The following is a 56,372-nucleotide window of genomic DNA, read 5'->3' as shown; positions in this document are numbered from 1 at the left end:
GCGGCGCCGGTCTGCACGTTGGAGGTCGGGCAGCACTCGAGCGGGATCTGCTGGTCGAGCGCGTGGCGGGCGATGATGCCCAGCGCCGGCTCGTCGGTGTCGAGGCCCTCGATGTCCTCGTGGATGCGCACGCCGTGGCCCAGGCGTCGCGCCGAGCCGAGCCCCAGCGCCTCGCCCACGGACTCGGCGCCGTCGGCCTCGCCCGCGTGGATGGTGACGGGCATGTGCGCCTCGCGCAGGATCTGGAAGGCCTCGCGGTGCAGCGACGGGCGGAAGCCCGCCTCGGGGCCCGCGATGTCGAACGCCACGCAGCAGGTGCCGCGGTTCGCGATCGCGAGCTGGGCGATCTCGACCGAGCGGTCCAGGTGGCGCATCGCGTCGAGGATCGCGGCCGCACGGATGGCGCGACCCGCCTCGAGCGCCTCCGCGACGCCCTCCTCGATGCCCGACTGGACCGCCTCGACGACCTCCTGCAGCGACAGGCCGCCGGCCACGTGCTGCTCGGGCGCGTAGCGCAGCTCCGCGTAGACGACGCCGTCGGCCGCGAGGTCCACGACGGCCTCGCGCGCGACGCGGGTGAGGTTCTCCGCGGTCTGCATGACGGCGGTCGTGTGCGCGAAGGCCTCGAGGTAGCGAACCAGGTCGCCGGAGTTGGCGTTCTCCGCGAAGATGCGGCCCAGCTCGTCGGGGTCGGTCGACGGGAGCTCGTGGCCGATCGCGGCGGCGAGCTCGATGAGCGTCGACGGGCGCAGCCCGCCGTCGAGGTGGTCGTGCAGGACGACCTTGGGCAGGGCGAGGATCTCGTCAGAGGTGAGAGTCATGGCACCAGGCTAATCGCGCCGGGGCCTCATCCTCGCCGCACGGGCACCGGCAGCACGAGCCACGCGGCGCGCGTCCAGTTGCCCAGCGCCGGGTGACGCTCGCCGCCGGGCCTCAGGTCCGCGTCGAGCAGCGGCAGCACCGCGCCGGCCCCGGGCTCGTAGACCAGCAGCCCGTCGCCGGTGTCGCCCACGATGAGCACCACGTGGCGCGGGATCACCGTGTCGATGCCCAGCCGCGAGTCGCCGGCCGTGAACATGGGCACGGGAATCCCGTCCGCGAGCGCGCGGCGCACGTGCACGAGCGCCGGCGCGAGCGCCTCGGGCGACGAGTCGTCGACCATGCCGCCGGCGAAGCGCAGCCCCGCGAAGCGGGTGCGGTCGTCGACCTTCCACGGCGGGGTCCCGAGCGACTTGGGCCAGGCCACCGGCCCCACGGCCGATGCGGTGGTCACCGCGTGCAGCACCCGCTGCAGGGCGTGCCACCGGTCCTCGATGGTGCGGGCGGGCAGACCCTCGGCCTGGACGTGGAGCGCCTCGGGCGGGATGTACGAGGCCAGCGTGCGCCCGGTCGCGAGCCACAGCCCCACGAACGGGTCGCCCATGAGCAGCATGGTCGCCATCACGGCGGCGCCGCACGTGGTCTGGTCCACCTGGACGGCATCGACGCGTCCCCAGCGCACCGGGCCCATGCGGGCCGGCACCGGCTCGGCGATGATCCGCCGCGGCTCGGGGTCGAGGCCGTCCCACGCGGCGGCGAGGGCCGCGATGGCCGACAGCGGCGCCCCGGAGGCGACCGCGCGGTCGAGGACCCGTGCATCGTCCCCCATCTGGTCGCGCGCGACCAGGAGGGCCTTCGCATCGGCCCCGGAGGACCGCTCGAGGGCCCGCGCGAAGGCGCGGGCGACGAGCGGCTCGGACGAGGCGGGCTCGTCGGCCAGACGCTCCGGCATGCGCAGCCGCCCGCCCAGGCGGGCGGCCACGGCCGTGAGCGTCCAGCCCATGTCAGGCGATGCGGTCGATGACGAGGCGGCGCTCGACGGACCCGCCGGGCGTCACCTCGACCGTGCCGGCGCCGTCACAGGCGTCCGCGAGCGCGGCGAGGCCGCGCGGCATGCGCTCCGGCGTCTCGGTGTGCAGCGTCATGATGACGTCGCCCGCCTTGACCTCCTCGCCCAGCGTCCTGTGCAGGTAGACGCCCGCGGAGGCCTGCACCGGGTCCTCCTTGCGGGCGCGCCCGGCGCCCAGGCGCCACGCGGCCACGCCCACGCCCATGGCGTCCATGCGGGTGATGACGCCGTCGGCCTCGGCGCGGACCTCCTCGACGTGCGGGGCGTCGGGCATCGGCGCGTCGACGTCGCCGCCCTGGGCCGCGATCATGCGCCGCCACGCGTCCATCGCGCGGCCGTCGGCGAGCGCGTCGGCCGGGTCCACGTCCGTGACCCCGGCGCCGGCGAGCATCTCGCGGGCGAGGGCGAGCGTGAGCTCGACGACGTCCGCGGGGCCGCCGCCGGCGAGCACCTCGACGGACTCGGCGACCTCGAGGCCGTTGCCGCACGCGCGGCCCAGGGGCGTCGACATGTCGGTGAGCAGGGCGGTCGTGACGACCCCCGCATCGGTCCCCAGGTCCACCATGGTGCGCGCGAGCTCGCGCGCGTCGGCCTCGGTCTTCATGAACGCGCCCGTGCCCACCTTGACGTCGAGGACGAGCGCGCCCGTGCCCTCGGCGATCTTCTTGGACATGATGGACGATGCGATGAGCGGGATGGCCTCGACCGTCCCGGTGACGTCGCGGAGGGCGTAGAGCTTCTTGTCGGCGGGGGCCAGGCCGGAGCCGGCCGCGCAGATGACGGCGCCCACGTCCTCGAGCTGGCGCATCATCTCCTCGTTGGACAGCGCGGCGCGCCAGCCGGGGATGGCCTCCAGCTTGTCGAGGGTGCCTCCGGTGTGGCCCAGGCCGCGTCCCGAGAGCTGCGGCACCGCGACGCCGCAGGCGGCGACGAGCGGGGCGAGCGGGAGGGTGATCTTGTCGCCCACGCCGCCGGTCGAGTGCTTGTCCGCGGTGCGGCGCGACAGCGACGAGAAGTCGAGCCGCTCCCCCGTCGCGATCATCGCGGCGGTCCAGCGGGAGATCTCCTCACGGGTCATGCCGCGCAGCAGGATGGCCATGGCGAGCGAGCTCATCTGCTCGTCGGCCACGACGCCGCGCGTGTAGGCGTCGACCACCCAATCGATCTGGTCGTCGGCGAGGGTGCCGCCGCCGCGCTTGGTCTTGATGATGTCGACGGCGTCGTGGCGCTCGGCCATGTCAGTCCTCCTCGAGGTGCTGCGGGCCGAAGGCCCACGGCAGTAGGTCGTCCAGGGTGAGGGTCCCGTCGGGACCATCGATGAGCAGCGCGGGGCCGCCGAACTCGTAGAGCAGCTGCCGGCAGCGACCGCACGGCTGGAGCACCGCGCCGGCCGCGTCGACGCACGCGAAGGCCACGAGCCGGGACCCCAGGCCGTCGGTGTGGAGCTTCGACACGAGCGCGCACTCGGCGCACAGGGTGAGCCCGTAGCTCGCGTTCTCGACGTTGGCGCCGGTCACCACCGCGCCCGTGTCCGTGACCGCCGCGGCGCCCACGCGATACTTCGAGTACGGCGCGTACGCCCGCTCGCTCGCCTCCCGCGCCTTGGCGCGCAGGAGCTCCCAGTCGATGTCCACGGTCACTTCTTGTACGGGATGCCCTCGGCGGCCGGCGGGCGCGAGTGGCCCACCAGGCCGGCGACCGCGAAGATCGTGGCCAGGTACGGGGTCATCGCGAGGAACTGCGACGGGATCGACGAGCCGATGATGCCCAGCTGCACGCGCAGCGCGTCAGCGAAGCCGAACAGCAGGGCCGCGGCGAGCGCGCCCTTGGGGCTCCACCGGCCCAGGATCATCGCGGCGAGCGCGATATAGCCCTTGCCGGCGGTCATCTCCTTGCCGAAGGCGAGGCCCGACGCGACGGTGAAGAACGCGCCGCCCAGACCCGCGACGGCGCCACCCAGGACGGTGTTGCGCACGCGGGTGCGGTTGACCTTGATGCCCACCGTGTCGGCGGCCTTGGGGTGCTCGCCCACGGCGCGCACGCGCAGGCCCCAGCGCGACCGGAAGAGCATGATCTGCAGGACGATGACCACCACGTAGAGGATGTAGACCAGCAGGTTCTGGTTGAACAGCACCGGGCCGATCACGGGGATGCCGGACAGGCCCGGGATGGGCAGCGAGGCCAGGCCCAGCGGGCGGTTGAGGTCCGGGTTGTCGGACATCACGGTGGAGAAGAAGAAGCTCGTCAGTCCCACGACCAGGACGTTGAGCACCACGCCGACCACGATCTGATTGACCCAGTACTTGGTCGCGAAGATCGCAAGCAGCAGTCCGACCAGGGCGCCCGCGATGGGCGCGGCGATGAGGCCCGCGTAGGCGTTGCCGACGGCCGAGCCGACCAGCGCCGCGAGGAAGGCACCGGCGAGCAGCTGGCCCTCGATCGCGATGTTGATGATGCCGGAGCGCTCGCACAGCGTGCCCGCGAGCGAGCCGAACACGAGCGGCACGGCCAGGAACAGCGACGAGGTCAGCAGGCCCGTGAGCTGGATCGACGTCGCGTCGCGGCCCGCGCCGGCCCACGTGAGCAGCGCGCCCATGATCGCGATGCCGTAGACCACCGGCACCCAGATGCCCACCTTGCGGAACTGGTTCGCCTGGAACGCCGTGTACCCGGCGAGCGCCAGCCCGACGACGGACAGCAGGATGGCCGCGAGCTGCGACGGCAGCGTGAAGCCGGGGACCTCGAAGAAGTCGGTGCTGCGGGCCACGACGAACGTGGTGTCCGCGCCGGACGCGGAGCCGAAGCCGAACACGACGAGCGAGATGAGGGCGATGACGCCCAGGGCGATCGACGCGCGCCAGTCCTTGGAGCGGGGCGCGGTCTCGGGCGTCGCGGGGGCGTCGAGGGTCGAGGCGCTCACGCCGCCACCTCCTTCTCAATGGCCGGGGCGGGGAGGCGGAACATCGACCGCACCAGCGGCGGCGCCGCGATGAACAGCACGATGAGCGCCTGGATGACGAACACGATGTCGACGGGCAGCCCCGCCTGGACCTGAAGGGTCGGGCCGGAGGCGCGCAGGCCGCCGAACAGGATCGCCGCCAGGACGGTGCCGAGCGGCCGCGACCGGCCCAGCAGCGCGACGGTGATGGCGTCGAAGCCGAGCGAGCCGGCCGTGGCCGTGGTGAGCACCTTCTCCGTGCCCAGCACCTGGGCGGATCCCGCGAGACCCGCGAGGGCACCCGCGATCACCATGACCAGCACGGTCGCGCGCGTGACGTTCATGCCCGCGGTGCGGGCTGCGTTCGCGTTCGCGCCCACCGCGCGCAGCTCGAAGCCGAGCGTCGAGCGCTCCATGAGCCACCAGACGCCGAACGCGCATGCGAGGGCGAACAGGAAGCCCAGGTGCAGGTTGAACTGGGAGCCCAGGATCTTCGGGTACTGCGCCGTCTCCGCGACGATCGGGGAGATGGGGTTGTTGCTGCCCTCGCGCTGGAACGCGTCGAACGTGAGCAGCCACGCCACCAGGTTGAGCGCGACGTAGTTGAGCATGATCGTGACGATCACCTCGTGCGCGCCGGTGCGGGCCTTGAGGATGCCGGGGATGAAGCCCCAGAACGCGCCTCCCACGAGGCAGCCGAGGATCGCGACCAGCAGGTGCAGGCCCCACGGCAGGTCCCAGGTGAAGCCGATGTACGCCCCCACCGTGGCGCCGATGAGCAGCTGGCCCTGGGCACCGATGTTGAACATGCCGGCACGGAAGCCGATGCCCAGGCCCAGGCCGGCGAAGATCAGCGGCGTCGCCATGGTGAGGGTCTGGGTGAACGGGCGGATCGTCTGGGCGAACGTGTCGGCGTCGAGGTTGAGCACCGCGCCGGTGAACATCGCGGAGTACGCGGCGCCCAGCTCGTCGAAGATCGCCGTGAAGGTGTCGCCCGGGCGCGAGAAGAAGTAGCCCGCCGCCTCCTGGACGCCCTCGTCGACGAGGACGATGAGCACGCCTCCGATGAGCAGCGACGCGACGACGGCCATGACGACCACGAGCGTCGAGCTCGAGAGGATCTCCCGCAGGACGGTCGATGCGCGTCCGGGCCGCTCCTGCTGCGGAGCCTCGGTCGCGGTGGTCTGGTCGCTCACGCGGCCTCCTCTTCGTGGGCACCGGCCATCATGAGGCCGAGCGTGTCGCGGTCGGTGTCGGGCGGGACGATGCCGACGATCCGTCCGTGGTACATGACGGCGATGCGGTCGGCCAGCGCGTAGACCTCGTCCAGCTCGGAGCTGATGATGATGCAGGCCACGCCCTTGTCGCGCTCCTCGATGATGCGCTTGTGGACGAACTCGATCGAGCCGACGTCGAGTCCACGGGTGGGCTGCGACGCGATGAGCAGCTTGAGCTCGCGGGTGAGCTCGCGCGCGAGCACCACCTTCTGCTGGTTGCCGCCGGACAGCGACCCCGTGAGCGCGTCGATGCCCGTGGTGCGGACGTCGAACCGCTCGACCTGCTTCTGGGCGTTCTCGCGCACGACGGAGGGCGAGATGGCGCCCGCCTTGGAGAACGGCGCGCGGTCGTACAGGTCGAGGATGAGGTTGTTCGCGTTGGTGAACTCCGCGACGATGCCGTCCGTGGTGCGGTCCTCCGGCACGAAGCCGATGCCCGCGTCGAGCGCCTGGCGGATCGACCTGCCGGTGACGGTCTCGCCGTCGAGGCGGACCGTGCCGGCGGCCGTGGGCACGACGCCCAGGATGGCCTCCGCGAGTTCGGTCTGGCCGTTGCCCTGGACGCCCGCGATCGCCAGGATCTCGCCGCCGCGCACGTCGAAACTCACGCGATCGAGCTGCGTCACCTGGGTGGCGTCGTCGACGACCGTGAGGTCCTCGACCACGAGCATCGCCTCGCCGGGGTCCGCGGGGCCCTTGTCCACGGTCATGGACACGTCGCGCCCGACCATGAGCGAGGCGAGCTCCTCCTGGGAGGCTGTCGGCTCGGCGGTGCCGACGACCTTGCCGCGGCGGATGACGGTGATCGTGTCCGCGACGGCCTTGACCTCGCGCAGCTTGTGCGTGATGAGCACGACGGCGGTGCCGGAGTCGCGCAGGTCCTTGACGATCGACAGGAGCTCGTCCGTCTCCTGCGGCGTGAGCACCGCGGTGGGCTCGTCGAGGATGAGGACCTCCGCGTCGCGCGAGAGCGCCTTGATGATCTCGACGCGCTGCTGGGCACCCACCGAGAGGTCCTCCACCACGGCGTCCGGGTCGACGTTGAAGCCGAAGCGGTGGGAGATCTCGCGCACCCGGGCGCGCGCGGCCTCCAGGTCGAGCAGCTTGGCGGGGCCCACCACGTCCTCGTGGCCCAGCATGACGTTCTCGGCCACCGTGAACGGGTGGACCAGCATGAAGTGCTGGTGGACCATGCCGATGCCGGCCGCCATCGCGTCGCCGGGTCCGGTGAACTCGACCGGCTGGTCGTCGAGCAGGATCTCGCCGCCATCCGGGTCGTACAGCCCGAACAGCACGTTCATGAGCGTGGACTTGCCGGCGCCGTTCTCTCCCAGCAGCGCGTGCACCGTGCCGGACTCGACCACGATGCTGATCGCATCGTTCGCCGTGAAGTCACCGAACCTCTTGGTGATCTCGCGAAGTTCCAGTTTCACTGGCGTCCCCTTTTTGTCTCGCTACGTCGCGCGCCTTCGCGCGAAGGCCCTTCCCAGTCAAGCACGAGTGCGCCGGGGAACGCGCCTCGTACGCGCGCCCTCGACGCGCCGGGCCTAGTCAAACACACGAGGGGCGCACCGCGTTGCGCGGTACGCCCCTCGTGTGGAGCCGGGCGTGACGCCCGTCAGGGTGCTATCAGCCGGCGGTCGACGGCTCGATGTCGCCCGCGATGATGCCGGCCTTGATCTCCTCGAGGGCCGCGAGGACCTCGTCCGAGACGGTGCCCTCGGCGAAGTCGGCGACGCCGACGCCCTCGTTCTCGAGGGTGCCCAGGTACGGCTCGTTCGACCACTCGGCCATGGTGGCCTCGATGGTGTCGAACACGGCGTTCGAGATGTTCTTGAGCACCGAGGTGAACACGATGTCCGCGTACTCCGGGGCCGACTCGGTCCAGTCGGAGTCCACGCCGATCAGCCACGCGCCACCGGCCGACTGGATCGCCGACGCGGCGCCGAGGCCCACGGGGCCGGCGACGGGCATGACGATGTCCGCGCCCTGGTCGAGGAAGCCCTGCGTGGTGTTCTGACCCTTCGACTGGTCGGAGAAGTCACCGGTGAAGGAGCCGTCCGCGCCGTCCCAGCCGAGGACGGTCACGTCGGTGCCGTTCTCCTCGTTGTAGTAGTTCACGCCGGCCAGGTAGCCGTCCATGAAGATGGTGACGGTGGGGATGTTCATGCCACCGAAGGTGCCCACGGTGCCCGAGCCCGACGCGGCCGCGGCCGCGTAGCCGGCGAGGAACGCGGCCTCGTCGGTGTCGAAGTAGAGCGACTTGACGTTGTCGATCGGCTCGTCGTAGCCGAAGTCGACGATCGCGAAGTGGGTGTCGGGGTACGCCGCGGCGGCCTCGGCCGTCGCGTCACCGAGGTTGAATCCGACCGTGATGATCAGGTCGCAGCCCGCGGCCACCTGGGCCTCGAGGTTGGGGGCGTAGTCGGACTCGGCGGTCGACTCGGCCTCGGCGTGCTCGATGCCGAGCTCCGCGGCCGCGCGCTGGACGCCGTCGTAGGCCGACTCGTTGAACGAGGCGTCGTCGAAGCCGCCCTCGTCCGAGACCATGCAGGCCTTGAAGTCGACGGCCTCCGCGGCCTCGGTGGTCTCCTCGGCGGCGGCGGTGTCCTCGGCCGAGGTGGTCTCCTCGTCCTCGGGGGCGGCGCCGCACGCGGCGAGCGAGAGGGCCGCGACGGCCGCGAGTGCGCTCACACGGGTAAACGTCTTCATGGGTGTTTCCTCACTACTACACAGGGCGCGGGGGCGCGCCTCACTGGGTCGTGCCGTCATGGTAAGTCGGCAACGGCGCAAAAAACGGTGCTTCGGGAGCCCGGGATGCAACAGTTCGGCAAAAAGTGACGCAGGTCACCCCTGCGCGAGCGCGGCCGCCGCGCCCTTGACCTGCTGCGCCGCGGCGCGCGTGGTCACCAGGATGGCCTCCTCGGACTCGACCACCACCGCATCGTCCACTCCCACGACCACCACGGGCTTGGTGCCGCCCACGACCACGGCGCCCGTGGCGCCCACGAGCCCCACGGCCGCCTCGCGGCCGATCGCGATCGCGCCCTCGCCCGCGCCGGAGAGCTCGGCGAGCGAGTCGAAGTCGCCCACGTCGTGCCACTCGAAGCTCGCCGGGACGACGGCGACGCCGCCCTCCGCGGCCACGGGCTCCGCGATGGCGTGATCGATCGCGATCTTGGTGAGCGTGGGCCACACGCGGCCGAGCACCTCGGCCCGGTCGTCGCCGTCCCAGGCGGCCGCGATCTCGCGCACGCCCGCCGCGAGCGTGGGCTGGAGCCGGTCGAGGTGGCCCAGCAGCACGTCGGTGCGGACCACGAACATGCCGGCGTTCCACGCGAAGCCGCCGCGCTCGAGCATGGCCGCCGCGGTCTCCGCGTCGGGCTTCTCGGTGAAGGCGACCACGTGGCGGGCCTCGCCGGCGAGCGGCTCTCCCATCTCGATGTAGCCGAAGGCGGTCGACGGCTCCGTGGGCGTGATGCCGATGGTCACGACCTTGCCCAGCTCCGCCGCCGCGGCGGCCTGCGCGACCGTGGCGCGGAACGCCTCGGCGTCCGGGATGATGTGGTCCGCGGCGAAGGAGCCCATGACGCGCGCGCCCCACCGCTCCTCGATGAGCGCGGCGGCCAGCGCGATCGCGGCCATCGAGTCGCGCGGGCTCGGCTCGGTCACCAGGTTCTCCGCGGGCACGTCCGGCACCTGGGCCGCGACGCCCGGGGCGTGGCGCTCGCCGGTCACGATCACCACGCGCTCCGACAGGGGCAGCACGCGCGCGACCGTGTCCTGGATGAGCGTCGCGCCCGTGCCCAGCAGATCCAGGAGGAACTTGGGACGATGCGGCTGGGACAGGGGCCACAGCCGCGACCCCACGCCCCCGGCCGGGATGACGGTGACGAAATCGTTGACGGCTTGTGACACGGGATCCCCCAAAGGCGCTGGACGTTGCTGAGGACCACACTAGGATGACCGTCAAGCCAGGTCGTTCGAAGGAGAACCGTGTCACCCACCACCCTCTATCGTGGCCACGAAGGCATGTGGATGTGGGTCGTCCACCGCGCCACCGGCGTCGCGATCTTCTTCTTTCTGCTCGTGCACGTGATCGACACCGCGCTCGTCCGCGTCTCGCCCGAGGCGTACAACGAGGTCATCGGCACCTACAAGACGCCCGTCTTCGGGCTCGTCGAGGCCGGCCTCGTGGGCGCGATCCTCATCCACGGGCTCAACGGCCTGCGGATCATCGCGGTCGACCGCTCGACCTGGGCCGTGCGCCACCAGCGCCAGCTCGTCTGGGTCGTGTGGGGTGTGACCGCCGTCGTCATGGTGCCGTTCCTGTGGCGCCACCTGGGCCACGTCTTCGGAGGTGCATGATGACCGCTCCCCAGCTCAAGGAGCCCCGGACCCCGTCCGGCCGCAGCCGCAACAACGCGGAGAAGTGGTCGTGGGTGTTCATGCGCGTCTCCGGGCCCATCCTGCTCGTGCTGATCGTCACCCACCTGTTCGTCAACCTCATGACGGGCGACGGCATCAGCCAGATCGACTTCGCGTTCGTCGCGGGCAAGCTCGCGCACCCGTTCTGGCAGTGGTTCGACTTCACCATGCTGGTGCTGGCGATGCTCCACGGCTTCAACGGGATGCGCCTGCTCATCAACGACTACGCTCGACGTCCGGGGTCCCGGAAGCTCCTGCACTCGCTGCTCGGGACGGCCACCCTGGTGGTCATCGTGCTCGGCACCCTCGTGCTGTTCACCTTCGACCCGTGCCCGGCCGGGGCGGACCCCGACCTGCTGCCCACCTTCTGCGAGGATGTTGCATGACCCACCACGAGTACGACGTCGTCATCGTCGGCGCCGGCGGCGCCGGCATGCGTGCCGCCCTGGAGAGCTCCGAGCGGTCCCGCACCGCGGTGCTGACCAAGCTCTACCCCACCCGCTCGCACACCGGTGCGGCGCAGGGTGGCATGGCGGCCGCGCTCGCCAACGTCGAGGACGACTCCGCCGAGTGGCACGTGTTCGACACCATCAAGGGCGGCGACTACCTGGTGGACCAGGACGCGGCCGAGATCCTCTGCCGCGAGGCCATCGACGCGGTGCTCGACCTCGAGAAGATGGGCCTGCCGTTCAACCGCACGCCCGAGGGCAAGGTGGACCAGCGCCGGTTCGGCGGCCACACCCGCAACCACGGCGAGGCCGCCGTGCGCCGCGCGTGCTACTCCGCGGACCGCACCGGCCACATGATCCTGCAGACGCTGTACCAGCAGTGCATCAAGCAGGGGGTCGAGTTCTTCAACGAGTTCTACGTGCTCGACGTCATCCTCGACAAGGACCCGCAGGCCACCCCGGCCGGCGAGGAGGTCTCCGTCACCGGCGTCGTCGCGCTCGAGCTCGCGACCGGCGAGATCCACACGTTCGCCGCCAAGTCCGTCGTGTTCGCGACCGGTGGCGCGGGCAAGGTCTTCAAGACCACCTCCAACGCGCACACGCTCACCGGCGACGGCATGGCCATCGCGCTGGGCGCGGGCCTGCCGCTCGAGGACATGGAGTTCTTCCAGTTCCACCCGACGGGCCTCGCGGGCCTGGGCATCCTGCTGTCCGAGGCGGCCCGCGGCGAGGGCGGCATCCTGCGCAACTCCGAGGGCGAGCGCTTCATGGAGCGCTACGCCCCCACCATCAAGGACCTCGCGCCCCGCGACATGGTGGCGCGCGCGATGGCCAACGAGGTGCGCGAGGGCCGCGGCGCCGGCCCCCACAAGGACTACGTGCTCCTGGACCTCACCCACCTCGAGCCCGCGCACATCGACGAGAAGCTGCCGGACATCACCGAGTTCGCGCGCACCTACCTGGGCGTCGAGCCGTACACCGAGCCGGTGCCGGTCTACCCCACCGCGCACTACGCCATGGGCGGCATCCCCACCAACGTCACCGGCCAGGTGCTGCGCTCCAACAGCGAGCCCGTCACCGGCCTCTACGCCGCCGGCGAGTGCGCGTGCGTGTCCGTCCACGGCGCGAACCGCCTGGGCACCAACTCGCTGCTCGACATCAACGTCTTCGGCCGCCGCGCGGGAATCGCCGCGGCCGAGCACGCGGCGACCGTCGCATCGGTCCCCGTCATGGCGGACGATGCGGCGTCCGGGGTGGAGACCCTGGTCGCCACCCTGCGGGGTTCCGTGGGCGCGGGCACCGAGCGGGTCGCGGACCTGCGCAAGGCGCTCCAGGAGACGATGGACCGCAACGTCCAGGTGTTCCGCGACGCGGACAGCCTCGAGGAGGCGCGCGGCGTGATCGCGGACGTGAAGGCGCGCTACGCGAACGTGGGCATCCACGACCGCGGCACGCGCTACAACACGGACCTGCTCGAGGCGATCGAGCTGAAGTTCCTCATCGACCTGTCCGAGGTGGTCATCGCGGGCGCCCTCGCGCGCGAGGAGTCGCGCGGCGGCCACTACCGCGAGGACTTCCCCAAGCGCGACGACGAGAAGTTCCTCCACCACACGATGGCGTACGGCACCGCGGACGGGGTGCGTCTCGACACCAAGCCCGTCGTGATCACCACGTACCAGCCCATGGAGAGGAAGTACTGAGATGACGGCCACCGCCGAGTCCTCCGCCCCCGCGGGCGAGATCCCCGCCATCACGGTCACCCTGCGCATCCTCCGCACCATCCCCGAGGGCACGGAGGAGCACGGCCCGGGCGAGTCGTACTGGCAGGAGTTCACCATCGAGGCGCACGCGACCGACCGCGTGCTCGACGCCCTGCACAAGATCAAGTGGGAGCAGGACGGCTCGCTCGCGTTCCGCCGCTCGTGTGCCCATGGCGTGTGCGGCTCGGATGCGATGCGCATCAACGCCCGCAACCGCCTCGCGTGCAAGACGCTGCTCAAGGACCTCAACCCGGCCAAGCCGATCATCGTCGAACCGCTCAAGGGCCTGCCGGTGGAGAAGGACCTCATCGTGGACATGGAGCCGTTCTTCGCCTCCTACCGCGAGATCATGCCGTTCCTCATGCCCACGGGCGCCGTGCCCGAGCGCGAGCGGCTCCAGTCCCCCGCCGACCGTCAGAAGTTCGACGACACCACCAAGTGCATCCTGTGCGCCGCGTGCACCACGAGCTGCCCGGTGTTCTGGACCGACGGCCAGTACTTCGGTCCCCAGGCGATCGTGGGCGCGCACCGGTTCATCTTCGACTCGCGCGACGAGGGCCAGTGGGAGCGCCTCGAGGTGCTCAACGACAAGGCCGGCGTGTGGAAGTGCCGCACCGCGTTCAACTGCACCGAGGCGTGCCCGCGCGGCATCGAGGTCACCAAGGCGATCTCCGAGGTCAAGAAGGCGCTCACCACCGGGGAGTTCTAGCCTCCTGAATTCGTGCGAGGGGCCGGGGACGATGCGCATCGTCCCCGGCCCCTCGTGCGTGGCGGTTCAGACCTCCGCGACCTGCCGCGCCTGCTCGGGCGGGAGGTCGTGCGCGCCCAGCCAGGCGGCGCACGTGAGGATGATGCGGTTGACGTACTGCACGAACACCATGAGCGTGATGATCGCGGCGAACGGCGCGAGCACCGGGTTGCTCACCGACCCGCTCACCACGAGCGTGACGCCCAGGCGCAGGATCCCGATGCCCAGGCCCGCCACCAGCACGATGCCCAGCAGCCGGCGCGACCACGCGGCGCCGCCCAGCAGCATCATCGCGAGGATCACGTAGAGCATGTCCGCAACGACGCCGGCGACGAACGCGATGACGCGCAGCGACCACGGGGGCATGGCGACGCCGATGAACTCCGCGAACCACTCCGCCGCGCCCGAGACCACCACCTGGATGGTGACGCCCACGAGCGCGACCACTATGAGGCCGATCAGCGCGGCGAGGTCCCGCAGCTTGCCCACGACCGGCGACGCCACCTCCTCGCCCAGCATGGTGCGCAGGCTGGAGCGCAGGCCGGTGACGAACCGAGTCGCGGTGTTGATGAGGATGAGGAAGGAGACGATGCCGACGATGCCGGTCAGGGAGGCCGCGCTGCCCGCGCCCAGGTCGTCGGGCTCGATGATGCCGGTCGTGTCGCCGGTGTTGATGAGGCCGGGGACGGCCTCGGCGAGGTAGTCGATCAGGGAGGAGCGCAGGTCGTCGTTGCCGGCCAGCAGCACCGTCGCGACCGTGGTCGCGACCACGAGCCCCGCGGCGACGGACGCGAGCGAGAAGAACGCGACGCCCGCGGCGAGCACGTTGCCGTTCTGGAGCGAGAAGCGCTTGAGGCCCTTGCCCCAGGAGGACTCCTCCCAGCGGGTCTTGAGGTCCTTGCCGCGCTCGACGAGCACGGCGGCCCTGTCCTTGAGGCTGTCGTCGTCCGCCATGTCGCTCCCCCTCGGCCGTGGTCTCAGCGGTGCAGCGCGGGCACCAGTCCCAGTCGATCGTAGATCCGGTCCAGGGTGCCCTGCGCGAGGGCCGAGGCCTTCGCGGCACCCTGGGCGAGCACCTCGTCGAGGCGATCGGGCGACTCGATCCAGTCGAGCGCGGCCTCGCGGATGGGCGTGAGGTACTCGACCACCACGTCCGCGAGGTCCACCTTGAGGTGGCCGTACATCTTGCCCTCGTAGTCGGCCTCGAGCTGCTCGACGGAGCGGCCGTCGAGCGCCGAGTAGATGGTGAGCAGGTTCGCCACGCCCGGCTTCGCCTCGCGGTCGAAGCGGATCTCCGAGCCCGAGTCCGTGGTCGCGGACTTGATGTTCTTGGCGACCTTCTTGGGGTCCTCGAGGATCTCGATGGTGCCCTTGGGGCTCACCGCGGACTTCGACATCTTGGCCGTGGGGTCCTGCAGGTCGTAGATCTTCGCGGTCGACTTCACGATGTGCGGCTCGGGCACCACCACCGTGCCGTCGCCGAAGCGGCCGTTGAGGCGCTGCGCCAGGTCGCGCGACAGCTCCAGGTGCTGGCGCTGGTCCTCGCCCACGGGCACCACGTTGGTGTCGTACAGCAGGATGTCCGCGGCCATGAGGATCGGGTAGGTGAACAGGCCCACGTTGGTGCCCGACTCCCCCACCTTCGCGGACTTGTCCTTGAACTGGGTCATGCGGCCGGCCTCGCCCATGCCGGTGAAGGTGGACAGGATCCACGCGAGCTCGGCGTGCTGGGGCACGTGCGACTGCACGAAGCACAGCGACCGGTCGGGGTCCACGCCCGCGGCCAGGAACTGGGCGGCGGTGGCCCGGGTGCGCGAGCGCAGCAGCTCCGGCTCCGGCGAGACGGTGAGCGCGTGGAGGTCCACCACCGAGTAGATCGCGTCGTGCGTGTCCTGCAGCTTCACCCACTGCACCAGCGCGCCCAGGTAGTTGCCGAGCTGGAGGGAGTCCGAGGTGGGCTGCATGGCCGAGAACACGCGCTGAGTCATGCGGACCATTGTGCCAAGCCTGACGTGGGACGATGCGCCGCGTCACGTTGTCGTCTCGCCTCGCCTCGCCTCGCCTCGCCTCGCCCCGCCCCGCCTCGCCCCGCCTCGGGGTTCGGGACACTGAGGACCGCCAGATGCCGCGATCTGCTCGCTGCGGGACAGTCTGGACCGGTCCTCCCGCCCGCCCGCGGTCCACACGGTCCCGCAGGACGCAGAAGGCGCCTCCCAGCGGTCCTCAGTGTCCCGGACGCACGGGCGCGGGGGCGGGTGTCGGGCCGGCGGACGCAGGGGCGGCGCACCCCTGGACGATGCGTCAGGTGGCCTCGGAGTCGAACGGCGCCCGGCCAGGGGTCGCCTCCGCGGCGCGCACGCCGGTGGTTCCAGCAGCGCCCGCGCCGGTCGCCCCGGCCACACCGCCCGACGCGCCCGCCCGCCGCGCCGCGACATCGGACGCCGACGGCTCGGCGAGCGCCTCGCGGACGATGCGACGGGGGTCGTACTGGCGCGGATCCAGCTCGCGCCAGTCGACCTCGTCCCCCATCTCCGCACGGATGGTCTGCTTGCTCTCGGTCAGCAGGTCGCGGCCGCGCACGACCAGCGTCCGGAGCTGGCGGGCGTACTCGGGCAGGCGCTCGGGGCCCACGACCACGATCGCGACGAGCACGAGGACGACGAACTCGCCGCCGTTGATGTCCAGCATGGGACCTATTGTGGCGGCTAGCGCTCCCGGGGAGAAGTCACGCCCTGATCGCCGTAGTTGACCTCGGCGTCGGTCACCAGGGTCACGTCGATCTCGATCTCGGAACCGTCGCGGTCGATGAGGAAGGTGACGTCGTCGCCCGGCGCCATCGCGCGGATGGCGACGATCAGCTCGTCGGAGCGCGTGATGACGCGGCCCTCGATGCCGGTGATGACGTCCCCCGCCTCGATGCCGGCCTCGTCGGCCGGGCTGCCGGACGGCACGTCGCCCACGCGCACGCCCTCGCCCGTGTAGGAGGCGTCGAGCAGCACGCCGATGACGGGGTAGGTCGCCTCGCCGGTCTCGATGATCTCCTCGGCCGTGCGGCGCGCCTGGTTCGACGGGATCGCGAAGCCCAGGCCCACGGAACCGGCGCCGGTCGTCTGGGTGGCGCCGGGCAGCGCGGCCACGGCGGAGTTGATGCCGATCACCTCGCCCGCGGCGTTGAGCAGCGGGCCGCCGGAGTTGCCGGGGTTGATGGCCGCGTCGGTCTGGATCGCGTCGATGAACGCCGTCGAGGAGGCGTCGCCCGCGGTCACGGGACGGTGGAGGGCGGACACGATGCCGGTGGTCACCGTGGAGTCGAGGCCCAGCGGCGAACCGACCGCGACCACGTCGTCGCCCACGACGAGCGCGTCGGAGTCGCCCAGCGCGATCGCGGTGAGGTCCTGCGCGTCGATCTTGACGACCGCGAGGTCGTACTCGGGGCTCGCGCCCACGAGCGTGCCCGCGTAGATCGAGCCGTCGCTCATGAGCACCTGGATGCCGCCGGACGGCGCGTCCTCGATGACGTGGTTGTTGGTGAGGACGTAGCCGTCCTCACGGATGATGAAGCCCGACCCCGACGACGCGCGCTGGCCGTTCTGGATGATCTCGAGCGACACCACGGACGGCATCGCCGCCTCCGCGATGGCCGCGACCGTGTTCGAGTCGGCGCGGTCGAGGGTCGACGAGCTCGAGGCGGGCAGCGTCGAGGCCGACGTGGTCGCCGAGGACGAGCCGGCCGGGTTGAGCCAATCGAACAGATAGGCGCCGCCGAAGCCGCCGGCGCCGCCCAGGATCAGGGCGCCCGCCGCGATGCCGGCGATGGTGCCGCGGCGCACGCGCCCCACGGGCGCCTGGGGACGATGCGGGGTGCCGTAGGAGCCTCCACCGGCCGCGTGCGCGGGGCCGGGCTGGGCGTACTGCGGCGCGGCATACTGCGGCTGCGTGTACCCGCCCTGGGCGTGGCTCGCCGGGCCGTAGCCGGGTCCCGCGGCGCCGGGCCGGGCGTACTGCGGCGCGCCGAACGCGGAGCCCGCGTACGGCGACGCCGTCGCCTCCGACCGCGCCGACAGCGGCACGGACGGCGGGTAGTGCGAGCCCGGCGTGAGCTCGATGGTGTCGTTCGTGAAGTCCGTGTCCTCACCCGCGCGCTCGTCGCGGCGCGCGGCGTCGAACGCGCCCTCGCGCTGCACGGTCGGGCCGCCCTCGGGACGCGTGGCGGCGTCATCGCGCGGCGCGTTGGAGGAGGGCGTGGAGAGGTCGCGCGGAGGCGCGAACGGGTTGTCGTTCATGTCCTGCTTCCTTAGGTGGTCTGACCGGTGAGGGCGTCGACGAAGACGCCGAGTCCGGTGCGGATCTGTTCGAAGGGTCCGGGTTCGGTGTTCGCGGGGAAGGCCTCGACCACGCTCTCGAGCGTGGGCATCGCGCAGGAGCACTCGGCGGCGAGCACCAGGGCGCCGTCCTGCCACACCAGCACGGGCGGGTCGGACCGCACCACATACGCGTCGACGTCGCCCACGCTGGCCGTGGACACCGCGTCGAGCGCGGCCGTGTCGAGGCGGCCGCGCTGCTGGAGCACCGTCACGGCCCGGCCGCGCGCGACCAGGTTGAGGACCAGCACCTCCGAGCCGTCGGAGGCGCTGACCCACGAGCGCTGCGCGATGAGGTCCGCGGCCGTCCAGTCGGGATAGATCCATTCGCCGGGCAGTTCGCCGTTGCGCACCACCTCGGAGTCGCCCTGCGCGACGCTCAGGGTGCCGTCGGCCGATGCGGAGAGGTCCGGGTCGAGGTCCGCGGGGGCGCCGGCCACGTATGCCGCGCCCAGCAGTGCCGTGAGCAGCAGGCCGGACGATGCGGCGAGCAGGACCGGCCGACGGTCCCGCCCGCACGCGGCCCGCGCGCGGCGGTCGTCCTCGCGGCTCGCCACGCTCGCCATGTGCTCGCGGTCGAGCAGCCGCTGCGCGAAGGACACGTCGATGCCCGCCTCGGAGGAGTGCAGCGCCTCCCGCGCGAGCCGCAGGTCGTGCCACCGCAGCCGGCACTCGGCGCAACCGTCGAGGTGCGCCATGGCCTCGGCGGTCGCGGCGGGCGACAGGCGGTGGTCGAGGAGGTCGTGGACGCGATCTCCCAGGTGCCGTCCCGTCACGCGCCGCTCCTCGACGGGGCTCGGTGCGCCAGCGCCGTCCGCAGCCGCGCGCGGCCCCGCGACAGGCGGGAGCGCACGGTGCCCAGCTTGATGCCGAGCGTCGTCGCGATCTCCTCGTAGGACAGGCCCTCGATGTCGCTCAGCACCACGGCCGCGCGGTACTCCGGCGGCAGGTCCGCGAGGGCGGCGATGATGTCGTCGCCCAGGTGGGACATGTCGAACGCGTCCTCGGGCTGTCCCGACCGCTCGTGGCGGTCGAAGCTGTCGGAGGTCGCGACCCCCGCATCGTCGTCCGCCATGAAGTCGAAGCGGATGCGCTTCTTGCGGCGCATGCGGTCGAGGAACAGGTTGGTGGTGATGCGGTGCAGCCAGCCCTCGAAGGTGCCGGGCTTGTACTGCGACAGCGAGTTGAAGACGCGGATGAACACGTCCTGGGTGAGGTCCTCGGCGTCGTGCTGGTTGCCGGTGAGGTGGTACGCCAGGCGGTAGACGCGCGCCGAGTGGTCCTCGACGATGCGCTCCCAGGTCAGTTCGGGCGCGCCGGGCGCGACCGTGCGGATCTCGGCCGTCTGAGTCATCGCGCTGCCCTCCTTCTCGGTTGCGTCAACGGGTGGTGCTTCACCCATGTTCCCACCGCAACCTGGCAGTTCCCTGAGAGGATGCAGGGAGACCGCCGGATACGCTGTCCCCCTAAGGAGGCAACATGGGCACCGAGGCAGCGAACTGGGCATACGCGGAGGACTTCGTCGAGGAGGACCGCGTGGTGCTCGCCGCGCGCGACGTCGCGGACCAGCTGGGATGCGTGCCCGTCCTGCCGGGCGCCGGCCGCGCGCTGGAGGTGCTCGCGCGCGCGATGCGGGCCACCACCGCCGTGGAGATCGGCACCGGCGCCGGCGTGTCCACGACGTACCTGCTGCGCGGCATGGCGCCGTCGGGCGTCGTGACGACCATCGACGTCGAGCCCGAGCATCACAAGGCCGCCCGTCGCACGCTGCAGGCCGCGGGCTTCGCGCCCGAGCGCGCCCGGCTCATCACCGGCCGCGCGCTCGACGTGCTCCCCCGCCTCACCGACGGGGGCTACGACATCGTCTTCATCGACGCGCGCAAGTCCGAATACCCCGCCTACCTCGGCCACGCGCTGCGGCTGCTGCGCGTGGGCGGCCTGCTGGTGATCGACAACGCCCTGTGGCACGGCCGCGTCGCGGACCCCGCGCAGCGGGACCAGGACACCACCGCGATCCGCGAGACCCTGCGCACCGTGCGCGAGCACGAGTCGCTCACCGTCGCCATGCTCACGGCCGGCGACGGCCTGCTCGCCGCGATCAAGGGCTGAGCGCGCCGATCAAGCACAGACAGCGGCGGGCACGGCCCGGCCCGCCGCGGCGTCGTCTCGCGCCGGGGCCTTGCGGCCCCGGTACGAGCGAGTCGTCTTACTGGAGCGCGCCGTGGAGCGCGTCGCCGAGCTCCTTGACCTCGTCGGCCGTGATCTCGACCACGAGGCGACCGCCGCCCTCGAGCGGGACCCGCATGACGTAGCTGCGACCCTCCTTCACGACCTCCATCGGGCCGTCACCGGTGCGGGGCTTCATAGCAGCCATCGTGCGTGTCTCCTCGGGTGCTCGGCGCGCCACGGGACCGCGGCGCGTTCCGCTAATTCTACGGGGAGCCACCGACCGCCCCCAAATCCCGCGCCGCGGACCGCGCGAAGGCGGTGTCAGGCGGCCGCGCCGTCCCCGCCGTGCGCGCCGGCGGTGACGATCTCCACGGCCTCCTCGATGTCGTCCGTGACGTGGAACAGCTCGAGGTCGTGCGGCGCGATCTTTCCGTCGGCGGCCACGGAGTCCCGCAGCCAGTCCACCAGCCCGCCCCAGTACGCGGTGCCCACCAGCGCGATGGGGAAGCGCCGGATGGTGCGCGTCTGGACCAGGGTGAGCGACTCGAACAGCTCGTCGAGGGTGCCCATGCCGCCGGGCAGCGCCACGAACCCCTGCGCGTACTTGACGAACATGGTCTTGCGCGCGAAGAAGTAGCGGAAGTTGATGCCCAGGTTCACGTACTCGTTGACGCCCTGCTCGAAGGGCAGCTCGATGCCGAGCCCCACGGACACGCCGCCCGCGTCCGCCGCACCCTTGTTCGCGGCCTCCATCACGCCGGGGCCGCCGCCGGTGATGACGGCGTAGCCCGCCTCGACCAGCAGCCGGCCCACCCGCTCCCCCAGCGCGTAGTCGGGGTGGCCGGGCTTCGAGCGCGCCGAGCCGAACACGGAGACCGCCGGGCCCAGCTCCGCGAGCGCGCCGAAGCCCTCGACGAACTCGGACTGGATGCGCAGCACCCGCCACGGGTCCTCGTGCAACCAGTCGGGACGGTGCTGCTCGTCGAGCAGCCGCCCCGAGGTCGACGTGGTGGGGACGTTGCGCCCGCGCAGCAGCACGGGCCCCTTGCGGTAGTCGGTCATGGTGTCCTCCGGACGGTGTCAGGCGGTGAGCCAGGCCTCCAGGCCGGCACGGCACAGGCGGATCTCCTCGGCGGGGCACCGCTCGTCGTCGGCGTGCGCGAGCTCGGGGTCGCCGGGGCCGTAGTTGACGGCGGGGATGCCCAGGTCGCCGAAGCGGGCCACGTCCGTCCAGCCCTGCTTCGCGCGCGGCGCGGCCACACCGGTGGCGGCCACCGCATCGGCGAACGATGCGGCGAGGGGGGCGTCGAGCCCCGGCCGGGCGGCGCCGGACAGGTCGGTGAAGCGCAGCGAGAAGTCCTCGAGGCCCGCGCCGGCGACGACGGCCTCGAGCCGGGCCTGGGCCTCCTCGAGGCTCCACCGCGGGGAGAAGCGGTAGTTGACGGTGACCACGCACTCGTCGGGGATGACGTTGCCGGCGATGCCGCCGCGGATGCCCACCGCGTTGGTGCCCTCGCGGTACTCGAGCCCGTCGACCAGGTGGGTCTCGGGCTCGTGCGCGGCCAGGGCGGCCAGCAGCGGGGCCGCGCGATGGATCGCGTTGACGCCCTTCCAGGCCCGCGCGCTGTGCGCGGCGCGGCCCGGCACCGTCACCTCGGCGCGCAGGGTGCCGTTGCAGCCGCCCTCGATGACGCCCTGGGTGGGCTCGCACAGCACCGCGAAGTCGGCCTCGATGAGCTCGGGGTGCTCGCGGACCAGGCGGCCGAGTCCGTTGCGGACCGCCTCGACCTCCTCCTGGTCGTAGAAGATCCAGGTGATGTCCCGCGTGGGCGCGGTGAGCGCGGCCGCGAGCGACAGCTGCACCGCGACGCCGGCCTTCATGTCGACCGAGCCGCGGCCCCACAGCACGTCGCCGTCCTCGGACCAGTGCCCGGGCACGTTGCCCTTGATGGGCACGGTGTCGAGGTGGCCGGCGATGGCCACGCGCTCCGCGCGGCCCAGGTGCGTGCGCGCGACGATCGCGTTGCCGTCCCGGATCACCTCGAGGTGCGCGCAGGCGGCGAGCGCCTCCTCGACCGCGTCGGCGATGCGGTCCTCGTTGCCGGAGACGGAGGGGAGGTCGACGAGCGCCTTGGCCAGCTCGGTCACGTCCGCGGCCAGATCCAGGTGCGTCATGGCCTCAGCCTAACCACGCCAACCGGGGCCTCCCGGGACCCGCCGCACCGGGACCGTACGCTGGTGCCATGACGCGACCCGCATACGGATTCGGACTGGCCACCTACGACGCGACGGGCACGGCGCTCGATGCCTGGTACCCCTCCCCCGCCCTGGGCGAGCCGGGCGACGACGACGCCCTCGCGGCCCAGCTCGAGACCGCGCAGCGCACGGACGATCTCCGCGACGTCACCGTCCGCGCGGTCCGCACGGTGATCGACCTGGACGAGGCGCCCGCCTCGGTCGAGGACGCCTACCTGCGCCTGCACCTGCTCAGCCACCGCATCGTCCGCCCGCACGGCCTCAACCTCGACGGGATCTTCGGCGCGCTCACCAACGTCGTGTGGACCTCCGAGGGTCCGTGCGCCGTCGCGACGTTCGACCAGGTGCGCCTGCGCTTCCGCGCGGCCGGCCGCCAGCTCACCATCCACGGCGTCGACAAGTTCCCCCGCATGGTCGACTACGTGGTGCCCACGGGCGTCCGCATCGCCGACGCCGGCCGCGTGCGCCTGGGCGCGCACCTGGCCGAGGGCACCACGGTCATGCACGAGGGCTTCTGCAACTTCAACGCCGGCACGCTGGGCGTGTCCATGGTCGAGGGCCGCATCTCCGCGGGCGTGGTCGTGGGCGACGGCTCCGACGTGGGCGGCGGCGCGTCGATCATGGGCACCCTGTCCGGCGGCGGCAAGGAGGTCATCTCGATCGGCGAGCGGTCGCTGCTGGGCGCGAACTCCGGCCTGGGCATCCCGCTGGGCGACGACTGCATCGTCGAGGCGGGCCTGTACGTCACCGCCGGCTCGAAGGTGCGCCTCGTGGGCGTCACCGACGAGGACGGCGCCCCCGTCACCGTCAAGGCGCGCGACCTGGCCGGCCGGAACGGCATCCTGTTCCGCCGCAACTCCGTCACGGGCGCCCTCGAGGCCGTCCAGCGCGAGGGCAAGGGCGTCGAGCTCAACGCCGCGCTCCACGCGAACTAGCGTGGCGGGACGCCGCGCCGCGACCGTCACCGCGGTCGTGGCGCTCGTCGCCACGGGCATGGGGGCCGCGTACGCGCTCCACCTGTGGCGCGCCACGCCCGAGCGGACGCCGTCCGGGCGCTGCACCGTCACGCTCGACGACGGCTCCGACGCCCCGGCGACGGACTCCCTGGCCGCCGCCCAGGCGGACAACGCCGCCCTGGTGGCCGCCGCATCGTCCCGGCTCGGGCTGCCCGCGCGCGGGGCGACCATCGGCATCGCGACGGCGCTGCAGGAGTCCTCGCTCATCAACGTCGACTACGGCGACCGCGACTCGCTGGGCCTGTTCCAGCAGCGGCCGTCGCAGGGGTGGGGCACCGAGGAGCAGGTCCAGGACCGTCACTACGCCTCCGACGCCTTCTACACCGCGCTCGTGCGCGTGGAGGGCTGGACGGACATGGAGGTGACGGTCGCGGCGCAGCGCGTGCAGCGCTCGGCCTATCCGGATGCGTACGCCACCCGCGAGGCGTCGGCGCGGCTGTGGGCGTCCGCCCTGCGCGGCTACTCGGGCGCCATGCCCGTCACGTGCGATCTGGGCGAGGCGTCCGGCACCACCGGGGCGGCCTTCGTGGCGCGCCTCGACGAGGACTGGGGCGCGGGCGCCTACGCGGCCCGCGTGGTCACCACGAGCACCGAGGAGACCTGGCTCGACGTGACCGGCGCCGATGCGACGGCCGCCGACGCGTTCGCGGCCTGGGCGGTCGCGGTGGCGGGGCCGGAGTCGGTCACCGCGGTGGTCCACGGCGAGTCGACGTGGGCTCGCGGCGGCGACGAGGTCGCCGCGCCCGAGGGCGTCACGGGCGTGGGCGTGCGGCTCGCCGGGGTGCCGGCGGGCTGAGCGCGCGTCGGCCCGGACGGGGCCCGTGCCGTGCCGGCGCGGTGCCCGCGCGGAGCCCGGGCGCGCTACTCCCCGTGCTCGCGCTTGAGCTTGCGGTACTCGCGCTCGACGCGGTCCTCGGTCACCTGGCCCAGCCCGGGCAGGAACGCCGCGGCACCCGCGAAGATCAGGCCGATGCCCATGCCGAGCATGGCCCAGGCGGGCCAGAAGTAGCCGCCGCCGGTCATCCACCAGATGAGCGTGAGCATGCCCCACACCACGATGCAGACCACCAGGTACCAGTAGAAGCCGTTGCGGGCCTCCACGCGCTTGCGCGCCTGGCGCCGCAGCGCCTCGTCGTCGATCGGCATCGCCGTACCCCCTCGTCGTGTCGCGCCGCCGCTCACCGCGCGCCGACGCGACCGACCCGGGGTCTACCCGCGCTGGTCCACCGGCACGTAGTCGCGCTCGACCTCTCCAGTGTAGATCTGGCGGGGACGGCCGATCTTGGTGGTCGGGTCGTTGAGCATCTCGCGGTAGTGCGCGATCCAGCCCGGCATGCGGCCCAGGGCGAACAGCGGCGTGAACATGGGCGTGGGGAACCCCATCGCCGAGTACAGCAGGCCGGTGTAGAAGTCGACGTTCGGGTAGAGCTTGCGCTCGATGAAGTACTCGTCGGACAGCGCGATCTCCTCGAGGCGCTGAGCCATCTGGAACGTCTCGTCCGAGCCGCCCAGGTCCGCGAGCACCTTGTCCGCGATCTTCTTCACCACGGCGCCGCGCGGGTCGTACGACTTGTAGACGCGGTGGCCGAATCCCATGAGGCGGGCGCCCTCGGCCTTGTCCTTGACCTTGGCGACGAACTGCTCGATCGAGTCGCCGGACTCCTTGATCTGGTCGAACATGCGCAGCGCGGCCTCGTTGGCGCCGCCGTGCAGCGGGCCGGACAGCGCGCCCACTCCCGCCGCGACCGAGGCGTAGATGTTGGCGTGGGACGAGCCGACGATGCGCACCGTCGAGGTGGAGCAGTTCTGCTCGTGGTCGGCGTGGAGGATGAGCAGCACGTCGACCGCGTGCTTGACGAGCGGATCCACCTCGATCTCGCCGGAGGCCGGGGAGAAGGCGATGCGCATGAACTCCTCGACGTAGTCGCCGCCGCGGCGGGGCTCGATGAGGTCGCCGCCGAGCGACCGACGCTGCAGGTACGCGATGACGGTCGCGGCCTTGGCCAGGAGCAGCACCGTGGCGAGCTCGATCTGCTCGGGCGTGCGGCCCACCGACTCCGGGTAGAAGGTGCTCAGCGCGCTCAGCGCGCCCGAGAGCACGGCCATGGGGTGGGCGTCGCGCGGGAACGCGCCCAGGAACGCCTTGATGCCCTCGTGCACGTGCATGTGGCGGGAGACGCGCAGGGTCAGCGCGTCGAGCTGCGCCTGCGTGGGCAGCTCGCCGTGGATCAGCAGATAGGCCACCTCGAGGAACGACGAGTTCTCTGCGAGCTGCTCGATCGGGTAGCCGCGGTAGCGCAGGATGCCCGCGTCACCGTCGATGTACGTGATCGCGGAGGAGCACGACGCGGTGTTCATGAATCCCGAGTCGACCGTGACGAGCCCGGTGTCGCGCAGGAGGGTCGAGACCGACACCCCGTCGTTGCCCACGCTGGCCCGCGTGAGCGGCAACTCGCGAGCGACCTCGTCGACGGTGAGCCGTACGTCCTGCACCTGTGCCATGTGTTCCCCTTCGAAACCGTCCATGTGCCGGTCGGGGGCGCCTCACCTCGGGCTTTTACCGACCTTTTGCGAGCCTACTGGATGCCGAGGCGACAGCGTTATCCCTCGCCGTGAGGGCAATCCTCACGTGTCGGCGAGCCGCCTCGCCGTAGAACGCGCCCGGCGCCGCCAGTATGCCGTGTCCCGCGAGAAGGTCAAGGGTTTCCCAGCAGTCCTCGTCCCGCGTGGCCCACAGGTACAGGCCCGCCACCGAGTGGTCGACGCGGAAGCCCGCCGCCTCGACCGCGGGCAGCAGGGTGTCGCGACGCGCGCGGTAGCGCTCGCGCTGCTCGGCGACGTGCGCATCGTCCCCCAGGGCGGCCGTCATGGCCGCCTGCACGGGCGCCGGCATGATCAGGCCCGCGTGCTTGCGGACCTCGAGCAGGGCGGCGACCACGGCCGGGTCGCCGGCGGTGAAGGCCGCGCGGTAGCCGGCCAGGTTGGACTGCTTGGACAGCGAGTACACGGCGAGCACGCCCTCGTGGGAGCCGCCGCACACCTGCGGGTCGAGGACCGAGGGCACCGGCGCATCGGTCCATGCCAGCTCCGCGTAGCACTCGTCGGAGGCCACGAGCGCGCCGATCTCGCGCGCGGCGGCCACCACCTCCGCCATGGCCGCGGCGTCCATCACCGCGCCCGTGGGGTTCGACGGCGAGTTCAGCCACACCAGCTTCACGGCGGGGTTGCCGCGCCAGTCGTCGACGTCGTCCGTCGCGAGCGCCGTGGCGCCCGCCAGCCGGGCGCCCACGTCGTAGGTGGGGTACGCGGCGCGGGGATGGACCACGATGTCGCCCTTCCCCAGGCCCAGGTAGGCGGGCAGCGTGGCGACCAGTTCCTTGGAGCCCACCGTGGGCAGCACGGCGGCCGGGTCGACGCCAGGGGCGCCGCGACGGCGCGCGAACCACGCCGCGACGGCCTCGCGCAGCGCCGGCGTGCCGTGGGTGGCCGGGTAGCCCGGGGCGTCCGCGGCGGCGACGAGCGCCTCGCGGATCACGGCGGGCGTGGGATCGACCGGGGTGCCCACGGAGAGGTCGACGAGCCCGTCCGGGTGCGCGGCCGCGCGGGCGCGGTAGGGCGCGAGCGAGTCCCAGGGGAAGTCGGGCAGCGCCCGGGGGCTGAGGCCCATGGGGCGCGTCAGCCGTTCTGCGGCGGGAGCGCCTTGATGATGTCGTGATCGTGCTCGATCAGGCCCATCTTGGCCGCGCCGCCGGGCGAGCCGATCTCCGAGAAGAACTCGACGTTCGCCTTGTAGTAGTCGGCCCACTTGTCGGGGACGTCGTCCTCGTAGTAGATCGCCTCGACCGGGCACACCGGCTCGCAGGCGCCGCAGTCGACGCACTCGTCGGGGTGGATGTAGAGGCTGCGCTCGCCCTCGTAGATGCAGTCCACGGGACACTCGTCGATGCATGCCTTGTCCTTGACATCGACACAGGGCAACGCGATGACGTACGTCACGGGATCTCCTCCGTTCAGGGGGCGGCTGACGATCCATCCTATCCCCGGGCCGCCCGGGTTCCGCTCCCCCGCGCACCGGTTCTACCGGCGACGACGAGCGGCGGGCGGCGTCAGACGCAGTTCACTCCGTTGTCGGGCCGGTAGGTCCAGGTGAAGTCGGTCGTGTCCACCAGCTCGTCGCCCAGGTACACCTCGCGCGTGTTGGTGATGGTGAAGCCGGCCTGGCCGGGCGTGGACGGCTCGCAGCGCGAATCGCTCACGTCCACCGTGGTGGGCTGGGTCACGTTGCGCTTGTCGGAGGCGTACGTCTTCACGGTGAAGTGGGGCGTCGACCAGATGTCCACGGTGAACTCGGTGCCGCCGTCGACGTACGCGCTCATGACCAGCGCGTACGGCGTCGAGTTCTCGAACACCATGTTGATCGAGCCGATGAACATGGTCGACTCGCGGCCGGCCGGGTAGCGCTCGAACCACACCGAGTGGGGCCGGTGCTCGATGTCCTCCATGCCGGCGAAGTAGCCCGCGTTGTAGGTCGTGGTGGCCACCTGGGAGAGCCCGCCGCCGAAGCCGGTGGTGTGGATGCCGTTGACCAGGATGCCGGCCTCGAAGTAGCCGTTCGCCGCGTTGATGGGCGCGAGCACCTCGGTGAGGTCGAACCGCTCGCCGGGCCGGATGACGACGCCCGTGATGAGCTCGCCCGCGCGGGCGAGGTTCTTGGTGCGCGTCGGGTCGTACGGCAGCGGGGTGGTGAAGGACGAGACCACCTCCGAGAGCTCGTCGAGGTCGATCGCGAGGTCGCCCTCCCCCTCCTCGGGGTCCGCGTACGGCAGCTCGCCCGCGCGCTCCGGGTCCGCCACCGCGGCGAGCACCGTCTCGCCGAGCGCGGAGCCGTCGAGCGAGGTGGAGCTCGAGCCGGGCGACGAGTTCGCCAGGTCGATCCGGTGCGAGGAGTCGAAGGCGATGGACGGCTCGGTCGACTCGCTCTCGAGCTCGGGGGTGCGCGCGGCGAGGTCGCGCGCCAGGCGCTCGCCGTTGACGGCCACGTCGAACGAGGCGCCCTCGTCGCGGACCTCCGCGTACCCGGCCAGGTCCGCGGGCGTGAGCACCACGTCCCCGCGAGGCCCGGTGAGGGTGACGTCGCCGGCGAGCAGCGTGGTGTCGAGCTCCTGGGCGTACTCCTGGGCGGCCGCGGTGGTGAGCGCCGCCGCCTCGACCGTCATCGCGGCGTCGACGCCGTCCGTGGGCCACGCGGCCACGATCGTGTCCGCGGTCGCGTCGACGTCGAGGGCGCTGCCGTCCACAGCCGCCGTCACTGCGGCGTGGGTGCCGTCGAGCGCGACCTGCGCGTCGACGGGCTCGACACGCAGGCTGTCCGCCGCGTCGTCGAGGGCCGCAGTCAGGGCGTCGCGCTCGACCGCGACCACGGGCTCGACCTGGGCGTCCGCGCCGGAGAAGCCGCGCCAGATGTCGTACGGGTCGAGCGTGAAGCCGATCAGCGAGTCGACCGTCGCTCCCGCATCGACCGCCAGGCCCGCCGTGGCGGGGTCGAGGGAGATCTCCGCCTCTCCGGCGGTCACCGCGAGCGGCGCCGTGTTCGCCTCCTCCGCCGCGCCGTCGAGAGCGGCCCGGGCCTCGGGCTCGGTGAGGCCGCCGATGTCCACGCCGAGCACCGACGTGCCCGCGGGCACCCGCTCGGCGGTGTACGCCGCGGCCGCGTAGTACCCGCCCGCGAGCACCAGCAGCACGAGCACCATGGTGAGCAGGCCCCAGCGGAAGCCGCCGCCCTTCGGGGCGCTCGGCTGCGTCGCGCCGGGCGGCGTCGAGCCGGGCTGCGTCGCGCCGGGCGGCGTCGCGCCGGGCGGCGTCGAGCCGGGCTGCGTCGCGCCATTCATGGCGGGCAGCACCTCGGTCGAGTCGTCGTCAGCGGACATCGGGTCCTCCCGTCAGCAGCCTGCCGGGCACGACGGCCGCGGCGGCGATGAGTGCCGCCCCGCCGAAGACCCAGGTGAGGCCCAACGCGTCCTCCACGACCAGGAACGAGCCGCCGGGGCCCTCCATGGCGAGCGGGATGGTGACGATGGCCCAGGCCGCGCCCAGTACCGCAATCCCGGCGAAGCCGCGCCAGGCCCGCGCGAACACGCTCGCGAGCGCGATCATCGCCAGGCACAGCACCAGACCCGCGATCGGGTAGGCGCGGTGCGACCCTGCTCCCACCAGCGCGGCAATGGCGCCGAGCCCCGCGAGCACGACGTAGGACAGCGCGGCTCTCATGGGGGCAAGTGTAGGACGCGGGTGGATGCGCACCCTCGCACCGGCGCTGGTGGGTGGAGGCACGCCCTCGCACCGGCGCTGGCGGGTGGAGGCACAGCCGCACCGGCGCCGGCTGGCGGACGCGCACCCTCGCAGGGGCGCTGGCTGGCGGACGCGCACCCGCGCACCGGCGCTGGCGGGTGGACGCGCACCCGCGCACCGGCGCTGGTGGTAGATCTGCGCACGAGGTGGCGCCGCTTCGTGCGCAGATCTACCACCACGGCGGCAGGGGCGCTCGTGAGGGCCGTAGGGGCGCCCCGGAAGGCGCCCCCGCGCCGGTCAGGCGTTCTGGCGCTTGAGGCGCGACGTCGCGCGGGCGCGCTCGGTCGAGTCGAGGATCACCTTGCGGATGCGCACGTTCTCCGGCGTCACCTCGACGCACTCGTCCTCGCGCGCGAACTCGAGGCACTCCTCGAGCGTGAGGCGACGCGGGGGCGCGAGGCGCTCGAGCTCCTCCGCCGTGGACGAGCGGATGTTGTTGAGCTTCTTCTCCTTGGTGATGTTGACGTCCATGTCCTCGTTGCGGCTGTTCTCGCCGATGACCATGCCCTCGTAGGTCTCCTCGGTGGGGCCCACGAAGAAGGTGCCGCGGTCCTGGAGCGCCATGAGCGCGTTGGACGTCACCGCGCCCGAGCGGTCCGCCACGAGCGAGCCGTTGGTGCGGTACTCGATGGCGCCGGCCCACGGCTCGTAGCCGTGCGCGATCGACGAGGCGATGCCGGTGCCGCGCGTGTCGGTGAGGAACTGGCTGCGGAAGCCGATGAGGCCACGCGCCGGGACCACGAACTCCATGCGCACCCAGCCGGTGCCGTGGTTGGACATCGACTCCATGCGGCCCTTGCGCGAGGCGAGCAGCTGGGTGACGGCGCCCAGGTGCTCCTCGGGCACGTCGATGGTCATGTGCTCCATCGGCTCGTGGAGCTTGCCGTCGATCTCCTTGGTGACCACCTGCGGCTTGCCCACGGTGAGCTCGTAGCCCTCGCGGCGCATCTGCTCGACCAGGATGGCCAGGGCCAGCTCGCCGCGGCCCTGCACCTCCCACGCGTCGGGACGCTCGGTGGGCAGGACGCGGATCGACACGTTGCCGATGAGCTCCTTGTCGAGGCGGTCCTTCACCTGACGCGCGGTGACCTTCGCGCCCTTGACGCGGCCGGCCAGCGGCGAGGTGTTGATGCCGATGGTCATCGAGATCGCCGGGTCGTCGACCGTGATGAGCGGCAGCGGGCGCGGGTCCTCGAGGTCGGTGAGCGTCTCGCCGATGGTGATGTCCTCGATGCCGGCGACGGCGACGATGTCACCCGCCTTGGCGGACTCGGCCGGGACGCGCTCGAGGCCCTTGGTCTCGAGCAGCTCCGTGATCTTCACGGTCTTGAGGGAGCCGTCCTGACGGGCCCACGCGACCTGCTGACCCTTGCGGATCTCGCCGTTGAAGACGCGCAGCAGCGCGAGGCGGCCCAGGAACGGCGACGCGTCGAGGTTGGTGACGTGCGCCTGGAGCGGCGCGCCCTCCTCGTAGGACGGGGCGGGGATGCGCTCCATGATGATTTTGAACAGCGGCTCGACGGTCTCGCCGTCAGGCAGGGTGCCGTCGGCCGGACGCGTGAGCGAGGCGATGCCGGCCTTCGCGGACGCGTACACCACGGGCACCTCGAGCAGCGCGTCGACGTCGAGGTCCGGGACCTCGTCCTCGAGGTCGGAGGCGAGGCCCAGCAGCAGGTCGTGGGTCTCCTCGACGACCTCCTCGATGCGCGAGTCGGGGCGGTCCACCTTGTTCACGACGATGATGACGGGCAGCTTCGCGACGAGCGCCTTGCGCAGCACGAAGCGCGTCTGGGGCAGCGGACCCTCGGAGGCGTCGACGAGCAGCACGACGCCGTCGACCATGGACAGGCCGCGCTCGACCTCGCCGCCGAAGTCGGCGTGGCCCGGGGTGTCGATCACGTTGATGGTGACGCCGTCGGGGCCCGCCGCCTCGCCGGTGTACCGGATGGCGGTGTTCTTCGCGAGGATGGTGATGCCCTTCTCGCGCTCGAGGTCGCCGGAGTCCATCGCACGGTCCTCGACGTGGGCGTGGTCGCCGTAGGCGCCGCCCTGCACGAGCATGGCGTCGACGAGGGTGGTCTTGCCGTGGTCGACGTGGGCGACGATGGCGACGTTGCGCAGGTCAGAGCGCAGAGACATCCGGAACTCGTTTCTGAGAGAAGAAGGGGGAGCCGGGACGACGTCGACCGGCACCCCAGTCTATCCGGTCTATCCGCCTTGTGCCTGGGACGCCTCCGCCATGGCGGGATTGTCGAGGGACGATGCACGGGCCTCCGCGACGAATTCGGCCGGCACGGTGTCGGGCACCGCGTCGGACGTGCCGTCCGGGGCGATCTCGAGCGCGGGCTCGCCGGGCTCGCCGAGCTTGACGAGCACGACGCCGCCCAGGATGAGCGCGGCGCCGGCGTACTGGACGGGCGCGGGCGCCTGCGCGAGCAGCAGCCACGCGAATCCGGCGGCGGCGACCACCTCGATGAGGGCGACGAACGAGCCCAGGCGCGCGCCCAGGCGGCGCGTCGCGGCGATGCCGGTGACGTATGCGACCGCCGCCGTGACGACGCCGAGCAGCAGGAGGGCGCCCCACCACGGCAGGGTGACGGGCACGAGCGCGACCGATGCGGTGGTCGCCGCGATCGGCAGGCCCACCAGGCCCGCGAGCGCCAGGGCGACGCCGCCGACCACGAGGCCTCCCCAGGCGAGCATCACCGGGGGCAGCCCGGTGGAGTTGTCGCCGCCGATCACGAAGTACACGGCCGCGCCGACCATCGCGAGCAGCGCCCAACCGACGCCCACGACGTCGACGTGGACGCTGCCGCCCAGGAAGTCGAGCAGCAGGGCCATGCCGCCGAGCGCGACGGCCCCGCCCACGAGCGTCAGCGGCGACGGCCGGTGCCCCTGGCGGACCCACAGCCACGCGACCACGGCGACGGGCGCCATGTACTCGATGAGCAGCGCCACGCCCACGTCGAGGTGGGTCACGGCCATGAAGTAGAAGAGCTGGCAGCCCGCCACCGCGAACAGGCCGTAGGCGACCACGAGGCGCCAGCCGTGGCGCAGCGCGCCCCAGCGGCCGCGCATCGCGAGCAACGCGGGCACGGCGAGCACCACCGCCGCGATGGTCACGCGCGCGAGCGTCGCGGCGCCGGCGGTCCAGCCCGCATCGATGAGGCCGCGCCCCAGCGAACCCGAGGCGCCGAACGAGAGCGCGGAGACGAGCGCGAAGCCGAGTCCGGCCGCCAGCCGCCCGCGGGCGGCGTCATGAGCAAAAACAGTCATGACTCATGACGGTACGCGCACTCTGGTAATGTGTCAAAATGAGTTTTGCCAGTGACACCGTCGAGGCGCTGGAGTCCGGCGTGTTCCTCGCCAACTCGGAGCTCGAGCCGGACACGCTGGAGACGTTCGAGGATCTGACGGAGTTCTACGCGCGCTTCGAGTTCTCGGGCCGGCCGCCCGGCGAGGGCGACCTCGAGCGGGTGCGTGCGATCCGGACGCCGCTGCGCCGGCTCTTCAGCGCCACGCGGGACGAGGCGGTTCCGCTGGTCAACGCGATCCTCGCGGAGCAGCACGCCCTCCCCCGGCTGGTGCGCCACGACGGCCGCGACTGGCACATCCACGGCACGAGCGACGACGCCCCGCTGCACGCGCGCATCCTGGTCGAGACAGCGATGGCGATGATCGACGTGATCCGCGCGGACGAGATGACCCGGCTGGACCGCTGCGCCATGGACGACTGCGAGGGCGTGGTGCTCGACATGTCCCGCAACCGGTCGCGCAAGTACTGCTCCCCGACGTGCACCAACCGCGCGGCGGTGCACGCCTACCGGGCGCGCCAGGCCGCGGAGGACTAGCCGCTCACTCCTCGCCGTCGGCGGCGTGGGAGTCGAGGAACGCGTACAGCTCGCGGTCATCGACCCCCGGATACGTGCCCTGCGGCAGGGGCGAGAAGATGTGCGCGTGGACGCGGGCGCTCGCCCACGCCCTCCCCCGCCACCGCTGCGACGCCTCCTCGTCGGGCCGGCGGCAGCAGCTCAGGTCCGGGCAGCGCGACTGCGCGCGGTTGGTGGTGTCGCGCCCGCGGAACCACTTGGACTCCCGGTACGGCACGCCCAGCGTGATGGAGAACTCCTCGGACTCGGCGACGCCCGTCTGGGTGGCCTCGAAGAACGTGCCCGCCGGGGTGTCGGTGTACTGGTAGTACTCGGTGGTGCGGGTGGTCCGGGCGAACGCGCGCCGCGCGCTCCACTCGCGGCACACCACCTGACCCTCCGTGGCACGCGTGGCGTCCACCGGGAGCGGCAGGCCGTCGTTCTCGTAGGCGCGCACCACGGTGCCGTCGCCGGCGACGCGCAGGAAGTGCAGCGTCATGTCCAGGTGCGTGGTCGCGAGGTTGGTGAAGCGCAGCGCGGCCGCCTCGTGGGTGACGCCAAACGCGTCCCGGAAGTCCTCGATCGCGATGTCACGATCGCGCTTGGCCCGCTCGAGGAACGCGACGGCCGCGTCCGTCGGCATGAGGCACGCCGCGGCGTAGTAGCTCGCGTCCTGGCGCTGCGCGAGGAAGTCGGCGTAGTCGCGCGGCTCGCCGTGGCCCAGGCGCACGTGCGCCATGGCCTGGAGCGCGAGCGAGCGCAGCCCGTGCCCGCCGGGGATCGAGGCCGGGGGGATGTAGATGCGGCCGCTCTCGAGGTCGAGCACGCAGCGGGCCGAGTGCGGGAGGTCGTCGACGTGGACGATGGACAGCCCCAGCCGCTCGCCCATGAGCGTGACCGTGCGGTGGGTGAGCGCGCCGCCCTCGTGCCCCGCGGCGGCCACGTCCTCGCTCGCGAGCGCCTCGATCTCGGGCAGGTGGTTGTCGCGCTTCTGCATGCGCATGCGCTGGCGGGTGTTGGCGCGGCGCGCCTCCTCCGGCGTCGCGATCGCGAGCCGCGCGCGCCGGTCGAGCTCGCGGTGCAGGCCCACCAGCGCGGCCAGCACGTCGTCGGACAGCGCCCGGCCGGCGCGGAGCTCGGGCAGCCCCAGCTCGCGGTACGCGGCGCTCGCCTGGGCCTTCTCGAGCTCGATCTCCAGGGCGGCCCGCGGGCTCGGGGGCGTCGCGTCGAGCAGGTCCCCCACGCCCACGCCCAGCCGCTCGGCCAGCGCGCTCAGCAGCGTGAGGCGGGGCTCCCGGTGGCCGTTCTCGATGAGCGAGAGCTGGCTCTGGGCGACGTCGAGGTCGCGCCCCAGCTGCTCGAGGGTGAGCCCGGCCTCGAGCCGGAAGTGGCGCACGCGGCGCCCGAGCGTGGCGAGATCCGGCATGGCTTCACCCTACGGAAAGAATCGCCAAACTTCACGCGAAAGACCCGCGCAATCCCCGCATCGTCCCCTCTAGCGTCGAAACCAGGCGGTCCCTTCCCGAACCGCCGCCCTCTCCAGAGCAGCAGAAGTCCCCAACCATCAGGGAGCAGCGATGACCATCACCGAGCACGAGCCCCGCACCGTGAACACCCCCGCCGACGCCGACCCCCGCGTGGTCGCGTGGGTCGACAAGCTGGTCGCCCACGCGCAGCCGGACGAGGTGGTCTGGTGCGACGGCTCCCCCGCGGAGCGCCGCGGCCTCATCGCCGGCATGGTCGACGCGGGCACGCTGCTCCCGCTGAACGACAAGAAGCGCCCCAACTCCTACCTGGCGCGCTCGAACCCGGACGACGTGGCACGCGTCGAGGGGCGGACGTTCATCTGCTCGGCCAAGGAGGAGGACGCCGGCCCCACGAACAACTGGGTGCCGCCGTCGCAGATGCGCGAGACGCTCGACGGGCTGTTCCGCGGCGCGATGCGCGGCCGCACCATGTACGTGATGCCGTTCGCGATGGGCCCCGTGGGCGGACCGCTCACCCGCTACGGCGTCCAGGTCACGGACTCCCCCTACGTGGTGCTGTCGACCGGCACCATGACCCGCATGGGATCGGCGGCGCTCGCGCAGATCGGCCCCGAGACCGAGTGGGTCAAGTGCGCGCACACCGTGGGCGCGCCGCTCCAGCCGGGCGAGCAGGACGTCGTGTGGCCGTGCAACCGCATCAAGTACATCACCCACTTCCCCGAGACCCGCGAGATCTGGTCGTACGGCTCCGCGTACGGCGGCAACGCGATCCTCGCGAAGAAGGCGTTCGCGCTGCGCATCGCCTCCGTGATCGGCCAGGACGAGGGCTGGCTGGCCGCACACATGCTGCTGCTCAAGGTGACCAGCCCGCGCGGCGAGGTCCGGCACATCGCCGCCGGCTTCCCCAGTGCGTGCGGCAAGACCAACTTCGCGATGCTCCAGCCCACGCTGCCCGGTTGGAAGGTCGAGACCCTGGGCGACGACATCTCCTGGATCGCGCCCGGCCCCGACGGCCGCCTGCGCGCCATCAACCCCGAGGCCGGCTTCTTCGGCGTCGCCCCCGGCACCGGCCGCGACACCAACCCGGTCGCGATGGACACCATGGAGCGCGACACCATCTTCACCAACGTGGCGCTCACCGACGACGGTGACGTGTGGTGGGAGGGCCAGACGCCCGAGCCGCCGGCGCACCTGATCGACTGGCGCGGCCGCGACTGGACGCCGGACTCCGACGAGCCGGCCGCGCACCCCAACGCCCGCTTCACCGTCTCCGCGGCGCAGTGCCCCACCATCTCCGACGACTGGGAGGACACGGACGGGGTGGTGGTCGACGCGATCATCTTCGGCGGCCGCCGCGCCACCAACGTGCCGCTCGTCGCACAGGCCCGCAGCTGGCAGCACGGCGTGTTCATGGGCGCGACGCTCGCCTCCGAGCGCACCGCCGCGGCCGAGGGCACCGTGGGCGAACTGCGTCGCGACCCCTTCGCGATGCTCCCGTTCGCCGGCCTCCACATGGCCGACCACTGGCGCAAGTGGCTCGACGTGGGCGCCGCGGCGGAGGCCGCCGGCGGGGCCCCGAAGATCTTCCAGGTCAACTGGTTCCGCAAGGGCTCGGACGGCAAGTTCATCTGGCCCGGCTTCGGCGAGAACATCCACGTCCTCAAGTGGATCCTCGAGCGCCTCGACGGCCAGGGCGAGACCCAGGACGGCCCGTTCGGGTACACGCCCGCGGAGGGCGCGATCGACCACGACCGCGCCGGGGTCGACGACGCGGCGTGGGCCGAGCTGTTCGCGCTCGACAAGGCGTCGCTCGAGGCGGAGGCCGCCGACGCGGAGGCCTTCCTGCGCGGCTACGGCGCCAAGGTGCCGGTCCCGGTCAAGGCGCAGCTCGCGCAGATGAAGGAGCGGATCGCGGAGCTCGACTGACGAGCTCGCACAGTCCCTGAGGGGGGACGATGCGGGGGCGGGCCGGGAGGCCCGTCCCCGCGTTGTCGTGTGCGGCAGGGGCGTCCCGTCGCGGCCGGATGCGCGCCCTACCGGGACCCGCGCCCTACGGGCGCGCGCCGTCCCCGGCCGGCGCATCGTCCCCCGCCGCGACGAGCGCGCGCTGGCGCTCCGGGTAGAGGACCCGCACCAGCACGACGGCGATCGCGCCGCCCAGGAGCTGCATGGCGATGAACATCGCGACGTTCGCGGGCGCGATGCCCGCGAACGTGTCGGAGAACATGCGCGCGATGGTGACGGCCGGGTTGGCGAAGCTGGTGCTCGAGGTGAACCAGTACGCGGCGGTGATGTAGCCGCCCACGGCGAAGGCGACGGTGCGGGAGCGGTCCGCGCGCACCGAGCCGAAGATGATGAGGACCAGGCCCAGCGTCGCGATCACCTCCGCGATCCACAGCCCGGTGCCGGCGCGCTCCTTGGTGGACAGGGTGACCGCGTCGAGGTCGAACATGAGGTTCGCGAGCATGACGCCGACCGTGCCGCCCACGACCTGCGCGGCGATGAGCACCGCCGCGTCGAGCGTGCGAATGAGGCCCAGCGCGCGCTCCACCAGGGTCACCACGGGGTTGAACGCCGCGGACACGGGCTGGAGCGCGAGGATGAGCGCGACGAGCGCGGCGCCGGTGGCGACGGAGTTCTGGAGCAACTGGAGGCCCACGTCGTCGGGCGACAGGCGGGTGGCCATGATGCCGGAGCCCACGACGGCCATGAGCAGGAAGGCGGTGCCCACCAGCTCGGCGACGACCTTGCGGGCGAGGTGCGGAGTGCTCTGCATGCCGCCCATCGTGCCAGGGGCGGGGATAGCGTGGGAACGATGCACGTCCCCCCCGGGGGGCGTCCGCACGGAAGGAGCACGGCGTGAGCGACACGGCGGGATGGACCAAGGAGGAGCGCGCGGCCATGCGCGAGCGGGCGCGCGAGGCGAAGCGGGCCCAGGGCGCCCAGGCGGACGCGGAGGCGTGCGCGGAGAAGATCGCGGAGATGGAGCCCGCGGACCGCGAGCTCGCGCGGCGGGTGCACGACCTGGTCACCTCGACGGCTCCCGAGCTGGCGCCCAAGACCTGGTACGGCATGCCCGCCTACGCCAAGGACGGCAAGGTGGTGTGCTTCTTCCAGTCGGGCGCGAAGTTCTCCTCGCGCTACGCGACCTTCGGGTTCCAGGACGTGGCCGCCCTCGACGACGGCGCGATGTGGGCCACGTCCTTCGCCCTCGTCGAGGTGACCGACGAGGTCGCGGCGCGGATCGTCGACCTGGTGACGCGGGCGGTCACGTGAGGGGGACCGATGCGCGGGCGGCGGGCACCGACGGCCCGCCCTGTTCGTTGGCCCCAGAGCAACCGACGGAGGCTCCGTGACCCACCCGCTCCCGCCCGTGCCCGTGCCGGGCGCGGCGAACCCCGCCCCTGCATCGTCCCCCGTCATGGCGCCCACGTCGCGGCAGCTCCTCGAGCTGCGCGACGGCTTCCAGCGTTTCCTGCTCGAGTACGAGTTCGGGCTGCGCGAGATCGAGACCAAGATCTCGATCCTGTCCGACGAGTTCCAGCACATGCACGACTACAACCCGATCGAGCACGTCAACAGCCGGGTGAAGTCGTTCGACTCGATCGCGGCGAAGGTGCGCCGCAAGGGCCTGGACGGCGGCTTCGCGACCGTCCGCCGCCACATCCACGACATCGCGGGCGTGCGCATCACGTGCGCCTTCACCGCGGACGTCTACCGGCTGTTCGACCTGCTCACCGCGCAGGACGACGTCACGGTGGTGCGCGTCAAGGACTACATCGCGCGCCCCAAGCCCAGCGGCTACCAGAGCCTGCACGCGGTGGTGACGGTGCCGGTGTTCCTGTCCTCGGGCACGGTGCACGTGCCCGTCGAGCTGCAGTTCCGCACCGTCGCGATGGACTTCTGGGCCTCGCTCGAGCACAAGATCTACTACAAGTACGACCAGGCCGTGCCGGCGCGGCTCACGGCCGAGCTCACCGAGGCGGCCGGCCTCGCCGCCGAACTCGACGCGCGGATGGAGCGGCTGCACCGCGAGATCCACGACGCGGACTGAGGCGGGCGGGGCGGCTCAAGCGTCGTCGGGAGCGGGCGCGCCCGCCGCGTCCTCGCTCGCATCCGCCGCGTCCGCCGCGTCCGCCGCGTCCGCCGCGCCCGCCGCGTCCGCCGTGTCCTCGCTCGCGCCCGGCGTCCTCGCACGGAACGCGAATGTCGCGTACGGCATGGTCGCGGTCGCATCCCCGGTCAGGCCGATGCTCGCGAACAGCTGCTCGAGCGCGAGGTCCACGTCGTGCGCCGCCTCGTCCCGCGCCGAGAAGTAGGTGCTGCGCGAGTGCACGAGCGCCCGCACCTCCGCCGCGGTGACCTCCGCCTTCCACGTGGTCTCGTAGGCCTCGAGCTCGCCGAACGGCGCGCCCACGCGGGGCCCAGGCCCGTCGAGCAGCCGCTCCGCGTGCGAGTAGCCGATGATCCGGGTGAGCGCCTCGACCCACGGCGAGTACTCGTCGCGGATGTTCCAGATCATGCCCAGCGTGCCGCCGGGCCTGAGCACCCGCGCGATCTCCGCGCTCGCGGCCTCGACGTCGACCCAGTGCCAGGCCTGCCCCATCACCACGGCGGCCACGGAGCCGTCCGCGAAGGGCAGCGACTCGGCGGACCCGCGCACCGTCATGACGCCGGGCGCGTGGATCTCGAGCGTCGCGAGCATGACGGGGTCGGGGTCGACGGCGATGACCCGATGATGCTGGTGCAGCAGCGCGATGGTGAGCTTGCCGGTGCCCGCGCCCACGTCGAGCACCTGCCCCTCGACGCCCTCGAGCATCCACGCCACCGCATCGGCCGGATAGTCGGGCCGGCCGCGCGCGTACTCCGCCGCGACGCGGCCGAAGGAGGTGCCCGAGGTCACGCCTCCAGCGTAGTGAGCGGACGGGCGACGCGACAGGGGCGCCGGCCCGCGCATCGTCCCCCGGTCAGGACTTCTTGACCACCGAGGACTTGAGCTGCATGGCCCCGAAGCCGGGCACGGTGCAGTCGATGTCGTGGTCGCCCACGCCGTCGACCAGGCGGATGCCGCGGACCTTGGTGCCCACCTTGATGGGCGCGGACGATCCCTTGACCTTGAGGTCCTTGATCACGGTGACCGTGTCGCCGTCGGCGAGGACGTTGCCCACGGCGTCCTTGATGACGCGCGGCGCGTCCGCGTCCGCCTCTCCCCCGGCGGCCGGCGCCTGGGCGGACCACTCGTGGCCGCACATGGGGCACACGAGCAGCGCGCCCATCTCGTAGGCGTACTCTTCGGCGCACTCGGGGCAGGGGGGCAGGCTGTCGCTCATAGTTCGCACCCTAACCCCGGGACGCCCGGGACCGGGGCCGATGCACGGGCCGGGTCCGTATGCGACGGGGCCCGGGCGCCGGGAACAGTGGCGTTCCGGCGCCCGGGCCCCGGGCGTTCGTGCGTGCGCGAGAGGGGTCAGCGCACCTCGTCGACCGTTACGCCGGCGGCCTCGAGCTGCGGCAGGCAGGTCTCCGCGTCGCCCACCAGCACGAGCGACATGCGCTCGGGGATGATCGCGGCGAAGTGCTCCCGGATGGACTCCGGGGTGGACGCCATGTACTGCTCGACCTGGCGCGCCGACCAGTCGCCGCCCAGGCCGCGCATGAGCGCGCCCGCCGTGTCGCGCGCGATCGCGGCCGGGTCCTGGTTGCGGATGGGCAGGCTGGCCACCTTGGACTCGACCGCGCGGCGGTGCTCGTCGGCGGTGGGGCCCTCGGCCCGGAAGTCGGCGATGATGCGCAGCAGGTCGGCGATCGCCGGGCCCGTGCTCTTCGCCTCGACGTTGCCCATGACGGCGAACGCGCCGCGGTCCTTGCCCATGTTGCCGTACGCGCTCAGGCCGTAGGTGTAGCCCTTCTGGTCGCGCAGCTCGGAGTTGATGCGCGACTCGAGGCCCTGGCCCAGGATCTTCGCCGCCAGGCTCAGCGACCCGTTGCGCGGGTCCGAGGCCGGCACGGTGGGCGTGGCCAGCTTGAGGGTGGTCTGCGGGCGACCGGGCATGTCCACGAAGACGAGGCGGCCGGGCTCGCGCAGCTCGGCGGGCTCGCCGTCCTCGTCCGCGGGGCGTCCCTCGCGCGCGAACCACGCGGCCAGGCTCCCCTCGAGCAGCGCCTGGAACTCCTCCGTGGACAGCGGGCCCGAGGAGACGACGGTCAGCGCCTGCGGGCGCAGCAGCGTCTCGAAGCGCTCGACGATGTCCTCGCGCGTGATGCGCGCGATCTCCGCCTCGGTGCCCTCGCCCGGCCGGGACTGGCGCTCGTGCTCGGCGAACAGCACCGAGTTCAGCGTCTCCTCCGCGACGGTCGAGGGGGTCGACCGCGATTCCTTGCGCTCGGCGATCACGTTCGCGCGGACGCGCTCGAGGTCCGTCTCGGAGAAGCGGGGCTCGAGCAGCACGCGGGCGAGCAGGGCGAGCGCCCCCTCCACGCGCGCCATCGGCACGTTGAGGCCGATGCCGGCGCCGCGCATGCCGCCGGAGAGCTGCATCTGCAGGCCCTGGCGCGCGCACTCGGTGGCGAACTGCTGGGCGTCGAGGCCCACCGGGCCCTCGTTCCACAGCCGGCCCATGAGCGAGGTGACTCCCTCGATCGCGCGGGGCTCGGCGTCGCGGGGCTGACGGAAGTTCATGAAGACGTGCAGCATGGTGCCCTCGGACTCGAGGTGGCGGCCGCGCGTGCCGGCGGACGTCACCCACTCCTCCAGGACGGGCACGGACCACGGGGTGAACTCGGGGAGCTCGGGCTTGGGCGCGAGAACGGTCATGTCAGTTGCTCCCCTCGACCGCGGCGGCGGCCCTGTCTGCGGACTTCCCCGCCGTCGCGGCGGACTCCGCCGGGTTCCAGTCGATGACGATCGCGGACTCGGGTCGCAGCCACTCGCCCACGGCCGCGGCGACCTGCTCGGGCGTCACGGCGCGCAGCCGGTCGACCGCGCGATCGGCGGCGGTCGCGTCGCCGAACGCGAGGTGCGCATCGGACAGGGCCGCGGCGCGTTCGCCCACGTCGGTGGTGGAGCGCGCCTCGGCGCGCTCGATCAGCGCGCCGGCGATCTCGAACTCGACCTCGTCGGGTCCGGACTCGGCGAGGCGCGTGAGCTCCTCCGTCACGATCGCGCGTACCTCGGGCCGCGCGCTCTCGTCCTTGAGGAAGATCCCGCCCCACTGGAAGCCGTTGCCCAGCATGCGCTCGGACATGGGCTGCACGCGCAGCGCGAGGCCGGTGTCGCGGACCAGGCGCGACTGGAGTCGGCTCGCGCCGCCCCACAGCGTCGCGAACGCGATGTCGAGCGCGGGCACCGCGTCGTCGACGATCGAGGGCGTGCGCCACATGTAGTACGTGGCGGGGTTGGGCACCGTGTCCGTGACCGCGAGGGTGGGGACGTTCGCGAGCGGCGGCAGGGTGTCGATCACCAGCGGCTCGGGCTTGGGCGCACCGACGATGCCGCCGAAGTACTCCTGCGCGAGCGCGAAGCCCTCCTCGACGCGGACGTCGCCCACGAGGGTGAGCACCGCGTTGGCGGGCGTGTAGTAGCGGCGGAAGAACGCGACCATGTCCTCGACGGTGCTGGCCTCGAGGTCCTCCATGAGGCCGATGGGGCCGATGCGGTAGGGGTGCCCCACCGGGAACAGTTCCTCGAGCGCACGCTCGAAGATGCCGCCGTAGGGGCGCGCGTAGCGCTGCTTCGCCTCGTTGCGCACCACGTCGATCTGGGTGCGCAGCGCCTCCGCGTTGATTCCCTCGGCGAGGGTCGCGACGCGGTCCGCCTCGAGCCACAGCGCGCGGCGCAGGGCCCGCGTGGGGATGGTCTCGAAGTAGCGGGTGCGCGCCAGGCCGGTGCTCGCGTTGACCACGCCGCCCACCGAGTTGATGGTGCTCATGTGCTCGCCCGACGGCACGTTCTTGGAGCCGTAGAACATGAGGTGCTCGAAGAGGTGGGCGACGCCGCGCTGGCCGTCGACCTCGTGCTTGGAGCCGATGTCGAAGGTGAGGTCGACGGTGACGACGGGAACCGTGGGACGGTCCTCGACGATCACGGTCATCCCGTTGTCGAGCCGGCGGATGTTCGATGCGTCAATCACGGCGCATGCCCTCCTGGTTGGCGGTCGGGTGGGTGGTGGAGGCGGCGGTCACCAGGGATCGGTAGGTGGCCGATGCGGCGAGCAGGTCGCCGTGGGTGCCGACGGCCTCGACGGTGCCGTCGTTCATGACGACGATCTGGTCGGCGTCGCGGACGGTCTCGAGGTGGTGCGAGGTCATGACGACCGTGCGGCCGTCGAAGACCTCGCGCAGGTTGGCCGCGACGCGCTCGTGGGTGACCGCATCGAGGGCGCTGGCGGCCTCGTCGAGCAGCAGGTACTGCGGGCGGGTCGCCACCGCGCGGGCGATGGCCACGCGCTGGCGCTGACCGCCGGAGAGGCCGGCGCCGTCGGGGCCGATGGCGCGGCCATAGCCGTCGGGGTGACGGTCCACGAACTCGTCCACGGCGGCCGTCTTCGCGGCCTCGCGCAGCTCCTCGTCGCCCATCTCGAGGTCGCCGAAGCGGATGGTGTCCGCGATGGTGCCGGACAGCATCGCCGAGTCCTGCGGGACCAGGGCAGTGCCCTCGCGCCAGGAGTCGAGCGAGTAGCGCCGGGCGGGCTCGTGGTCCAGGAGCAGCTCGCCGCTCGTGGGCGCGAGGCTGCGGTCGAGCACGCGCAGGAGCGTGGACTTGCCGCTGCCGCGGGGGCCCACGATCGCGGTGACCGAGCCGGCCGGGAAGTCCAGCGAGACGTCGTGCAGCACCGGGCAGCCGCCGCGCTCCAGGCGGACGTCGCGCAGGTGGATGTCGCGGGGCGACTCGGGGATGGCGTCGCCCTCGGCCGACTGCTCGTCGGGGAGGTTGAGGACCACGGCGAGCTTCTCGGTGGCGCCCTGGACGTCCTTGACCTCGGCATAGCTGGAGATCGAGGTCATGATCGCCGCGGTGAGCACGCCCGCGATCTCGACGCCGAGCGCGATGCCCTCGACTCCCATCTCCCCATCGCGCACCAGCTGGGCGCCCACCAGGTAGACGATGAGCGCCGCGATGGTGGTGATGGTGGAGTTGGAGATGGACCCGACGAACGTGCGCAGGGTGGCCCACATCTCCGCGCGGAAGAGCGTGTCGTTGGGCACGGTGCCCTCGGCCTCGTGCTCCGCGTTGAGGCCCAGCGGCTTGAGCACGCGCACGCGCTGGAGGCGGTTGGCGAAGTAGCTGGTCGCCAGTCCGTACGCGTCCTGGTGACGGCGGCCCACGAGCTGCGAGAGCCAGCCGCGGAACCACGTGACCGCCAGGGTCAGCGGGATGAGAGTGAGGAACCACAGCGCGAGGGTGACGTTCTGGCCGGTCGCGATGGCGACCACGGCGGCCCCGATCGAGTACAGGCCCGTGACCAGGTTGATGACCTCGCCGGGAATCTGCGAGATGCCGGACGTGTCGTTGGTCACGCGCGAGACCTGCTCGCGCTTGTCGAACGCCTCGAGGTCCTCGATGGAGGCGCTCGAGAGCTTGCGCCATGCGACGCCCTGCGCCGAGCGCTGGACCTTGGCCCCCATGAAGACCATCGCGATGGCGGCGCCGGTGCTGACGAGGATGGGGATGAAGATGACGGCGACGTACAGCCAGACGAAGTTGTCGCCCAGGATGTCACCCATGCGGACCTTCGCCTTGACGGAGGCCGCGAAGATGGTGACGGGGACAACCGCGAGCGAGGCTCCGGTGCCGATCAGGAAGAGCATCCAGGGGAAGCGCACCAGGCGGAAGATACGGAAGAAGCGCTTCCAGGCGCCCTTGCGCGGGGGACGCGCGGTACGCGCGGCCGGAGTCAGCGTGGTCATGCGTGGTCTCCCTCGACAAGGCTGCGGACGTAGGGGTTGGTCTGCGCGAGGTCGCGGACGGCGCCCGCGGCGGTGACGCGGCCCTCCTCGACGACGACCACCGCATCGGCCACCGCCACGGCGGCCGGCGTGTGCGCCACGATCAGCACCGTGGCGTCGCTCGCGACCTCGCGCACCGCGGTCATCGCGCGCTGCGCGGCGACCGGGTCGAGGCTCGCGGTGGGCTCGTCGAGCAGGAGCACCGGGTGCGGCTCGAGGAGCATGCGGGTGAGCAGCAGGTGCTGCTGCTGCCCGGGCGAGAGCTGCACCCCGGTGTCGCCCACGACCGTGTCGAGGCCGTCGGGCAGGTTCGCCAGGAGGTCGGGGCCGCAGACGCGGTCCATCATGGCCGAGAGCTCGTCGTCGCCGACGGTCGAGCGCAGGCCGTAGAGCAGGTTCTCGCGGACCGTGCCCTCGAGCGCGGTCGCGCCCTGGGGCACGCTGCCCGTGCCGCGCCGGTACTCCTCGAGGCGGTACTGGGAGACCTCGACGCCGTCGACGGTCAGCTCGCCGGCGGTCGGGACGTACAGGCGCTGCGCGAGCGCGATGAGCGTCGACTTGCCGCCGCCGCTGGGGCCCACGATCGCGGTGCACGTGCCCGGGCGGAAGGTGTGGGTGAGGCCGCGCAGCGCGGGGTTGTCGCCGTAGGCGAAGTGCACGTCGGAGAAGGCGACCTCGGGGGCGGCCGTCACCGGGGCCACGTCGCCGCCGGTCTCGATCTCCGTCTCGAAGATGGCGCCCAGGCGGGCGGTGCCACCCTGGACGGACTTGGCGCCCACCCACAGGCTCAGCACGGGCGAGCCCGCGGCCTGGATCACGGAGGAGAGCATCCAGTACGACACCCAGCCCTGGACGTCCATGGAGTCGGCGCCCACGAGGCTGATACCGAGGATCAGGACCGGCAGGTCCATGGCGAGAGATCCGAGGGTCTTGATCGGCGTCATGGCGGTGATGCCGAAGCCCATCCGGGTGTTGGCCTTGTAGAGCTTGTCGAGCGCGCCGTTGACGCGCTCGGTCTCGCGGTCCATCGCAGAGAAGGACTTGATGAGCGGGATGTTCACCAGGCGCTCGGCGAGCGACACGGTGGTGCGTGCACCCTCGGTGGTGAGGTTGCGGCTGAAGACGTACATGAGGCGGCCGAACGCCCACCCGATGAACCACTGGATGGGGAGGCCCGCGACGGCCACCCAGATCAGGATGGGGTCGAGGTTGGCGGCCATGAGCCTCTGCCCCGCCATCGACACGGCCATGATGATGGTGGTGGCGGTCACCAGGGTCTGGACCAGCCAGCCGCCGATGTTGGCGACGTCGTTGGTGAGGCGCGACAGCAGCTCGGTGGGCGGCGTCCTGTCAAACGACGACAGCGGCAGGCGCAGCATGTGCTTCCACAGCGAGGTGCGCAGGTTCCGGTTGGTGACGGCCGTGAGGTAGTCGGTGAGGACCCCGCTGACGAGCATCAGCAGCGTCGCCGCGAGCGTGAGCTCGATGAACAGGGTCACGTTCTCGACGCTCACGTCGCCGGTCAGCAGCTGGCTGGCCGGCTCGGTGGCGCTCACCGAGAACCTGGTCATCCAGTAGATGACGCCGACGGCGACGAGGATCCGGAGCCACGGGGCGCGCGAGCGGCGCACCAGCAGGAAGAAGCGGCTCCAGCCGCGCTTCTGCGTGACCTCGGGGACCACCGTGGTGTCCTCGGGGACGGGTCCGGTGGTGGGGGCACCGCGTCCGCGGCGCCGCTCTTCGCGGGTTTGGCTCGAGGAGCCGGTTGCTCGACCCTGCACACATACCTCCATGAGGCGCCTCATCAGCGCACCTGAGTTCACGACGGAGAGGCACCGCGCCTCTTGCCGGGAGACGATGCACCGCCTGGGCGGTGCTCGTACGCTCGGACCGGCGTCGCGCCCCAGGGGGACACAGCGGCGAACGTTGCCGAACAACGTAACACTTGCATCCAGCCAAAATCCGGGCCCTTGTACTCTCCCAAGGAACTGGCGGTGGCCTGCCCGGGCCGCCTCGCATCGTCCCTCCGTACGATGCTTTCCGTGACCCGCTCCGCCTGCCCCGCATCGGCCTGATGGCGCGCCGCTCGCCTCTGCCGCAGCGCGACGGGCTCGACGCGTCCTGGGTGCGCACGCCGTCGCCCGTGCGCGGCGAGGCGCCGCCGTGGGAAACGATGCGGGAGTTCCTGGTGGAGCGGCTGCCGGCGCACGCCGAGGTCGTCGCGCGGCTGGCGGCCGGCGAGTTCGTGGACGATGCGGGCCGGGCGCTCACCGGCGACGAGGCGTACCGGCCCGCGACGTTCGTGTGGTTCCACCGGCCGCTCCCGGCCGAGGTGCCCGTGCCGTTCCCGATGCCGGTGCTCGACCGCACCGACAACCTGGTCGTCGTCGACAAGCCGCACTTCCTCGCGACGACGCCCCGCGGCGCGCACGTGCGGGAGACGGCGCTGGTGAGGCTGCGGCTGGCCTTGGGCCTGCCGGACCTGGCGCCCGCGCATCGTCTGGACCGGCTCACCGCGGGGGTGCTGGTGTTCACCACGCACCGCGCGTGCCGCGGCGCCTACGCTGGGGTCTTCCAGGGCGGAGGCGCGTCCAAGACCTACGAGGCGATCGGGCGGTTCGATCCTTCGCTGTCGTTTCCGCTGCGGCTCGTGGGCCGCATCGAGAAGCCCCGCGGGAGCCTGCAGGCGGTCCAGGTGCCGGGGCCGGCGAATGCCGAGACCCTGGTCGAGGTGGTCGAGGTGCGCGGCGGGTTCGCTCGGTACCGGCTCTCCCCCGTGACCGGAAAGACGCATCAGCTGCGCCTGCAGATGGCCGATGCGGGGCTGGCCCTGGTGGGCGACCCGCTCTATCCGGTGGTGCGGGAGGTGGCGGCGGACGACTTCTCGACGCCGCTGCAGCTCGTGGCGCGGCGGCTGCGGTTCACGGATCCGCTGGACGGGGTCGAGCGGGACTGGGTCAGCGGGCGCGAAGTCGTGTAGCCGTCGCCCCCCCTGACCCGCCGCGACCATCCCGGGCGGCGTCGGGCCGCTGTCCGCCCGCGTCCCACGGCCGTGGTGGCAGATCTCGGCACGAACCGGCGCCGAGACGTGCGCAGATCTACCGCGACGCCCGCGGCGAGCCGCCACGACGGCCCGCGCGGCCGAGCGCGTCGTCTCTAGACGTTGAAGCGGAACTCCACCGCGTTCCGTAGCCGAATAACCTCTTGCTGTCCACGGGGTCGTACTGCTTGACTGGACAGCAAGCGGTTGTTGTATCAGCTTTCCGTTCCACCTGTGCGAGGGGGCAGAGGATGATTCTCGGGATGCTGTTGATGGGATTCTTCGTGATGGCGCTCCTGCCGCCACGATGGCAGTTCTTCCTCACCGTTGCGATCGCAGGCGGGCTCCTGTGGGTCTCGACCTTCTTCATCCCGGAGATCAAAGACACGGGAACGCTGACCTACTGGCAGCTCATACCTTCAGCATTCGGGATCGGTGCCGCCAACGCAGCCGTTGGAGCGGCCGCCGGTTGGATCACCGGGTGGGCCGTGCGATGGGTCTTCAGCAAGATCTTCGTCGCGGTGCGCAGCAGGCGCGTGAGGATCAGCGGATAGCGCCGGAAGGACCCGCGAACGCAGCGACCTACGGCATGTCCTCGCCGGACTCGACATGCTGGCGCACGGCGTCAGCGAGCGGCGGAAGATAGTTCTCCACCACGTCCCGGATCACGTCGATGTCGACGCCGAAGTACTGGTGAACAAGGATGTTGCGGAACCCGCGGATCTGCGGCCAGGCGATCTCGGGGTGCGCCTCGACAACCTCGGAGGTCAGGTGGTTTGCGGCCTCACCGATGATCTGCAGGTTGCGTTCGATCGCGTCCTCAGCCATGTCGATGACGTCGGAATCGCCACCATCAAGAACAGCGACATACCGACGGCACCGCTCGACCGCGTCAAGGATGTCCTCGATTCGCTGCTCGACGCTGCGACTCACAGAGCGACCGCATCCTCGATGGCCGACTGCGAGACCTGCCGCTTGAGCAACTGCGCCGGGAAGACGTCGATGTCGTCACGACCAAACAGCGCCCTGACCTCCTCCATCAGCCCCGAAGCCCGCATGAGAAGGTTGCCATCGGAGGGGTCCATCTCCACAAGGATGTCGATGTCACTGTCCTCGTGAGCCGTGCCTCGAGCGACAGAACCGAACAGTCGCGGACGAGTCGCCGCATACTTTGCCAGAAGCACGTCGAACTCCTGCCGACGCGCGTCGATGAGATCGCGGAGCGCAAGGCTCTCAGGAGTCACATCGGTGGCAGACATAGCCCCAGGATAGAGGGCGTCTCTCCGCGGGTCGAGGATGGAGAGACGTCAGCCGACCTTCAGCTACCAGGGTTTGCGGACGCCCTATCGAGCCGCCAGATGTAGGACGGCGGCTACACGTTGAACCTGAACTCCACGACGTCGCCGTCGACCATGACGTAGTCCTTGCCCTCCATGCGCACCTTGCCGGCGGACTTCGCCTCGTTCACGGAGCCGTACTCCATGAGGTCGTGGAAGGAGACCACCTCGGCCTTGATGAAGCCGCGCTCGAAGTCGGTGTGGATGACGCCCGCGGCCTGCGGCGCGGTCCAGCCCTTGTGGATGGTCCACGCGCGCGCCTCCTTGGGGCCCGCGGTGAGGTACGTCTGCAGGCCCAGGGTGTCGAAGCCCACGCGCGCGAGCTGGTCGAGGCCCGACTCGGCCTGGCCGGCCTCCTCGAGCATCTCGCGGGCCTCGTCCTCGCTCAGGTCCACCAGCTCGGACTCGAACTTGGCGTCGAGGAACACGGCCTTGGCGGGCGCGACGGCGGACTCGAGCTGCGCGCGCAGGTCCTCGTTCGCGAGGCCGTCCTCGTCGAGGTTGAACACGTAGATGAAGGGCTTCGCGGTGAGCAGGTTGAGCTCGCTCAGCTCCGCGAGGTCGAGTCCCTCGATGGGCGCATCGGCGCTCAGCGTCTTGCCGCCCTCGAGGATCTCCTTGGCGGCCTGCACCGCGGCCAGGTAGGCCGGCGACGCCTTCTTGGCGCGCACCTCCTTCTCGAGGCGCGGGATCACCTTCTCGATGGTCTGCAGGTCCGCGAGGATCAGCTCGGTGGTGATGGTCTCGATGTCGTTCGCCGCGTCGACCTTGCCGTCGACGTGGATGACGTCCGGGTCCTCGAACGCGCGGGTCACCTGGCAGATCGCGTCCGCCTCGCGGATGTTCGCGAGGAACGCGTTGCCCAGGCCCTCGCCCTCGGACGCGCCCTTGACGATGCCGGCGATGTCCACGAAGGACACGGTCGCGGGCACCAGGCGCTCGGAGCCGAACACCTCGGCGAGCCTCCCGAGCCGCTCGTCCGGCAGCGGCACCACGCCCACGTTGGGCTCGATCGTCGCGAACGGGTAGTTCGCCGCGAGCACCTCCGCGCGGGTCAGGGCGTTGAACAGGGTCGACTTGCCGACGTTGGGGAGACCGACGATTCCGATAGTGAGAGCCACGGGGAGACAGTCTAGCCGCGGACGGTCCCGGGGCCTGCGGAGGGACGATGCACGGGGCCGGGCCCGTGCATCGTCCCCAGCCCGTGCATCGTCCCGGGAAAGACGAAGGGGCCGGCGGGGTCTCCCCCGCCGGCCCCTCGCGAAAGGCGCGTCAGTCCTGGTCGACGTGGAGGCCGTGGCCCTCCTCGCCCACCTCCTTCATGAACGCGTAGCGCGCGTGGCGGCGTGCGAGCTGCTCCTCCGGGTTGGGCACGGGCGCGGCCATGAGCAGGCGGCGCGTGTACTCCTCCTGGGGGTTGGCGAGCACCTGCTGGCGCTCGCCCTGCTCGACGATGCGCCCGTCCTTGAGGACCACGACGCGGTCCGCGAGCGTGTCGATGACCGCGAGGTCGTGGCTGACGAACAGGCAGCCGAACTCGTAGCGGTCCTGCAGGGCCGTGAACATGTCGAGCACGGAGGCCTGGACGGACACGTCGAGCGCGGAGGTCGGCTCGTCCGCGACCAGCAGCTCCGGGTCGAGCGACAGCGCGCGGGCGATGCTCACGCGCTGGCGCTGGCCGCCGGACAGCTCGTGCGGGTAGCGGTTGGCCACGGAGCGGGGCAGCTCGACGGCGTCGAGCAGCTCGGCGACCTTCTCGCGGCGCGAGGCCCGGTCGCCCACTTTGTGGACCTCCATGGGCTCCGCGATGCAGTCACCCACGGGAAGGCGCGGGTTGAGCGAGCTCGCGGGGTCCTGGAACACCACGCCGATGCGCTTGCGGAGCTCCTTGAGGTCCTTGCGCTTCATCTGGGTGATGTCCTGGCCCAGGATGCGGATCGCGCCCGACTCGGCCGGGATGAGCCCCAGCGCGGTGCGCGCGATGGTCGACTTGCCCGAGCCGGACTCGCCCACCAGGCCCACGATCTCGCCGTGGTTGACGTGGAGGGAGACCTCCTTGACCGCGCGGAAGGACGGCTTGCCCACCTGGTGGTACTCGACCACCAGGTCCTTCACCTCGAGCGCCGGCGGGCCGTCGCCGGCCTTGACCGGCGGGGTCGCGCCGCGGCGGCCCAGGTGGGGCACGGCGGCGAGCAGGCGCTTGGTGTAGTCGTGCTGGGGGTTGTTGAGCACGTCGTGGGCGGTGCCCTGCTCGACCAGGTCGCCGCGGAACATCACGGCGACGCGGTCCGCCATGTCCGCCACCACGCCCATGTTGTGGGTGATGAGCAGGATGCCGGTGTTGAGCTTGTCCTTGAGGTCGCGCAGCAGGTCGAGGATCTCGGCCTGGACGGTGACGTCGAGGGCCGTGGTCGGCTCGTCCGCGATGATGACCTTGGGGTCGCAGGAGATCGCCATGGCGATGACCACGCGCTGACGCATGCCGCCCGAGAACTCGTGCGGGTACTGGTACAGGCGGCGCTCCGGCTCGGGGATGCCGACCATGCGCAGGAGCTCGATGGCGCGCTCGTCCGCCTCCTTGCCGTACGCGATGCCGTGGAGCTCGAGCGCCTCGGTCATCTGCGTGCGGATGGTGAGCACGGGGTTGAGCGCGGTCATGGGCTCCTGGAACACCATGGCCACGTCGTTGCCGCGCATGCGGCGCAGGCCCTTGTCGCCCAGGTCGCCCACGTTCTGGCCGGCGACGGAGATGTCGCCCTTGATGGTCGCGTTGCCGGGCAGCAGGCCCAGCGCGGAGGTCGAGGTCACGGACTTGCCGGACCCGGACTCGCCCACCAGCGCGAGCACCTCGCCGGGGCGCACGTCGATGGAGATCCCCTTGACGGCGTGGACGGTGCCGAACTCGGTACCGAACTTGATGTCGAGGTTGTCGAACGAGAGCACCGGCTCGCCGGCGGCGGGCTGCTGCGTCGTCTCAGGCGTCGCGGTCATCAGGCACCGTCCTTCTTCTGACGCGGGTCGAACGCGTCGCGCAGGCCGTCACCGATGAAGTTGACGCACAGCGCGATCGCGAGGATGAAGATGCCGGGGAACCAGAACAGCCACGGGCGCGTGGTGAACGCCGTCTGGTACTGGCTGATGAGCGAGCCGAGCGACACGTCCGGCGCCTGGACACCGAAGCCCAGGTAGCTGAGCGCGGTCTCGAGCAGGATGGCCGATGCGATGGCGAACGTGGTCGACACGATGATGACGCCCACGGTGTTCGGCAGGATGTGGCGGAAGATGATGCGCCACGGGCCGGTGCCGATCGCACGCGCCGCGGAGACGAACTCGCGCTCGCGCAGGGACAGCACCTCGCCGCGGACCAGTCGTGCGAGCGACGTCCAGGTGACGAGCGCGAGCACCAGCGCCAGGACGACGATGCCGCCGCCGGAGGCGATCTGACCGAGCACGGCCGCGAGGACCAGCAGCGGGATGATGATGAACAGATCCGTCATGCGCATCAGGAGCGTCTCGACCCAGCCGCGGAAGTAGCCCGCGATGGCGCCGATGATCGTGCCGATGATGGTCGACACGATGCCCACGATGAACGCGATGGTGAGCGAGATCTGGGTGCCGCGCATCACCAGCGCGAAGTAGTCGCGGCCGGTGGTGTCCTGGCCGAACGGGTGCTCGCCCAGGCCGGTCCAGCTGATGGTGGGACGGCCGCCGTCGAGGACCGCGCCGGTGGTGGAGAAGCTCTTGCCCCACCAGCCCGGAATGGGTCCGAAGCCGATCGACGTGAACGCGACGAGCGTGATCAGGGCGAGGATGACGACCGCGATGATCGCGCCCTTGTGGTGGAAGAAGCGGCGGCGGACCAGCTGGCCCTGGCTGTAGGACTTCTCCTCGAGCGCCGGCTCGACCGACGTGGCAGCGGGCGTGCCCGGCTGCTGGTCCTCGGGACGAGGATCGCTCATGACTGGCTCCGATCTGCGGACGGGGTGGGAATCGTGGTGCTCATGCTCCCTACCTCCTGATCCGGGGGTCGAGGAACGCGTACGCGATGTCCGCGATCATGTTCATCACGATCGCCGCGATGGCCGTGACGAGGAAGAACGCCATGACCGGCGCCGGGTCCACGTTGTTGAGGCCGGACTTGAACAGCTCGCCCATGCCCTTCCAGCCGAACACCGTCTCCGTGATGACCGCGCCGGAGATGAGGCCGGCGAAGTTGAAGGCGACGATGGTGGTGATGGGGATGAGCGCGTTGCGGAACGCGTGCTTGACGATGACGGTGCGCTCGCCCAGGCCCTTCGACCGGGCGGTGCGCACGTAGTCCTGGTTGAGCGTCTCGAGCATCGAGGCGCGGGTGTAGCGCTGGTAGCTCGCGACCGACACGAGGGTGAGCAGCGCGGTGGGCAGCAGCAGCTGCGTGCCCCAGTCGAGCGTGGTCTCCCAGAAGTCGCCCGGGAAGTTGGGCGTCTGCGAGCCGATGGTCGAGATGGGGCGCGGCTTGAGCTGGAGGAAGCCCGCCCACGCGTAGACCAGGTGGTCGAGGAAGGTCATGGCGGCCATGAAGGTCGCGGTGACGGCGGACAGCGCCATCGCGGTGCCCTTCGAGTACCCGCCCCAGAGCCGGCCGATGAGGAGGCCGATCACAAGCGAGGAGACGAAGAGGCCGGCCAGCAGGAGCCAGTTGGGCTCGTCGAGCAGCGGCGCGACGGCGAAGTACACGACGATGCCGACGCCGACCGTGGTGAGGGTCGAGTAGAGCACGCGGCGGTTGCCCAGGCCCGTGATGAGGGCGACCAGGCCCACGGCGAAGCCGAGCGACACGAGGGCGACCAGGCCGACGCCCAGCGCCGGGTTGCGCCACCAGCCCACCGCGGTGAAGTACATGAGCGCGGCGACCACGAACACGCCCGTGATCGCGCCGGTGAGGAGCCTGCGCTTCCAGTCGCCACCCATGATCGAGGACAGGATGACGGCGAGCACGAGGCCGGTGACGATCGCCTGCAACAGGGATATCTGTGGGTCGGCGATCCAGTCGTTGAAGCGGATCGCGCCGAACTCCTTGAGCAGCACCGCGGCCCAGAAGACGGGCAGCGAGAAGAACAGGAAGCTGATGAACGTGACCACGTAGTCGAAGCCGGAGTACTGGCGGATCGCGGTGATGATTCCGATGATCACGCCGACGATGATCGCGGCGAACGTCGCGATCGTCACCAGACGCAGCGTGGAGCCGGCGGCCTGCGCGAGCAGCGCCGTCACGTCGGATCCCGCGCGGTCGGTGCCGAGGTCGCACTTGCCGATGAGGCAGCCGGCGGCGCCGCTCAGCCACGTGAAGTAACGGACGTACCACGGCTGATCGAGGCCCATGTTGGTGATGCGCGACTGCATCAGCTGGTCACGATTCGACGCCGTCGACTCGCGGAGATCCTCGAGCGGGTCGCCGGAGTTGATCGTAAGGACGAACATCAGCAGCGAACCGACCAGCAGGATCAGGCTCGAGACCGCCAGTCGTCTAAGGACAAACCTGGTCATGAAGAGACTTTCTGTTGGGTGTGGAATCCCGTGTCAGGAGCCGGCCGCTGGGGGCGCCGTCGGCCCGTGGTCCACACATGGCCGATGGGGTGGGGCCTAAGCCCCACCCCATCGGATTGGTGCATGACGCGCTATTCTACTGCGCCGCGCGGACCCAGTTCTCCGCGTTCCAGACGATGCCGGACTGAGCGGAGGTCGGGGCGATGGCGTCGATCGACGAGTCCCAGGCCGCGACACCGGGGTGCGCGAACAGCGGGATGCCGTAGAGGTCGTCCCACAGCTCCTTCTCGATCGTCTTGATCTCGGCGAGCTGCTCGGCACGGTCGAGGGTCGCCGTCAGGACGTCCCACGCGGTGTCCACGGCCTCGTTCGAGTAGCCGTAGTAGTTCTGCGTGCCCGTGGTCGAGTAGATGTTCTGACCCGAGGTGATCTGGCCGGAGCCCGACCACGCGAAGAGCGCGACGTCGAAGTCACCGGTGTCGAGGGCGCCGCCCGCGGCGAAGAAGGACGAGTCGCCGGAGTCGACGATCTCGAAGCCCGCCTGGTCGCAGGAGTCCTTGATCAGGGCGACCTCGTCGGTACGGCGCGGGTTGGGCGCCGAGTAGCCGATGCGCACGCGCAGGGGCTCGGTGATGCCGGCCTCCTCGAGCTTGGCCTTCGCACCCTCGATGTCGACCTCGTCGTAGCGGCCGTCGTAGGCCGCGTCCACGACCTCCTGGTACTCGTCCTGGAACGGGAACACCTCGCGGGCGTTCATGACGACCGCGTCGGGGTTGATCGGCTTGATCAGGTTGTCGACGATGAGCTGACGGGGCACGCACATGGCGAACGCCTCACGGGCCTCGGCCGAGTCCGCGAGCGAGGCGCCCTCGGCGCGGTTGATGTCGAGGTGCTCCCAGATCAGGGTCTGGAAGGTCGCGAGCGTGACCGAGTCGCCGATCGCGCTGACCTGGTCGATGGTGTCGACGGTGGCCTGCGGCTCGATGACGTTGAGGTCGCCGTTCTGGAGCGCCTGGACGTGCGTGTCAGCGGACGCGAAGCGGAAGACCAGGTTGCCGGTCTTCGGGGCCTCGCCCCACCACATCTCGTTCGGGACCAGGGTCAGCGACTGGCCGGCCTCCCACGAGCCGTACGTGTACGGGCCGGAGGACAGGGCGATCGCCGGGTCGGGCAGCTGGCCCGGGGTGGAGGAGATCCAGCCGTTGTTCCAGAACTCGGCCGCCGGGCGCAGCGCCTCGACGTCCTTGGCCTCGATGGCGGCGACGAGCTCGTCCATCGTCATGTCGGCCTGCTCGGCCACGATGTGCGACGGGAAGTCGAGCACGGTCGTGAGCATGTAGTCGGGGTACGGGTTCGCGTACTCGACGGTGAACTCCTTGCCGCCGGCCTCGCCCTGCGGGCCGGCGGGGATGCGCTCCATGAGGTCCAGACCGGAGACGTGGTCGAACAGCGGGATGGGGTTGCCGTTCTCGTCCTCGCCGTCGGCGGTCGACTGCGCGGCCCAGGTCAGGAGCGCGTCCTCGTAGGTGA

54 protein-coding genes (2 of these 54 only partly in view) are annotated in these 56,372 nt (G+C 71.5%); 13 read left to right on the top strand and 41 right to left on the bottom strand.

The features are described 5' to 3' along the window. The 9 genes from AOM03_RS07585 to AOM03_RS07545 all read right to left on the bottom strand — a co-directional run. Positions 1-821, bottom strand: partial view of an adenosine deaminase gene (locus AOM03_RS07585; RefSeq protein ID WP_062379939.1) — the 5' portion only. It extends 250 nt beyond the left edge of the window; 821 of the gene's 1,071 nt are visible here — the first part of the coding sequence; its start codon is at positions 819-821; its stop codon lies off the left edge, out of view. Between the two features lie 26 nt (positions 822-847). Next, on the bottom strand, positions 848-1,822 hold the full coding sequence (locus AOM03_RS07580) for a hypothetical protein (RefSeq protein ID WP_062379937.1): 975 nt from the start codon (positions 1,820-1,822) through the stop codon (positions 848-850). A gap of 1 nt (position 1,823) precedes the next feature. Beyond that, on the bottom strand, positions 1,824-3,125 hold the full coding sequence (locus AOM03_RS07575; protein ID WP_062379935.1) for a thymidine phosphorylase: 1,302 nt from the start codon (positions 3,123-3,125) through the stop codon (positions 1,824-1,826). A gap of 1 nt (position 3,126) precedes the next feature. After that, positions 3,127-3,522: a cytidine deaminase gene (locus AOM03_RS07570; protein WP_062379933.1), complete on the bottom strand. Its 396-nt coding sequence runs from the start codon at positions 3,520-3,522 to the stop codon at positions 3,127-3,129. Positions 3,523-3,524: 2 nt separating this feature from the next. After that, complete coding sequence (locus AOM03_RS07565; RefSeq protein ID WP_062379931.1) at positions 3,525-4,808, bottom strand: ABC transporter permease; 1,284 nt, start codon at positions 4,806-4,808, stop codon at positions 3,525-3,527. After that, the gene (locus tag AOM03_RS07560; RefSeq protein ID WP_062379929.1) at positions 4,805-6,022 is read right to left on the bottom strand and encodes an ABC transporter permease; all 1,218 of its coding nucleotides are present in this window, start codon (positions 6,020-6,022) and stop codon (positions 4,805-4,807) included. The genes AOM03_RS07565 and AOM03_RS07560 overlap by 4 nt, the downstream gene beginning before the upstream one ends. Continuing rightward, the gene (locus AOM03_RS07555; RefSeq protein ID WP_062379927.1) at positions 6,019-7,536 is read right to left on the bottom strand and encodes an ABC transporter ATP-binding protein; all 1,518 of its coding nucleotides are present in this window, start codon (positions 7,534-7,536) and stop codon (positions 6,019-6,021) included. The genes AOM03_RS07560 and AOM03_RS07555 overlap by 4 nt, the downstream gene beginning before the upstream one ends. A gap of 196 nt (positions 7,537-7,732) precedes the next feature. Then, positions 7,733-8,815: a BMP family lipoprotein gene (locus tag AOM03_RS07550; RefSeq protein WP_062379925.1), complete on the bottom strand. Its 1,083-nt coding sequence runs from the start codon at positions 8,813-8,815 to the stop codon at positions 7,733-7,735. 135 nt (positions 8,816-8,950) lie between these two features. Continuing rightward, entirely contained in the window at positions 8,951-10,021 is a 1,071-nt protein-coding gene (locus AOM03_RS07545) for a mannose-1-phosphate guanylyltransferase (RefSeq protein WP_227589927.1), read from the bottom strand. Positions 10,022-10,135: 114 nt separating this feature from the next. On the opposite strand from AOM03_RS07545, the gene sdhC reads away from it, so the two are divergent. Genes sdhC through AOM03_RS07525 form a run of 4 tightly spaced genes read left to right on the top strand, consistent with a single transcriptional unit; the run spans position 10,136 to position 13,449 of the window. Then, entirely contained in the window at positions 10,136-10,471 is a 336-nt protein-coding gene (sdhC, locus tag AOM03_RS07540) for a succinate dehydrogenase, cytochrome b556 subunit (RefSeq protein WP_062379921.1), read from the top strand. After that, on the top strand, positions 10,471-10,917 hold the full coding sequence (locus AOM03_RS07535) for a succinate dehydrogenase hydrophobic membrane anchor subunit (protein ID WP_062379919.1): 447 nt from the start codon (positions 10,471-10,473) through the stop codon (positions 10,915-10,917). Before sdhC ends, AOM03_RS07535 begins: the two co-directional genes overlap by 1 nt. Then, positions 10,914-12,680: a succinate dehydrogenase flavoprotein subunit gene (sdhA, locus tag AOM03_RS07530; protein ID WP_062379917.1), complete on the top strand. Its 1,767-nt coding sequence runs from the start codon at positions 10,914-10,916 to the stop codon at positions 12,678-12,680. The genes AOM03_RS07535 and sdhA overlap by 4 nt, the downstream gene beginning before the upstream one ends. Before the next feature lies 1 nt (position 12,681). Beyond that, positions 12,682-13,449, top strand: coding sequence for a succinate dehydrogenase iron-sulfur subunit (locus AOM03_RS07525; RefSeq protein WP_062379915.1), 768 nt, complete (start codon positions 12,682-12,684; stop codon positions 13,447-13,449). Positions 13,450-13,515: 66 nt separating this feature from the next. Here the strand turns inward: AOM03_RS07525 and AOM03_RS07520 are convergent, their stop codons facing one another. From AOM03_RS07520 to sigE, 6 genes are all read right to left on the bottom strand, one after another. Next, complete coding sequence (locus tag AOM03_RS07520) at positions 13,516-14,442, bottom strand: YihY/virulence factor BrkB family protein (RefSeq protein ID WP_062379913.1); 927 nt, start codon at positions 14,440-14,442, stop codon at positions 13,516-13,518. A 23-nt stretch (positions 14,443-14,465) separates the two neighbouring features. Beyond that, on the bottom strand, positions 14,466-15,476 hold the full coding sequence (trpS, locus tag AOM03_RS07515) for a tryptophan--tRNA ligase (RefSeq protein ID WP_439645038.1): 1,011 nt from the start codon (positions 15,474-15,476) through the stop codon (positions 14,466-14,468). 313 nt (positions 15,477-15,789) lie between these two features. Then, entirely contained in the window at positions 15,790-16,176 is a 387-nt protein-coding gene (locus AOM03_RS07510; RefSeq protein ID WP_062379909.1) for a twin-arginine translocase TatA/TatE family subunit, read from the bottom strand. Between the two features lie 17 nt (positions 16,177-16,193). Beyond that, entirely contained in the window at positions 16,194-17,771 is a 1,578-nt protein-coding gene (locus tag AOM03_RS07505) for a trypsin-like peptidase domain-containing protein (RefSeq protein WP_062379908.1), read from the bottom strand. A gap of 11 nt (positions 17,772-17,782) precedes the next feature. Beyond that, positions 17,783-18,625 carry an anti-sigma factor family protein gene (locus AOM03_RS07500; RefSeq protein ID WP_062379905.1) on the bottom strand — a complete coding sequence of 281 codons (843 nt, stop codon included), beginning with the start codon at positions 18,623-18,625 and terminating at the stop codon, positions 17,783-17,785. Continuing rightward, positions 18,622-19,203: an RNA polymerase sigma factor SigE gene (gene sigE, locus AOM03_RS07495; protein ID WP_062379903.1), complete on the bottom strand. Its 582-nt coding sequence runs from the start codon at positions 19,201-19,203 to the stop codon at positions 18,622-18,624. The genes AOM03_RS07500 and sigE overlap by 4 nt, the downstream gene beginning before the upstream one ends. Positions 19,204-19,328: 125 nt before the next feature. On the opposite strand from sigE, the gene AOM03_RS07490 reads away from it, so the two are divergent. Continuing rightward, positions 19,329-19,958, top strand: a complete 630-nt coding sequence (locus AOM03_RS07490; RefSeq protein WP_062379901.1) for an O-methyltransferase — start codon at positions 19,329-19,331, stop codon at positions 19,956-19,958. Between the two features lie 97 nt (positions 19,959-20,055). Here AOM03_RS07490 and AOM03_RS12480 read toward each other — a convergent pair whose 3' ends face one another. The 3 genes from AOM03_RS12480 to dapE all read right to left on the bottom strand — a co-directional run bounded on the left by AOM03_RS12480 (position 20,056) and on the right by dapE (position 22,193). Next, positions 20,056-20,223, bottom strand: a complete 168-nt coding sequence (locus tag AOM03_RS12480; protein ID WP_082092235.1) for a DUF3117 domain-containing protein — start codon at positions 20,221-20,223, stop codon at positions 20,056-20,058. A 116-nt stretch (positions 20,224-20,339) separates the two neighbouring features. Further along, complete coding sequence (locus AOM03_RS07485; RefSeq protein ID WP_062379899.1) at positions 20,340-21,080, bottom strand: LOG family protein; 741 nt, start codon at positions 21,078-21,080, stop codon at positions 20,340-20,342. An 18-nt stretch (positions 21,081-21,098) separates the two neighbouring features. Next, positions 21,099-22,193 (bottom strand): succinyl-diaminopimelate desuccinylase, encoded by a 1,095-nt coding sequence (dapE, locus tag AOM03_RS07480; RefSeq protein ID WP_062379897.1) that lies wholly within the window; start codon positions 22,191-22,193, stop codon positions 21,099-21,101. Positions 22,194-22,261: 68 nt separating this feature from the next. Here dapE and dapD point away from each other — a divergent pair, with 68 nt between their 5' ends. Next, on the top strand, positions 22,262-23,209 hold the full coding sequence (gene dapD / locus AOM03_RS07475; protein ID WP_062379895.1) for a 2,3,4,5-tetrahydropyridine-2,6-dicarboxylate N-succinyltransferase: 948 nt from the start codon (positions 22,262-22,264) through the stop codon (positions 23,207-23,209). A 1-nt stretch (position 23,210) separates the two neighbouring features. Further along, entirely contained in the window at positions 23,211-24,086 is an 876-nt protein-coding gene (locus tag AOM03_RS07470) for a hypothetical protein (RefSeq protein ID WP_062379891.1), read from the top strand. Between the two features lie 65 nt (positions 24,087-24,151). Here the strand turns inward: AOM03_RS07470 and AOM03_RS07465 are convergent, their stop codons facing one another. The 8 genes from AOM03_RS07465 to AOM03_RS07430 form a co-directional block, all read right to left on the bottom strand. Next, a complete protein-coding gene (locus AOM03_RS07465) occupies positions 24,152-24,436 on the bottom strand; it encodes a 2TM domain-containing protein (protein WP_062379889.1) in 285 nt (94 codons plus the stop codon). A 63-nt stretch (positions 24,437-24,499) separates the two neighbouring features. Further along, positions 24,500-25,792, bottom strand: a complete 1,293-nt coding sequence (locus tag AOM03_RS07460) for a citrate synthase (RefSeq protein ID WP_062379887.1) — start codon at positions 25,790-25,792, stop codon at positions 24,500-24,502. 55 nt (positions 25,793-25,847) lie between these two features. Continuing rightward, positions 25,848-26,957, bottom strand: coding sequence for a succinyldiaminopimelate transaminase (dapC, locus tag AOM03_RS07455; protein WP_062379885.1), 1,110 nt, complete (start codon positions 26,955-26,957; stop codon positions 25,848-25,850). 8 nt (positions 26,958-26,965) lie between these two features. Beyond that, positions 26,966-27,286, bottom strand: a complete 321-nt coding sequence (fdxA, locus tag AOM03_RS13000; RefSeq protein ID WP_062379883.1) for a ferredoxin — start codon at positions 27,284-27,286, stop codon at positions 26,966-26,968. 110 nt (positions 27,287-27,396) lie between these two features. Next, positions 27,397-29,217 carry a VanW family protein gene (locus tag AOM03_RS07445; RefSeq protein ID WP_062379881.1) on the bottom strand — a complete coding sequence of 607 codons (1,821 nt, stop codon included), beginning with the start codon at positions 29,215-29,217 and terminating at the stop codon, positions 27,397-27,399. Beyond that, positions 29,207-29,557 carry a hypothetical protein gene (locus tag AOM03_RS07440; RefSeq protein ID WP_062379879.1) on the bottom strand — a complete coding sequence of 117 codons (351 nt, stop codon included), beginning with the start codon at positions 29,555-29,557 and terminating at the stop codon, positions 29,207-29,209. The genes AOM03_RS07445 and AOM03_RS07440 overlap by 11 nt, the downstream gene beginning before the upstream one ends. Positions 29,558-29,875: 318 nt before the next feature. After that, positions 29,876-31,777, bottom strand: coding sequence for a translational GTPase TypA (gene typA, locus AOM03_RS07435; protein WP_062379877.1), 1,902 nt, complete (start codon positions 31,775-31,777; stop codon positions 29,876-29,878). Between the two features lie 69 nt (positions 31,778-31,846). Continuing rightward, complete coding sequence (locus AOM03_RS07430; protein ID WP_082092233.1) at positions 31,847-32,914, bottom strand: EamA family transporter; 1,068 nt, start codon at positions 32,912-32,914, stop codon at positions 31,847-31,849. A 38-nt stretch (positions 32,915-32,952) separates the two neighbouring features. Between AOM03_RS07430 and AOM03_RS07425 the strand changes: the two genes are divergently transcribed. Further along, positions 32,953-33,489 (top strand): CGNR zinc finger domain-containing protein, encoded by a 537-nt coding sequence (locus AOM03_RS07425; RefSeq protein ID WP_062379875.1) that lies wholly within the window; start codon positions 32,953-32,955, stop codon positions 33,487-33,489. A gap of 4 nt (positions 33,490-33,493) precedes the next feature. Here AOM03_RS07425 and AOM03_RS07420 read toward each other — a convergent pair whose 3' ends face one another. Beyond that, positions 33,494-34,933, bottom strand: a complete 1,440-nt coding sequence (locus AOM03_RS07420) for a helix-turn-helix domain-containing protein (RefSeq protein ID WP_062379873.1) — start codon at positions 34,931-34,933, stop codon at positions 33,494-33,496. A 151-nt stretch (positions 34,934-35,084) separates the two neighbouring features. Between AOM03_RS07420 and AOM03_RS07415 the strand changes: the two genes are divergently transcribed. Beyond that, positions 35,085-36,920: a phosphoenolpyruvate carboxykinase (GTP) gene (locus AOM03_RS07415; protein WP_062379871.1), complete on the top strand. Its 1,836-nt coding sequence runs from the start codon at positions 35,085-35,087 to the stop codon at positions 36,918-36,920. Positions 36,921-37,044: 124 nt separating this feature from the next. On the opposite strand, the gene AOM03_RS07410 is transcribed toward AOM03_RS07415, so the two are convergent. Then, complete coding sequence (locus tag AOM03_RS07410; RefSeq protein ID WP_156157672.1) at positions 37,045-37,770, bottom strand: aquaporin; 726 nt, start codon at positions 37,768-37,770, stop codon at positions 37,045-37,047. 83 nt (positions 37,771-37,853) lie between these two features. On the opposite strand from AOM03_RS07410, the gene AOM03_RS07405 reads away from it, so the two are divergent. Both AOM03_RS07405 and AOM03_RS07400 read left to right on the top strand, forming a co-directional pair. Next, positions 37,854-38,270: an iron chaperone gene (locus AOM03_RS07405; protein WP_369345446.1), complete on the top strand. Its 417-nt coding sequence runs from the start codon at positions 37,854-37,856 to the stop codon at positions 38,268-38,270. 145 nt (positions 38,271-38,415) lie between these two features. Beyond that, positions 38,416-39,048 (top strand): GTP pyrophosphokinase, encoded by a 633-nt coding sequence (locus tag AOM03_RS07400; RefSeq protein WP_062380167.1) that lies wholly within the window; start codon positions 38,416-38,418, stop codon positions 39,046-39,048. A gap of 15 nt (positions 39,049-39,063) precedes the next feature. Here AOM03_RS07400 and AOM03_RS07395 read toward each other — a convergent pair whose 3' ends face one another. The 6 genes from AOM03_RS07395 to AOM03_RS07370 all read right to left on the bottom strand — a co-directional run bounded on the left by AOM03_RS07395 (position 39,064) and on the right by AOM03_RS07370 (position 46,621). Next, positions 39,064-39,897, bottom strand: coding sequence for a class I SAM-dependent methyltransferase (locus AOM03_RS07395; RefSeq protein ID WP_227589925.1), 834 nt, complete (start codon positions 39,895-39,897; stop codon positions 39,064-39,066). Between the two features lie 64 nt (positions 39,898-39,961). Then, positions 39,962-40,324 (bottom strand): zinc ribbon domain-containing protein YjdM, encoded by a 363-nt coding sequence (locus AOM03_RS07390; RefSeq protein WP_062379867.1) that lies wholly within the window; start codon positions 40,322-40,324, stop codon positions 39,962-39,964. A 137-nt stretch (positions 40,325-40,461) separates the two neighbouring features. Next, entirely contained in the window at positions 40,462-41,808 is a 1,347-nt protein-coding gene (locus AOM03_RS07385) for a M16 family metallopeptidase (protein ID WP_062379865.1), read from the bottom strand. 1 nt (position 41,809) lies between these two features. Further along, entirely contained in the window at positions 41,810-43,123 is a 1,314-nt protein-coding gene (locus tag AOM03_RS07380; RefSeq protein WP_062379862.1) for a M16 family metallopeptidase, read from the bottom strand. After that, on the bottom strand, positions 43,116-44,900 hold the full coding sequence (locus tag AOM03_RS07375) for an ABC transporter ATP-binding protein (RefSeq protein WP_062379860.1): 1,785 nt from the start codon (positions 44,898-44,900) through the stop codon (positions 43,116-43,118). Before AOM03_RS07375 ends, AOM03_RS07380 begins: the two co-directional genes overlap by 8 nt. Further along, a complete protein-coding gene (locus AOM03_RS07370) occupies positions 44,897-46,621 on the bottom strand; it encodes an ABC transporter ATP-binding protein (RefSeq protein ID WP_062379858.1) in 1,725 nt (574 codons plus the stop codon). Before AOM03_RS07370 ends, AOM03_RS07375 begins: the two co-directional genes overlap by 4 nt. 392 nt (positions 46,622-47,013) lie before the next feature. On the opposite strand from AOM03_RS07370, the gene AOM03_RS07365 reads away from it, so the two are divergent. Continuing rightward, a complete protein-coding gene (locus AOM03_RS07365; RefSeq protein WP_062379856.1) occupies positions 47,014-47,919 on the top strand; it encodes a pseudouridine synthase in 906 nt (301 codons plus the stop codon). 311 nt (positions 47,920-48,230) lie between these two features. Beyond that, the gene (locus AOM03_RS07360) at positions 48,231-48,533 is read left to right on the top strand and encodes a hypothetical protein (RefSeq protein WP_062379854.1); all 303 of its coding nucleotides are present in this window, start codon (positions 48,231-48,233) and stop codon (positions 48,531-48,533) included. A gap of 28 nt (positions 48,534-48,561) precedes the next feature. Here AOM03_RS07360 and AOM03_RS07355 read toward each other — a convergent pair whose 3' ends face one another. The 7 genes from AOM03_RS07355 to AOM03_RS07325 form a co-directional block, all read right to left on the bottom strand. After that, positions 48,562-48,912 (bottom strand): HepT-like ribonuclease domain-containing protein, encoded by a 351-nt coding sequence (locus AOM03_RS07355; protein ID WP_062379852.1) that lies wholly within the window; start codon positions 48,910-48,912, stop codon positions 48,562-48,564. Continuing rightward, a complete protein-coding gene (locus tag AOM03_RS07350; protein ID WP_062379849.1) occupies positions 48,909-49,238 on the bottom strand; it encodes a nucleotidyltransferase family protein in 330 nt (109 codons plus the stop codon). The genes AOM03_RS07355 and AOM03_RS07350 overlap by 4 nt, the downstream gene beginning before the upstream one ends. A gap of 113 nt (positions 49,239-49,351) precedes the next feature. Further along, complete coding sequence (gene ychF / locus AOM03_RS07345; protein ID WP_062379847.1) at positions 49,352-50,437, bottom strand: redox-regulated ATPase YchF; 1,086 nt, start codon at positions 50,435-50,437, stop codon at positions 49,352-49,354. Positions 50,438-50,588: 151 nt separating this feature from the next. Beyond that, complete coding sequence (locus tag AOM03_RS07340) at positions 50,589-52,307, bottom strand: ABC transporter ATP-binding protein (protein WP_062379845.1); 1,719 nt, start codon at positions 52,305-52,307, stop codon at positions 50,589-50,591. Continuing rightward, positions 52,307-53,275 carry an ABC transporter permease gene (locus tag AOM03_RS07335; RefSeq protein WP_062379843.1) on the bottom strand — a complete coding sequence of 323 codons (969 nt, stop codon included), beginning with the start codon at positions 53,273-53,275 and terminating at the stop codon, positions 52,307-52,309. The genes AOM03_RS07340 and AOM03_RS07335 overlap by 1 nt, the downstream gene beginning before the upstream one ends. A gap of 49 nt (positions 53,276-53,324) precedes the next feature. Next, complete coding sequence (locus tag AOM03_RS07330; RefSeq protein WP_062379841.1) at positions 53,325-54,842, bottom strand: ABC transporter permease; 1,518 nt, start codon at positions 54,840-54,842, stop codon at positions 53,325-53,327. 136 nt (positions 54,843-54,978) lie between these two features. Next, on the bottom strand, positions 54,979-56,372 hold the 3' portion of the coding sequence (locus tag AOM03_RS07325) for an ABC transporter family substrate-binding protein (RefSeq protein WP_062379839.1). Its footprint extends 397 nt past the window's final position; the window shows 1,394 of its 1,791 coding nt (coding positions 398-1,791); the start codon falls outside the window, past its right edge; its stop codon occupies positions 54,979-54,981.

Origin of the sequence: Demequina pelophila (genome assembly GCF_000971175.1) — a bacterium.
Taxonomy (GTDB): Bacteria; Actinomycetota; Actinomycetes; order Actinomycetales; family Demequinaceae; genus Demequina; species Demequina pelophila.
This window is presented reverse-complemented; position numbering and strand designations above follow the sequence as displayed.

Excerpts from the sequence above, each read along its gene's own strand:
- AOM03_RS07580 (WP_062379937.1), bottom strand. The coding sequence starts at position 1,822 with ATGGGCTGGACGCTCACGGCCGTGGCCGCCCGCCTGGGCGGGCGGCTG.
- AOM03_RS07575 (WP_062379935.1), bottom strand. The coding sequence starts at position 3,125 with ATGGCCGAGCGCCACGACGCCGTCGACATCATCAAGACCAAGCGCGGC.
- AOM03_RS07550 (WP_062379925.1), bottom strand. The coding sequence starts at position 8,815 with ATGAAGACGTTTACCCGTGTGAGCGCACTCGCGGCCGTCGCGGCCCTC.
- sdhC (WP_062379921.1), top strand. The coding sequence starts at position 10,136 with ATGTGGATGTGGGTCGTCCACCGCGCCACCGGCGTCGCGATCTTCTTC.
- AOM03_RS07535 (WP_062379919.1), top strand. The coding sequence starts at position 10,471 with ATGACCGCTCCCCAGCTCAAGGAGCCCCGGACCCCGTCCGGCCGCAGC.
- sdhA (WP_062379917.1), top strand. The coding sequence starts at position 10,914 with ATGACCCACCACGAGTACGACGTCGTCATCGTCGGCGCCGGCGGCGCC.
- AOM03_RS07525 (WP_062379915.1), top strand. The coding sequence starts at position 12,682 with ATGACGGCCACCGCCGAGTCCTCCGCCCCCGCGGGCGAGATCCCCGCC.
- AOM03_RS07520 (WP_062379913.1), bottom strand. The coding sequence starts at position 14,442 with ATGGCGGACGACGACAGCCTCAAGGACAGGGCCGCCGTGCTCGTCGAG.
- trpS (WP_439645038.1), bottom strand. The coding sequence starts at position 15,476 with ATGACTCAGCGCGTGTTCTCGGCCATGCAGCCCACCTCGGACTCCCTC.
- AOM03_RS07510 (WP_062379909.1), bottom strand. The coding sequence starts at position 16,176 with ATGCTGGACATCAACGGCGGCGAGTTCGTCGTCCTCGTGCTCGTCGCG.
- AOM03_RS07505 (WP_062379908.1), bottom strand. The coding sequence starts at position 17,771 with ATGAACGACAACCCGTTCGCGCCTCCGCGCGACCTCTCCACGCCCTCC.
- sigE (WP_062379903.1), bottom strand. The coding sequence starts at position 19,203 with ATGACTCAGACGGCCGAGATCCGCACGGTCGCGCCCGGCGCGCCCGAA.
- AOM03_RS07490 (WP_062379901.1), top strand. The coding sequence starts at position 19,329 with ATGGGCACCGAGGCAGCGAACTGGGCATACGCGGAGGACTTCGTCGAG.
- AOM03_RS12480 (WP_082092235.1), bottom strand. The coding sequence starts at position 20,223 with ATGGCTGCTATGAAGCCCCGCACCGGTGACGGCCCGATGGAGGTCGTG.
- AOM03_RS07485 (WP_062379899.1), bottom strand. The coding sequence starts at position 21,080 with ATGACCGACTACCGCAAGGGGCCCGTGCTGCTGCGCGGGCGCAACGTC.
- dapE (WP_062379897.1), bottom strand. The coding sequence starts at position 22,193 with ATGACGCACCTGGATCTGGCCGCGGACGTGACCGAGCTGGCCAAGGCG.
- dapD (WP_062379895.1), top strand. The coding sequence starts at position 22,262 with ATGACGCGACCCGCATACGGATTCGGACTGGCCACCTACGACGCGACG.
- AOM03_RS07465 (WP_062379889.1), bottom strand. The coding sequence starts at position 24,436 with ATGCCGATCGACGACGAGGCGCTGCGGCGCCAGGCGCGCAAGCGCGTG.
- AOM03_RS07460 (WP_062379887.1), bottom strand. The coding sequence starts at position 25,792 with ATGGCACAGGTGCAGGACGTACGGCTCACCGTCGACGAGGTCGCTCGC.
- dapC (WP_062379885.1), bottom strand. The coding sequence starts at position 26,957 with ATGGGCCTCAGCCCCCGGGCGCTGCCCGACTTCCCCTGGGACTCGCTC.
- AOM03_RS07445 (WP_062379881.1), bottom strand. The coding sequence starts at position 29,217 with ATGTCCGCTGACGACGACTCGACCGAGGTGCTGCCCGCCATGAATGGC.
- AOM03_RS07440 (WP_062379879.1), bottom strand. The coding sequence starts at position 29,557 with ATGAGAGCCGCGCTGTCCTACGTCGTGCTCGCGGGGCTCGGCGCCATT.
- typA (WP_062379877.1), bottom strand. The coding sequence starts at position 31,777 with ATGTCTCTGCGCTCTGACCTGCGCAACGTCGCCATCGTCGCCCACGTC.
- AOM03_RS07430 (WP_082092233.1), bottom strand. The coding sequence starts at position 32,914 with ATGACTGTTTTTGCTCATGACGCCGCCCGCGGGCGGCTGGCGGCCGGA.
- AOM03_RS07425 (WP_062379875.1), top strand. The coding sequence starts at position 32,953 with ATGAGTTTTGCCAGTGACACCGTCGAGGCGCTGGAGTCCGGCGTGTTC.
- AOM03_RS07420 (WP_062379873.1), bottom strand. The coding sequence starts at position 34,933 with ATGCCGGATCTCGCCACGCTCGGGCGCCGCGTGCGCCACTTCCGGCTC.
- AOM03_RS07415 (WP_062379871.1), top strand. The coding sequence starts at position 35,085 with ATGACCATCACCGAGCACGAGCCCCGCACCGTGAACACCCCCGCCGAC.
- AOM03_RS07410 (WP_156157672.1), bottom strand. The coding sequence starts at position 37,770 with ATGCAGAGCACTCCGCACCTCGCCCGCAAGGTCGTCGCCGAGCTGGTG.
- AOM03_RS07400 (WP_062380167.1), top strand. The coding sequence starts at position 38,416 with ATGGCGCCCACGTCGCGGCAGCTCCTCGAGCTGCGCGACGGCTTCCAG.
- AOM03_RS07390 (WP_062379867.1), bottom strand. The coding sequence starts at position 40,324 with ATGAGCGACAGCCTGCCCCCCTGCCCCGAGTGCGCCGAAGAGTACGCC.
- AOM03_RS07385 (WP_062379865.1), bottom strand. The coding sequence starts at position 41,808 with ATGACCGTTCTCGCGCCCAAGCCCGAGCTCCCCGAGTTCACCCCGTGG.
- AOM03_RS07375 (WP_062379860.1), bottom strand. The coding sequence starts at position 44,900 with ATGACCACGCTGACTCCGGCCGCGCGTACCGCGCGTCCCCCGCGCAAG.
- AOM03_RS07365 (WP_062379856.1), top strand. The coding sequence starts at position 47,014 with ATGGCGCGCCGCTCGCCTCTGCCGCAGCGCGACGGGCTCGACGCGTCC.
- AOM03_RS07360 (WP_062379854.1), top strand. The coding sequence starts at position 48,231 with ATGATTCTCGGGATGCTGTTGATGGGATTCTTCGTGATGGCGCTCCTG.
- AOM03_RS07350 (WP_062379849.1), bottom strand. The coding sequence starts at position 49,238 with ATGTCTGCCACCGATGTGACTCCTGAGAGCCTTGCGCTCCGCGATCTC.
- AOM03_RS07340 (WP_062379845.1), bottom strand. The coding sequence starts at position 52,307 with ATGACCGCGACGCCTGAGACGACGCAGCAGCCCGCCGCCGGCGAGCCG.
- AOM03_RS07335 (WP_062379843.1), bottom strand. The coding sequence starts at position 53,275 with ATGAGCGATCCTCGTCCCGAGGACCAGCAGCCGGGCACGCCCGCTGCC.
- AOM03_RS07330 (WP_062379841.1), bottom strand. The coding sequence starts at position 54,842 with ATGACCAGGTTTGTCCTTAGACGACTGGCGGTCTCGAGCCTGATCCTG.